The 56,467-nt window shown below is 69.9% G+C and carries 49 protein-coding genes and 4 pseudogenes (1 of these 53 cut by a window edge); 25 read left to right on the top strand and 28 right to left on the bottom strand.

All coding sequences use genetic code 11. The annotated features are described in order from the left end of the window. From IEZ21_RS23865 to IEZ21_RS23880, 4 genes and pseudogenes are all read right to left on the bottom strand, one after another. A pseudogene (locus tag IEZ21_RS23865) lies at positions 1–459 on the bottom strand (hypothetical protein); the annotation flags it as partial. Between the two features lie 179 nt (positions 460–638). Further along, positions 639–1,589 (bottom strand): VWA domain-containing protein, encoded by a 951-nt coding sequence (locus IEZ21_RS23870; RefSeq protein WP_189323949.1) that lies wholly within the window; start codon positions 1,587–1,589, stop codon positions 639–641. A 76-nt stretch (positions 1,590–1,665) separates the two neighbouring features. After that, positions 1,666–2,589, bottom strand: coding sequence for a DUF58 domain-containing protein (locus tag IEZ21_RS23875; protein WP_189323950.1), 924 nt, complete (start codon positions 2,587–2,589; stop codon positions 1,666–1,668). Next, entirely contained in the window at positions 2,586–3,590 is a 1,005-nt protein-coding gene (locus IEZ21_RS23880; RefSeq protein ID WP_246568086.1) for an AAA family ATPase, read from the bottom strand. Before IEZ21_RS23880 ends, IEZ21_RS23875 begins: the two co-directional genes overlap by 4 nt. Before the next feature lie 297 nt (positions 3,591–3,887). Between IEZ21_RS23880 and IEZ21_RS23885 the strand changes: the two genes are divergently transcribed. The 4 genes from IEZ21_RS23885 to IEZ21_RS23900 all read left to right on the top strand — a co-directional run bounded on the left by IEZ21_RS23885 (position 3,888) and on the right by IEZ21_RS23900 (position 7,471). After that, complete coding sequence (locus IEZ21_RS23885) at positions 3,888–4,859, top strand: aldo/keto reductase (RefSeq protein WP_189323951.1); 972 nt, start codon at positions 3,888–3,890, stop codon at positions 4,857–4,859. Between the two features lie 124 nt (positions 4,860–4,983). Next, positions 4,984–5,532: a TetR/AcrR family transcriptional regulator gene (locus IEZ21_RS23890; protein ID WP_033323494.1), complete on the top strand. Its 549-nt coding sequence runs from the start codon at positions 4,984–4,986 to the stop codon at positions 5,530–5,532. Further along, on the top strand, positions 5,529–7,067 hold the full coding sequence (locus tag IEZ21_RS23895; protein WP_189323952.1) for an MFS transporter: 1,539 nt from the start codon (positions 5,529–5,531) through the stop codon (positions 7,065–7,067). Before IEZ21_RS23890 ends, IEZ21_RS23895 begins: the two co-directional genes overlap by 4 nt. A 152-nt stretch (positions 7,068–7,219) precedes the next feature. Further along, entirely contained in the window at positions 7,220–7,471 is a 252-nt protein-coding gene (locus IEZ21_RS23900) for a hypothetical protein (protein WP_189323953.1), read from the top strand. Between the two features lie 48 nt (positions 7,472–7,519). On the opposite strand, the gene argH is transcribed toward IEZ21_RS23900, so the two are convergent. After that, on the bottom strand, positions 7,520–8,947 hold the full coding sequence (gene argH / locus IEZ21_RS23905; protein ID WP_189323954.1) for an argininosuccinate lyase: 1,428 nt from the start codon (positions 8,945–8,947) through the stop codon (positions 7,520–7,522). 110 nt (positions 8,948–9,057) lie between these two features. After that, a complete protein-coding gene (locus IEZ21_RS23910) occupies positions 9,058–10,251 on the bottom strand; it encodes an argininosuccinate synthase (RefSeq protein WP_189323955.1) in 1,194 nt (397 codons plus the stop codon). Between the two features lie 254 nt (positions 10,252–10,505). Here IEZ21_RS23910 and IEZ21_RS23915 point away from each other — a divergent pair, with 254 nt between their 5' ends. The 7 genes from IEZ21_RS23915 (at position 10,506) to IEZ21_RS23945 (ending at position 18,564) form a co-directional block, all read left to right on the top strand. After that, positions 10,506–11,405: a hypothetical protein gene (locus IEZ21_RS23915; RefSeq protein WP_189323956.1), complete on the top strand. Its 900-nt coding sequence runs from the start codon at positions 10,506–10,508 to the stop codon at positions 11,403–11,405. Between the two features lie 142 nt (positions 11,406–11,547). Beyond that, positions 11,548–12,135: a pyridoxamine 5'-phosphate oxidase family protein gene (locus IEZ21_RS23920; protein ID WP_189323957.1), complete on the top strand. Its 588-nt coding sequence runs from the start codon at positions 11,548–11,550 to the stop codon at positions 12,133–12,135. 261 nt (positions 12,136–12,396) lie between these two features. After that, entirely contained in the window at positions 12,397–14,190 is a 1,794-nt protein-coding gene (locus IEZ21_RS23925) for a peroxidase family protein (RefSeq protein WP_189323958.1), read from the top strand. A gap of 147 nt (positions 14,191–14,337) precedes the next feature. Next, complete coding sequence (locus IEZ21_RS23930; protein ID WP_189323959.1) at positions 14,338–15,030, top strand: L,D-transpeptidase family protein; 693 nt, start codon at positions 14,338–14,340, stop codon at positions 15,028–15,030. A 184-nt stretch (positions 15,031–15,214) separates the two neighbouring features. Continuing rightward, complete coding sequence (locus IEZ21_RS23935; RefSeq protein WP_189323960.1) at positions 15,215–16,594, top strand: ferredoxin reductase family protein; 1,380 nt, start codon at positions 15,215–15,217, stop codon at positions 16,592–16,594. A 19-nt stretch (positions 16,595–16,613) separates the two neighbouring features. Then, entirely contained in the window at positions 16,614–17,774 is a 1,161-nt protein-coding gene (locus tag IEZ21_RS23940) for an FMN-binding protein (protein WP_189323961.1), read from the top strand. Positions 17,775–17,826: 52 nt separating this feature from the next. Further along, the gene (locus IEZ21_RS23945) at positions 17,827–18,564 is read left to right on the top strand and encodes an FAD:protein FMN transferase (RefSeq protein ID WP_189324059.1); all 738 of its coding nucleotides are present in this window, start codon (positions 17,827–17,829) and stop codon (positions 18,562–18,564) included. Between the two features lie 21 nt (positions 18,565–18,585). Here IEZ21_RS23945 and IEZ21_RS23950 read toward each other — a convergent pair whose 3' ends face one another. The 5 genes from IEZ21_RS23950 to argC are packed head-to-tail and all read right to left on the bottom strand — an operon-like array spanning position 18,586 to position 23,431. After that, positions 18,586–19,122: an arginine repressor gene (locus IEZ21_RS23950; RefSeq protein WP_033323478.1), complete on the bottom strand. Its 537-nt coding sequence runs from the start codon at positions 19,120–19,122 to the stop codon at positions 18,586–18,588. A gap of 10 nt (positions 19,123–19,132) precedes the next feature. Then, positions 19,133–20,332 carry an acetylornithine transaminase gene (locus IEZ21_RS23955; RefSeq protein ID WP_033323477.1) on the bottom strand — a complete coding sequence of 400 codons (1,200 nt, stop codon included), beginning with the start codon at positions 20,330–20,332 and terminating at the stop codon, positions 19,133–19,135. Further along, complete coding sequence (gene argB, locus IEZ21_RS23960) at positions 20,329–21,258, bottom strand: acetylglutamate kinase (RefSeq protein WP_033323476.1); 930 nt, start codon at positions 21,256–21,258, stop codon at positions 20,329–20,331. Before argB ends, IEZ21_RS23955 begins: the two co-directional genes overlap by 4 nt. Beyond that, on the bottom strand, positions 21,255–22,406 hold the full coding sequence (gene argJ / locus IEZ21_RS23965) for a bifunctional glutamate N-acetyltransferase/amino-acid acetyltransferase ArgJ (protein WP_189323962.1): 1,152 nt from the start codon (positions 22,404–22,406) through the stop codon (positions 21,255–21,257). Before argJ ends, argB begins: the two co-directional genes overlap by 4 nt. After that, positions 22,403–23,431: an N-acetyl-gamma-glutamyl-phosphate reductase gene (gene argC / locus IEZ21_RS23970; protein WP_189323963.1), complete on the bottom strand. Its 1,029-nt coding sequence runs from the start codon at positions 23,429–23,431 to the stop codon at positions 22,403–22,405. Before argC ends, argJ begins: the two co-directional genes overlap by 4 nt. 152 nt (positions 23,432–23,583) lie before the next feature. On the opposite strand from argC, the gene IEZ21_RS23975 reads away from it, so the two are divergent. Genes IEZ21_RS23975 through IEZ21_RS23990 form a run of 4 tightly spaced genes read left to right on the top strand, consistent with a single transcriptional unit; the run spans position 23,584 to position 27,425 of the window. Next, complete coding sequence (locus IEZ21_RS23975) at positions 23,584–24,189, top strand: LysE family translocator (RefSeq protein ID WP_033323472.1); 606 nt, start codon at positions 23,584–23,586, stop codon at positions 24,187–24,189. A gap of 2 nt (positions 24,190–24,191) precedes the next feature. Continuing rightward, the gene (locus tag IEZ21_RS23980; protein WP_189323964.1) at positions 24,192–24,896 is read left to right on the top strand and encodes a B3/B4 domain-containing protein; all 705 of its coding nucleotides are present in this window, start codon (positions 24,192–24,194) and stop codon (positions 24,894–24,896) included. A 57-nt stretch (positions 24,897–24,953) separates the two neighbouring features. Next, positions 24,954–26,537 carry a MocR-like pyridoxine biosynthesis transcription factor PdxR gene (gene pdxR / locus IEZ21_RS23985; protein ID WP_189324060.1) on the top strand — a complete coding sequence of 528 codons (1,584 nt, stop codon included), beginning with the start codon at positions 24,954–24,956 and terminating at the stop codon, positions 26,535–26,537. Between the two features lie 21 nt (positions 26,538–26,558). Then, on the top strand, positions 26,559–27,425 hold the full coding sequence (locus IEZ21_RS23990; protein WP_189323965.1) for a hypothetical protein: 867 nt from the start codon (positions 26,559–26,561) through the stop codon (positions 27,423–27,425). Positions 27,426–27,611: 186 nt separating this feature from the next. Here IEZ21_RS23990 and IEZ21_RS23995 read toward each other — a convergent pair whose 3' ends face one another. The 4 genes from IEZ21_RS23995 to IEZ21_RS24010 all read right to left on the bottom strand — a co-directional run bounded on the left by IEZ21_RS23995 (position 27,612) and on the right by IEZ21_RS24010 (position 33,829). After that, positions 27,612–29,069 (bottom strand): FG-GAP-like repeat-containing protein, encoded by a 1,458-nt coding sequence (locus IEZ21_RS23995; RefSeq protein WP_189323966.1) that lies wholly within the window; start codon positions 29,067–29,069, stop codon positions 27,612–27,614. Between the two features lie 225 nt (positions 29,070–29,294). Further along, a complete protein-coding gene (locus IEZ21_RS24000) occupies positions 29,295–29,747 on the bottom strand; it encodes a DUF8820 family protein (RefSeq protein WP_189323967.1) in 453 nt (150 codons plus the stop codon). 127 nt (positions 29,748–29,874) lie between these two features. Next, positions 29,875–30,726, bottom strand: coding sequence for a DUF6745 domain-containing protein (locus IEZ21_RS24005; protein ID WP_246568088.1), 852 nt, complete (start codon positions 30,724–30,726; stop codon positions 29,875–29,877). A 619-nt stretch (positions 30,727–31,345) separates the two neighbouring features. Next, complete coding sequence (locus tag IEZ21_RS24010; RefSeq protein ID WP_189323968.1) at positions 31,346–33,829, bottom strand: alpha-L-arabinofuranosidase family protein; 2,484 nt, start codon at positions 33,827–33,829, stop codon at positions 31,346–31,348. Positions 33,830–33,988: 159 nt separating this feature from the next. Between IEZ21_RS24010 and IEZ21_RS24015 the strand changes: the two genes are divergently transcribed. After that, positions 33,989–34,432: a DUF6314 family protein gene (locus IEZ21_RS24015; protein WP_189323969.1), complete on the top strand. Its 444-nt coding sequence runs from the start codon at positions 33,989–33,991 to the stop codon at positions 34,430–34,432. Here IEZ21_RS24015 and IEZ21_RS24020 read toward each other — a convergent pair. Further along, on the bottom strand, positions 34,414–34,998 hold the full coding sequence (locus IEZ21_RS24020) for a histidine phosphatase family protein (protein WP_189323970.1): 585 nt from the start codon (positions 34,996–34,998) through the stop codon (positions 34,414–34,416). The genes IEZ21_RS24015 and IEZ21_RS24020 overlap by 19 nt on opposite strands. Before the next feature lie 52 nt (positions 34,999–35,050). Further along, complete coding sequence (locus IEZ21_RS24025) at positions 35,051–36,496, bottom strand: aminotransferase-like domain-containing protein (RefSeq protein WP_189323971.1); 1,446 nt, start codon at positions 36,494–36,496, stop codon at positions 35,051–35,053. Between IEZ21_RS24025 and IEZ21_RS24030 the strand changes: the two genes are divergently transcribed. Beyond that, complete coding sequence (locus IEZ21_RS24030; protein WP_189323972.1) at positions 36,495–37,436, top strand: DMT family transporter; 942 nt, start codon at positions 36,495–36,497, stop codon at positions 37,434–37,436. The genes IEZ21_RS24025 and IEZ21_RS24030 overlap by 2 nt on opposite strands. A gap of 98 nt (positions 37,437–37,534) precedes the next feature. Further along, a complete protein-coding gene (locus IEZ21_RS24035; RefSeq protein WP_189323973.1) occupies positions 37,535–37,738 on the top strand; it encodes a DUF1918 domain-containing protein in 204 nt (67 codons plus the stop codon). Between the two features lie 22 nt (positions 37,739–37,760). Here IEZ21_RS24035 and IEZ21_RS24040 read toward each other — a convergent pair. After that, positions 37,761–38,087: pseudogene (locus IEZ21_RS24040) on the bottom strand (hypothetical protein); the annotation flags it as partial. Positions 38,088–38,503: 416 nt separating this feature from the next. Then, positions 38,504–39,949, bottom strand: a complete 1,446-nt coding sequence (locus IEZ21_RS24045; RefSeq protein ID WP_189323974.1) for a pyridoxal phosphate-dependent decarboxylase family protein — start codon at positions 39,947–39,949, stop codon at positions 38,504–38,506. Positions 39,950–40,439: 490 nt separating this feature from the next. Between IEZ21_RS24045 and IEZ21_RS24050 the strand changes: the two genes are divergently transcribed. Both IEZ21_RS24050 and IEZ21_RS47770 read left to right on the top strand, forming a co-directional pair. Then, on the top strand, positions 40,440–41,039 hold the full coding sequence (locus IEZ21_RS24050) for a TetR/AcrR family transcriptional regulator (protein WP_189323975.1): 600 nt from the start codon (positions 40,440–40,442) through the stop codon (positions 41,037–41,039). 290 nt (positions 41,040–41,329) lie between these two features. Further along, positions 41,330–41,518, top strand: a pseudogene (locus tag IEZ21_RS47770) (cholesterol oxidase); the annotation flags it as partial. 112 nt (positions 41,519–41,630) lie between these two features. Here IEZ21_RS47770 and IEZ21_RS24060 read toward each other — a convergent pair. Together IEZ21_RS24060 and lgt are read right to left on the bottom strand one after the other, a co-directional pair. Further along, positions 41,631–42,044 carry a DUF6069 family protein gene (locus IEZ21_RS24060; RefSeq protein ID WP_189323977.1) on the bottom strand — a complete coding sequence of 138 codons (414 nt, stop codon included), beginning with the start codon at positions 42,042–42,044 and terminating at the stop codon, positions 41,631–41,633. A 30-nt stretch (positions 42,045–42,074) separates the two neighbouring features. After that, positions 42,075–42,941 carry a prolipoprotein diacylglyceryl transferase gene (lgt, locus tag IEZ21_RS24065; RefSeq protein WP_189323978.1) on the bottom strand — a complete coding sequence of 289 codons (867 nt, stop codon included), beginning with the start codon at positions 42,939–42,941 and terminating at the stop codon, positions 42,075–42,077. A gap of 179 nt (positions 42,942–43,120) precedes the next feature. On the opposite strand from lgt, the gene IEZ21_RS24070 reads away from it, so the two are divergent. The 3 genes and pseudogenes from IEZ21_RS24070 to IEZ21_RS24080 form a co-directional block, all read left to right on the top strand. Next, positions 43,121–44,368 carry a sensor histidine kinase gene (locus IEZ21_RS24070; protein ID WP_189323979.1) on the top strand — a complete coding sequence of 416 codons (1,248 nt, stop codon included), beginning with the start codon at positions 43,121–43,123 and terminating at the stop codon, positions 44,366–44,368. Further along, positions 44,365–45,012, top strand: a complete 648-nt coding sequence (locus IEZ21_RS24075) for a response regulator (RefSeq protein WP_189323980.1) — start codon at positions 44,365–44,367, stop codon at positions 45,010–45,012. The genes IEZ21_RS24070 and IEZ21_RS24075 overlap by 4 nt, the downstream gene beginning before the upstream one ends. 10 nt (positions 45,013–45,022) lie before the next feature. Further along, positions 45,023–45,154: pseudogene (locus IEZ21_RS24080) on the top strand (alcohol dehydrogenase); the annotation flags it as partial. A gap of 288 nt (positions 45,155–45,442) precedes the next feature. Here the strand turns inward: IEZ21_RS24080 and IEZ21_RS24085 are convergent. Next, the gene (locus IEZ21_RS24085) at positions 45,443–46,705 is read right to left on the bottom strand and encodes a glycoside hydrolase family 10-like protein (protein WP_189323981.1); all 1,263 of its coding nucleotides are present in this window, start codon (positions 46,703–46,705) and stop codon (positions 45,443–45,445) included. A gap of 165 nt (positions 46,706–46,870) precedes the next feature. Here IEZ21_RS24085 and IEZ21_RS24090 point away from each other — a divergent pair, with 165 nt between their 5' ends. After that, a complete protein-coding gene (locus tag IEZ21_RS24090; RefSeq protein ID WP_189323982.1) occupies positions 46,871–47,743 on the top strand; it encodes a 3-hydroxybutyryl-CoA dehydrogenase in 873 nt (290 codons plus the stop codon). A gap of 205 nt (positions 47,744–47,948) precedes the next feature. Next, the gene (locus tag IEZ21_RS24095) at positions 47,949–48,206 is read left to right on the top strand and encodes a hypothetical protein (RefSeq protein WP_033323455.1); all 258 of its coding nucleotides are present in this window, start codon (positions 47,949–47,951) and stop codon (positions 48,204–48,206) included. Positions 48,207–48,229: 23 nt separating this feature from the next. Here the strand turns inward: IEZ21_RS24095 and IEZ21_RS24100 are convergent, their stop codons facing one another. From IEZ21_RS24100 to IEZ21_RS24125, 6 genes are all read right to left on the bottom strand, one after another. Then, complete coding sequence (locus tag IEZ21_RS24100; RefSeq protein WP_189323983.1) at positions 48,230–48,775, bottom strand: NUDIX hydrolase; 546 nt, start codon at positions 48,773–48,775, stop codon at positions 48,230–48,232. Between the two features lie 120 nt (positions 48,776–48,895). After that, entirely contained in the window at positions 48,896–50,236 is a 1,341-nt protein-coding gene (locus tag IEZ21_RS24105; RefSeq protein ID WP_033323453.1) for an NsdA family TPR-like regulatory protein, read from the bottom strand. Between the two features lie 284 nt (positions 50,237–50,520). Continuing rightward, positions 50,521–51,750: a PP2C family protein-serine/threonine phosphatase gene (locus IEZ21_RS24110; RefSeq protein ID WP_189323984.1), complete on the bottom strand. Its 1,230-nt coding sequence runs from the start codon at positions 51,748–51,750 to the stop codon at positions 50,521–50,523. Between the two features lie 204 nt (positions 51,751–51,954). After that, positions 51,955–54,465, bottom strand: coding sequence for a phenylalanine--tRNA ligase subunit beta (gene pheT, locus IEZ21_RS24115; protein ID WP_189323985.1), 2,511 nt, complete (start codon positions 54,463–54,465; stop codon positions 51,955–51,957). Beyond that, positions 54,465–55,619 (bottom strand): phenylalanine--tRNA ligase subunit alpha, encoded by a 1,155-nt coding sequence (pheS, locus tag IEZ21_RS24120; protein ID WP_189323986.1) that lies wholly within the window; start codon positions 55,617–55,619, stop codon positions 54,465–54,467. Before pheS ends, pheT begins: the two co-directional genes overlap by 1 nt. A 181-nt stretch (positions 55,620–55,800) precedes the next feature. Continuing rightward, positions 55,801–56,467, bottom strand: partial view of a sensor histidine kinase gene (locus IEZ21_RS24125; RefSeq protein WP_189323987.1) — the 3' portion only. Its footprint extends 479 nt past the window's final position; 667 of the gene's 1,146 nt are visible here — the last part of the coding sequence; its start codon lies beyond the right edge, outside the window; it ends in the stop codon at positions 55,801–55,803.

Here is a 56,467-nt window from a genome sequence, read left to right on the forward strand (position 1 = left end):
CGCGACGATCGGGCGGGGCTTTCGGGGGCCGCGCTGGACCGGTGCCGACGGGGTGGCGTACGGGGACGTATACGCCTCCACCGGCCGGGCCCCCGCCGCAGGCGGCCCGAACGTCGGCGGTGGTCGGCCCGGCACGAACGCGGGGCCGCGGGGCTCTCCAAGTCCGGCGTACGGGGGCTCGGCGGGCGGCCCGCTCGAGTGCGGGTCACCGGCCTGTGCACCTGGCTTCACACCGCCGTACGGATCGTGCGACGGCGCGCCCGAGTCCGCGTCCCGGGCGCCCGCGCCCTCGAAGGAGCCCCCGCGCGCCGCGGCCAGACCCGGGTACGGGTCGTCGGCCTCCGGCCTCGACCAGCCGTCGTCAGCTCCGGTGTCACCGTACGGATGCTCGCGACCGTCGGGCCCGGGGCCCGGAGGGGCCGCGGGCCCCGGGTGGCCGGTGTGTCGGTTGTCGGACACGAAAACTCCTCCTTGGTCACCGCGCCCCTTCAGGGGCACGGGGCTGCATCAAATTGCGGCTCCACCAGCGCCCCGTCAGGGGCGCGGGGCTGTGTCGATTTGCGGCTCCGCCGCGCGGGCGCGACCAGCCACAACGAACCCGCAGCTTCGAACCGCCCTCCCAGCGGAGGGCCACCGCGTCACGGCAACCTCGAGAACCAGAGCAGGGACATCGCTGCGGCGGCAAGTGCCGCAAGCAGCCCCGCCGCGACGAACCACTGCCAGATCTCACGTTCCTCCGTGCGGTGCCCCACGGAGCTGCCGATGTCCTCGTACACCGCCTGGAGTTCTTCCCCGGTCGCGGCCTCGTGGAAGTCCCCACCGGTGCTGGAGGCAAGGTTCTCCAGAGCAGGGCCGTCCACAGGGACGGGGATGCTGTCGCCCGAGGGCAGCTCGATGGTGCCCCCTTCCGTGCCGTACGCGATGGTCGAGACCGGGATCTGGTCGCCGGCCGCCTCTTCGGCCGCCTCCTCGATGGAGCGGCCCGTGGTGTTGGAGCCGTCCGACAGGAGCACGATGTGCGCGGGCGGCGGACGGCGTTCGGCCTCCCGGTCGAGCATGCGGACGGCGTCGCGCGAGGCCACGACGGCCTCGCCGATCGCCGTGCCCTCGCCGGTGGTGAGCTGTTCGATGGCGGTGCGCAGCGCGGCCCGGTCGGTGGTCGGCGGCACCGCCACGTTCGCGGTGCCGCTGAAGGGGACGAGCCCGGCGTTGAAGCGCTCGGGCAGCCGGTCGACGAAGGCGAGGGCCGCTTGCTGGGCCGCCTCGAAGCGGGTCGGCTCGACATCCGTGGCCTCCATGGAGGCCGAGACGTCGAAGGCGACGACGATCGTGGCCCGTTCGCGCGGCACCTGCACCTCGGTGGTGGGCCGGGCGAAACCGACGATCAGCAGGCCGACCATGGCGCAGAAAGCGGCTGCGGGGACATGCCGGCGCCAGCCCGGCTGCTTGGGCGCGACCTTGTCCAGCAGATCGAGGTTGGTGAACCGGACGGCGTACCGGCCGCGTCGGCGCTGCACCACCAGATACACGGCGATCAGCGCGAGCAAGGGCACCAGGAGCAGCAGCCAGCCGGGCGAACGCAGACTCATGGCAGCTCCCGGTGGACGGATGGCGATGGGGATGAGGACGGCGGTGACATGGCACTCACCTGCACGGGCCGGGCGTTCACGCGGCACCGCCTCCCGCCCTGCGCCGCTGGGCCGCGACATGGCGTACGACATCACGCACCCAGTCACGATCCGTACGCAGCCGCAGATGGGCCGCGCCCGCCCGGCGTATGGACGTCTTGATCAACGCCCGCTGTTCCAGCGCCGCCGCGGCGTACCGCTCGCGCAACCGCCGTGCGTTGGTGGGGATTTCACGCCTGCGGCCGGTCTCGGGGTCGACGACGGTGAGCAACCCCACATCAGGCAGCTCCAGTTCGCGGGGGTCGACCGTCTCGACCGCGAGCAGCTGGTGGCGGTGGGCGATGGTGCGCAGCGGCTGCTCCCAGCCGGTCTCCAGGAAGTCGGAGACGACGGCGACGAGGCCGCTGCCGGGCAGGGTGCGCAGCGCGTACAGGGCGTCGGCGAGGCTCTGCCCGGCGGCGGTCTGGCCGGGTGCCACGCGGGGACGGTCCAGGGCGGCGCGCAGCACCCTGAGGAGGTGGCCGCGGCCGGTGCGCGGCGGGATCCGCCGGATGCCGTCGGGGCCGGTGATCTGGGCGCCGATCCGGTTCCCGGCCCGCTCGGTGAGGAAGGCGACGGCCGCGGCAGCGCCGACGGCCAGGTCGCGTTTCTCCATCTGGGCGGTGCCGAAGTCCATGCTCGCGGAGGCGTCGAGGACGATCCAGGTGGTCAGTTCACGGTCGGCGAGGGTGAGCCGGACGTGCGGGACGGTGGTGCGCGCGGTGGCGCTCCAGTCCATCCGGCGTACGTCGTCCCCTATGGCGTACGGACGGGTCTCGGACACCTCGCTGCCGGGACCGGGCACCAGCCCCGTGTGATCGCCCTGGAGGAGGCCGTCGGGACGGCGGGTGAAGAGCAACTCCAGGTGTTTCAGGGCTTGTTCGGGAGTGAGTTCACGCAGGCTCGGGGTGCTGCCGCTCATGCCGCATTCTCCTCCTGGTCGGGCCCGAGGTCGTGGCGCGGACTGACCCGTGGCTGCTCCACCGCGGCCAGCACCTCGTCGACGATCCCGGCTCCGGTGATGCCGTCGGCGAGCGCGTCGAAGGACATCACCAGCCGGTGCGCGATGACCTCGTGGGCCAGATCGTGCACGTCCTCGGGGAGGACGTAGCCACGGCCGCGCAACAGGGCGAGCGCGCGGGCGGCGGCGACCAGGCCGAGGGTGGCGCGAGGTCCCGCGCCGTGCGCCAGCCGGCCGTCGCGGCCCGCGAGTTCACGGGTCGAGACGATCAGCCGTACCGCGTACTCGGCGATCGCGTGGTGCACGAACACCTCGTCGGCGGCGCGCTGGAGCGCGATCAGCCGCTCCGGGGTGAGGACGGGGCGCGCCCGGGGTGGGTCGACGCTCATCCGGTAGAGGATCGCGAGTTCTTCGGACTCGCTCGGGGCGGCGATCTCCACCTTGAGCAGGAAGCGGTCGCGCTGGGCTTCGGGGAGTTGGTAGACGCCCTCGGACTCGATGGGGTTCTGGGTGGCGAGTACGAGGAACGGCTGGGGGACGGGGATGGTGGTGCCGCCGATGGAGACCTGGTGCTCGCCCATCACTTCGAGGAGCGCGGACTGCACCTTGGCGGGGGCGCGGTTGATCTCGTCGGCGAGGACGAAGTTCGCGACGACGGGGCCGGGTTCGACGGTGAAGGTCTCACTGGACTGCCGGTAGATCCGGGTGCCGGTGATGTCGGACGGTACGAGGTCCGGGGTGAACTGGAGCCGCGCGAACTTTCCGCCCGCGACCTGGGCGAGGGTCTTCGCGGCGAGCGTCTTGGCGACACCCGGCACGCCCTGCAGCAGGCAGTGCCCACGGGCCAGGACCGCGGTGAACATCCGCTCAACCATGCGGTCTTGGCCGACTATCACGCGCTTGACCTCGAAGAGCGCCTCTTCGAGAAGCTTGCCGTCGCTTGTCTCGTGGTTCGTGGTCACCGTGCCTCCGCGCTGTCTGATGCGAGGACCGTGTGGGGCGTACGTGTCATGGTCTTGTCGCTCCTTAGCGCCGTCGGGCTGCGGCTCCGCCCGTCGCGCGGGGCGGGCGAGGCCGTTGTGAGGCGTTGCCTGGGAGCAAGACCATCAGGCGGGGGCGAAAACCGGCTTAAGGACGGCGCAACGCGAGGCAGAGCGGAGTTCCGGGACCTCGTCATCGCGGGTGGGCACAGCGGCCAACGGCCAGAGGAACGGTTACGTTGGTCCGGAGCCGCACAAGAGCGACCGAACGGAGCCCCCATGCCCTTCGCCCGACTCGCCTCAGCGACGACCCCCACCTGCCACATCGGCCTGGGCCTCGCCGCCGTCGGCCGCCCCGGCTATATCAACCTCGGCCGCGAGAGCGACCTCCCGGCCGAGCGCAGCGTCGAGGCGTTGCGCGAGCGATCTCATGAACTCCTCGACGCCGCCTACGCCCAGGGCGTCCGCTACTTCGACGCGGCCCGCTCGTACGGCCGTTCCGAGGAGTTCCTCACCGACTGGCTGCGCACCCGGCCCGAGGTCGACGATGTCGTCATCGGCAGCAAGTGGGGCTACACCTACACCGCGGGCTGGCGGGCGGACGCCGAGGAGCACGAGGTCAAGGACCACAGCGTCACCACGTACGAGCGGCAGCGCGCCGAGTCCGCCGAACTGCTCGGCGACCGGCTCGACCTGTACCAGATCCACTCGGTGACCCCGGACAGCCCGGCCCTCACCGACAAGGAACTCCACGCCAAGCTGGCGGAGGCCGCAGCCCAGGGGCTCACGATCGGCTTCTCCACCAGTGGACCGGCCCAGGCCGACGCCATCCGGGCCGCGCTCGCCGTGACGGTCGAGGGCGAGCCCCTCTTCCGTACCGTCCAGGCCACCTACAACGCGCTGGAGATCTCCGCCGCGCCCGCGCTCGCCGAGGCGCATGCCGCCGGGCTCACCGTGATCGTCAAGGAGGCCATGGCCAACGGCCGCCTCGCCGGTCCGCACGCCCCGGAGGCGGTGCGCGCCATCGCCGAGGCGGCGGAACTCGGCGCCGACGCGGTCGCCCTCGCCCTCGTCCTGCGACAGCCCTGGGCCGGTGTCGTCCTCTCCGGCGCGGCCACCGTCAACCAGCTCGTCTCGAACCTGCACGCCGCGGTAGTCGACCTCGACGACGAACAGACGGCCCGGCTGGCCACACTCGCCGAGGAGCCGGGCACGTACTGGGAGCGGCGCGGGCAGCTGCCCTGGCACTGAGCACCCACTGATCACCGGAGTCCAACACTGCGGGCACCGCAGGCAGGCATGACTGAGCGAGCATGAATGAGCCACGTACGCCTTGAGTGAGACACTCATGTCTCATGTGGGCTATGGTTGTCTCATGGCTGTCGATCGCTCCCACGTACTCCGCAGCGCCGCCGCGCTGCTCACCCGGAAGTCCACCTCCACCATGGACGAGGTCGCCAAGGCCGCCGGGATCAGCCGGGCCACCCTGCACCGCCAGTTCGCAGGGCGCGACGCCCTCGTGCGAGCGCTCGAAGAGCTCGGCATCGAGGAGTGCGAGGCGGCGCTGGACGCGGCGCGGCTCGACGAGGGGTCCGCGAGCGATGCCGTACGCCGGCTGGTGCGCGAGATCGAGCCCGCCGCCGGACTGCTCTCGTTCCTCTACACGGAGAACCAGCTCTTCGAGGGTGAGCAGCAGAACGAGGGTTGGGCCCGGCTCGACGCCCGTATCTCCGCCCTGTTCCGGCGTGGCCAGGAGAGCGGCGAGTTCCGTATCGACCTCACGCCCGCCTGGCTCACCGAGGCGCTGTTCGCACTGATCGCGTCCTGCGCCTGGGTCGTACTGAACGGCAAGGTCGCCGCGAAGGACTTCCACCACATGATCGTCGAGCTGCTGCTCGGCGGCGCACTACGGAGAGAATCATGACCAGCACACAGCAGTGGACGGCGGCGACGGAAGTGGAGAAGCGCCCCGGGCGCTGGCTCGCACTGGCCGTGCTCGTCCTCGCCGTGCTGCTTGTGGCCGTCGACGCGACCGTACTCGGGCTTGCCACCCCGTACATCAGCGAGGACCTGAAGCCGTCCGGTACTCAGTTGCTGTGGATCGGTGACGTCTACTCGTTCGTGATCGCCGGTCTGCTCGTCTCGATGGGCAGCCTCGGCGACCGTATCGGCCGTAAGAAGCTGCTGCTCATCGGCTCGGTCGCGTTCGGCCTGGTCTCCGTGCTCAACGCCTATGCGGGCACTGCGGAGTTGATGATCCTGGCGCGGGCGCTGCTCGGCGTCGCGGGCGCGACCCTGATGCCCGCCACGCTCGCCCTCATCCGCAACCTCTTCCACGACCCGCGCGAACGCAGTCTCGCCGTCGGCATCTGGGGCGCGACCGCCTCCGCGGGCATGGCGATCGGGCCGATCGCCGGCGGTTTCCTGCTGGAGCACTTCTGGTGGGGCTCCGTCTTCCTCATCAACCTCCCCGTGATGGCGGTCCTCGTCGTCGTCGGCATGAAGCTGCTGCCCGAGTCCCGTGATCCCGAGCCCGGCCCGTGGGACCTGATCAGTGTCGTCCTGTCGCTCGTCGGGATGGTCGGCATCGTGTACGGGGTCAAGGAGGCCGCCGCGCACGGGGTGAGCGGGGAGGCGGCTGCCGCGGGTCTGCTCGGTGCCGCCGCGCTCTTCGGCTTCGTACGCCGTCAATTCGCGCTGGAAACACCGCTGTTGGACATGCGGTTGTTCCGCAACCGCGGCTTCTCGGCGGCCGTGCTCGCCGATCTGCTGACCATTCTCGGCCTGTCGGGTCTGGTCTTCTTCCTCTCGCAGTACCTGCAACTCGTCCAGGGCATGCGGCCGTTGATGGCGGGTCTCGCCGAACTGCCCGCCGCGGTGGGCGCGGTGGTGGCCGGACTGATCGCGGGTTCGGTGGCGCGCCGATACTCGGTACGGGCCGTCGTCGCGGGCGGGCTCGCCGCGATCGGCCTCGCGCTGGCCACGCTCACGCTGCTGAGCCCGTCCACCGGCTATCCACTGCTCGGCGGCGCACTGCTGTTCGTGGGCGTCGGCGCGGGCTTCTCGTTCACCGTGACCGCCGACGTGATTCTCTCCAGTGTGCCGAAGGAGCAGGCGGGCGCCGCGTCCGCGGTCTCCGAGACGGCGTACGAACTCGGCGCGGCCCTCGGTATCGCGCTCCTCGGCTCCATCGTCACGGGCGTCTACGCCGGCTTCACGGCTCCGGCCGGTACGTCTCCGGGGGTGGCCGCAGCGGCGCACGAGTCCCTGGGCGGCGCGGTGGAGGCGACGGCGGGCCTGCCGAACGCCGAGGCGCTGCTGAGCGCCGCCCGCGCGGCCTTCGTCGACGGGCTCACGCTCGCGGCGGGTGCCGGCGCGGCGGTGCTGCTCGGCGCGGCGGTGGCGGCGTGGTTCCTGCTGCGGGGGCAGCGGCTAGAGGGCGGGACGGAGCACCCGTAGCCCGCCGCGCGCCGTGGTGGCCTGGTGGCGTACGGGTGCCCAAGTCACCCAAATCCCCAGGCCACCGGCCGCTTTAAGCCCGTTTTCGCCCTCACCTGATGCTCTTGGACGTGTACCCGATGTCGTCCCACTCGGCTGAAGGAGCCACCGACATGACACGTCGTACCCGTAAGACAGTTGTCGTCGCCGCTACTGTGCTGGCCGTCGCGGGCCTGGCCGGAGGCGGTGTCGCCATCGCCGCCGACGGCGACCGACCGCCGCGCGACAAGGTCGAGTTCGTCGTCGAGGAAGGCACGTCGAACAGCGGAACCAGCGCCTGGAGCGAAGAGGACTGCCCTGAGAAGGACGGGGGCAGCGGCAGCACCCCGTCCGAGTCCACGGGCGATCCGGCCGACGCGCTGTGACCGCCGCGCTCCCCCGCTGACCTCAGGCACTCACGGGCGCTCACCCGCTTACTTGCGGGCGTTCGCCCACGTGTGCTGGGCCGCCACGTCCGCCTTGACCTCGGCGAGCTGGACCGCGACCGCGCTGGGGGCCGTGCCGCCGCGGCCGTTGCGGGAGGCGAGGGCGCCGGGGACGTTGAGGACGGTGCGTACCTCGGGGGTCAGATGCGCGGAGATCTTCGCGAACTGTTCGTCGGTCAGCTGGTCCAGTTCCTTGCCCTCGGCCTCGGCGACCTTCACGCACTCGCCCGCGACCTCGTGCGCGACGCGGAACGGCACGCCCTGCTTGACCAGCCACTCGGCGATGTCGGTGGCGAGCGAGAAACCGGCCGGGGCCAGCTCCTCCATGCGCTCGCGGTTGACGGTCAGGGTCGCCATCATGCCGGTGAAGGCGGGGAGCAGGACCTCGAGTTGGTCGCAGGAGTCGAAGACCGGCTCCTTGTCCTCCTGGAGGTCGCGGTTGTACGCGAGGGGCAGCGCCTTGAGCGTCGCCATCAGGCCGGTCAGGTTGCCGATCAGCCGGCCGCTCTTGCCGCGTGCCAGTTCCGCGATGTCCGGGTTCTTCTTCTGCGGCATGATCGACGAGCCGGTGGAGAAGGCGTCGTGGAGGGTGACGAAGGAGAACTCCTTCGTGTTCCAGAGGATGATCTCCTCGGCGATCCGGGAGAGGTTCACGCCGATCATCGCGGTGATGAAGGCGAACTCGGCGGCGAAGTCCCGCGAGGCCGTCCCGTCGATGGAGTTGCCCGAGCTGCCGTGCTCGAAGCCGAGGTCGCGGGCGACGGCCTCCGGGTCGAGCCCCAGACTGCTGCCGGCCAGGGCTCCCGAGCCGTATGGCGACACGGCCGTCCGCTCGTCCCACTGGCGCAGGCGCTCGGCGTCCCGGGAGAGGGCCTGGGCGTGGGCCAGTACGTGATGCGCGAAGAGCACCGGCTGGGCGTGCTGAAGGTGCGTACGGCCCGGCATGGCGACGTCCGGGTGGGCCTCGGCCAGACCGATCAGGGCGTCCTGGAGATCGGCGATCAGGCCGCCGATGATCCGGGCGTGGTCGCGCAGGTACATCCGGAAGAGCGTGGCGACCTGGTCGTTGCGCGAGCGGCCCGCGCGCAGCTTGCCGCCGAGGTCCGGGCCGATCCGCTCCAGGAGGCCGCGCTCGAGCGCCGTGTGCACGTCCTCGTCGGCGATGGTCCCGACGAGCGTGCCGTCCGCCACATCGGCTTCGAGCTGGTCGAGGCCCGCGAGCATGCGCTCCAGCTCGTCGTCGGTGAGGAGGTTCGCCTTGTGCAGCACGCGCGCGTGGGCCCGTGAACCGGCGATGTCGTACGGCGCGAGCCGCCAGTCGAAGTGGACGGACGCGGACAGCTTGGCCAGGGCCTCGGCGGGACCGTCGGCGAAACGGCCGCCCCAGAGCCGTACGTCACCGCTGTTGCTGCTCACTTGCTCTGCTCCTCGGAGAATGGTGAATGTGCGACCGCCTCCCCACCCTTGCAGGTGAGGAGGCGGCTGTCAGGTCAGTGCGTGCGAGGCTCGCGCCCCGCGTGGCGGGCTTACGCCAGATCCCGCTTCGCGGCGATCTTCGACGACAGGCTGTAGATGTCGATGAAGCCCTTCGCCGCGGACTGGTCGAAGGAGTCGCCCGTGTCGTACGTCGCGAGGTTGAAGTCGTACAGCGACGACTCGGAGCGGCGGCCGGTGACGACGGCGCGACCGCCGTGCAGGGTCATCCGGATGTCGCCGGAGACGTGCTGGTTGGCCTCGTTGATGAAGCCGTCCAGGGCGCGCTTGAGCGGGGAGAACCACAGGCCGTCGTAGACCAGCTCGCCCCAGCGCTGCTCGACCTGCCGCTTGTAGCGGGCGAGTTCGCGCTCGACGGTGACGTTCTCCAGCTCCTGGTGGGCCGTGATCAGCGCGATGGCGCCGGGAGCCTCGTACACCTCACGGGACTTGATGCCGACGAGGCGGTCCTCGACCATGTCGATCCGGCCGATGCCCTGGGCGCCGGCTCGCTGGTTGAGCTGCTGGATCGCCTGCAGGACGGTGACGGGCTTGCCGTCGATGGCGACCGGGACGCCCGCCTTGAAGGTGACGACGACCTCGTCGGGCTCACGCGGGAGCGCGGGGTTCTGCGTGTACTCGTAGACGTCCTCGATCGGGGCGTTCCAGATGTCCTCCAGGAAGCCGGTCTCGACGGCGCGTCCGAAGACGTTCTGGTCGATGGAGTACGGCGACTTCTTGGTGGTGGCGATCGGCAGGCCCTTGTCCTCGCAGAAGGCGATCGCCTTGTCCCGGGTCATCGCGTAGTCGCGGACCGGGGCGATGCACTTGAGGTCGGGGGCGAGGGCGACGATGCCGGCCTCGAAGCGGACCTGGTCGTTGCCCTTGCCGGTGCAGCCGTGGGCGACCGTGCTCGCGCCGTGCTTCTGGGCGGCGGCGACGAGGTGCTTGACGATGGTCGGCCGGGAGAGGGCGGAGACCAGCGGGTAGCGGTCCATGTAGAGGGCGTTGGCCTTGATCGCCGGGAGGCAGTACTCCTCGGCGAACTCGTCCTTGGCGTCCGCGACCTCGGCCTCGACGGCACCGCAGGCGAGCGCGCGCTTGCGGATGACGTCCAGGTCCTCGCCGCCCTGGCCGACGTCCACGGCAACGGCGATGACCTCGGCGCCCGTCTCCTCGGCGATCCAGCCGATGGCGACGGAGGTGTCCAGGCCGCCCGAGTAGGCGAGTACGACGCGCTCGGTCACGGGTTTCTCCTCACAGTGCATTCGCTGACATGCATGAGTATGCAGCACTCTGCATGGTTCGTCAATCTCGGGGTCCGCTGGAGAGCATGGCGAACAAATCTCAGGTTTTGTTTGAACGGGTGAAACCGCTTTCGCGTATCTCCCGCTGAACGCAGGCGCCGCGTTTGTACACCGCAAGACCGCTGTACCGCACAGACAGCACGCCGCCCGAGGGACCACGGGCGGCCCACCCCCGACCAGAGCGAGGCTTCCGCATGTCCAGGGCTCTCCCGAAGTACCACAAGCGCCGCGTGGCGATGATCGGCGGCGCCGCCGCTGTCGTGTTGTCCGGCGCCGTGATCGCCGGATCGGCCTTGGCCGGAGAGACGTCGAACAACGGCGAGCAGGCCGCCACGAACGCGTCGCCCGGCACGGTGAACTGCCCGGCCGTGGAGGGCAGCCTCCCCGCGATCCCGGCCTCCGCGCAGGCCGAGGTGGAGCGCAACCTCACGCTCCTCGACACCCAGATCTCCGAGGCCGACAAGAGACTGGTCGACACGGTCGGCCAGGGCGGCGCCAACTTCGTCCAGAACGCCATCCTCGGCCCGCTGGAAGACAAGCGCATCGCCACCCTGAACCGCATCGAGACGGCGATCGGCCGCGCCGCCGAGAAGCCCGAGGGTCTCGAAGCGCTCGCGGCCTGCGAGCTCAACGCGGGTGGGGCGGCTGACGCGGGCGGCGAGGCCGAGGAGGAGCCGACCGAGGCGCCCACCGACGCGGCGGGCGGGAACGAAGACGCCGGGGCAGGGGACGCGGCCGGTGACGCCGGAAACGCGGAGGACGCGGGCGGAGCCGAGGACGCGGGCAACGCCGGCGCCGCGGGCACCATCAGCTGCCCCGACGTCGAGCCGAGCCTGCCCGCCGAGATCCCCGCTTCCGCCCAGGCGGAGGTGGACAGCAACCTCGCTCAGCTCGACACCCAGATCGCCGAGGCCAACCAGCGCATCGTCGACACGGTCGGCCAGGGCGGCCCCAACTTCATCCAGAACGCCATCCTCGGCCCGCTGGAGGACAAGCGCGTCGCCGCGCTGAACCGCATCGAGACCGCCATCGGTCGTGCTGCGGAGAAGCCCGAGGGCCTCGAAGCCCTCGCGGCCTGCGAGCTCAACCAGTAACCGACGCCACCGAGTAAGCCCTCCGTGGCCGCCCCGAGCGCTGGGCCGGGACGGCCACGGAGCCTTGAGCTGCCCTGTGCGCAGTTCCCAGAGCGCGTAATTCCTTAGACAGTCAAAGGAGTTGCGCGAATAATCGTTAGACATGGGAAAGACTTACGAGCGCATAGACGGCCGACTGCGTACGTTCATCGAGGCGCAGCCCCTCTTCTTCACAGCGACGGCGCCCCTGTCCGGGGACGGCACGATCAACCTCTCCCCCAAGGGCCTCAAAGACTCGTTCGCGGTCCTGGACGAACTCACCGTCGCCTACCTGGACTTCGCCGGCAGCAACGCCGAGACGATCGCCCACCTGCGGGAGAACGGCCGGATCACCCTGATGTGGTGCGCCTTCCAGGGCCCACCGAACATCGTCCGCGTACACGGCCGCGGTGAGCCGGTCTTCCGTGACGATCCGCGCTTCAAGGAGCTCCTCGCCCATTTCCCGGACATCGACCCGACCCCGCACGGCCTGCGCGCGATCATCGTCGTGACCGCCGAACTCATCCGCGACACCTGCGGCTACGCGGTGCCCTTCATGACGTACGACGAAGACCGCGAGCTGCATGCCAAGCGCTTCGCACGCGAGGACGACACCTCGCTGAGCGAGTACTTCGGGAAGAAGGAGCACATAGCGACGAGTCTGGACGGTCTGCCCGGGCTGCCCCTGCCGCTGCCTCCCACCCCAGCCTGAGCTCGTACACCTTGAGAACCTTGCGGCATTCCGTACCGTCATGACCGGGTGCGCATGTTTTGCGGATCTTCTTGCTACACAAGGCTGTTGAGACATTTGACGGAATTCTCCCCTCCGCCGTTCGCAGCGCCTACGCTCGGCGCCAGCGCGCCCAAGGCGCTGCCAGGGGACGTCCGGAGAAGTCGCACAGTGTCCGGACCCGGGGCTTGAGCCCACAAGGAACACAGGGACAGCACGACATCAGGAACAGATGGGGGATCCATGTTCCGACCCGCACGCGAACCTCAGAGCAAACGCCATGTCCGCAACTCCTACTACGTCCTCGGCGAGGGCATCTTCAACGATCCGGGCACGAGCAGCGACACCCCGATCGAACCGTCGACGCCGTCGACCATCGCCTCGCTGCGCAAGTTCCGCTTCTCCCGTCTGAGCCCCGTGCCCGGGACCACGGTGACGAGCAGGGCACTGCGCGAGGCGCTCGCCAAGGCGATGACGCCCGACCCCGCCGGCCCGGCCGGAGAGTCGCCGGACTCCTCCCGCCCCGCCATTCCGGCGGGATTCACCTACCTGGGGCAGTTCGTCGACCACGATATGACGCTCGACGCCACCATCCGGGACCTGGAGCAGGACGTCACCGTGGAGGAACTCATCCAGGGCCGCTCTCCCGCACTGGACCTCGACAGCCTGTACGGGCGAGGGCCGCAGAAGCCGCAGGACCGGAAGTTCTACGGGCCCGACGGAATCCGGTTGCGTACAGGCAGGACTCAGTCGGCGGGAGGACCCTCGGACGGCGTCAACGATGTCCCGCAGCAGGAACTGGACGGGTTCGACCTGCCCCGGATCGGCATCGGTTCGTCGATCGGGGAGCGGCGGGCAGCGCTGATCCCCGATCCCCGCAACGACGAGAACCTCGCCGTCGCCCAGATCCACTGCGCCTTCATCCGCTTCCACAACAAGGTCGTCAGCGACCTGGCCGCGAAGGGGACGGACAGCGCGGTGCTCTTCGACACCGCGCGCGAACTGGTCGTCAAGCACTACCAGTGGATGCTGCGCACGGACTACCTGATCCAGATCGTCGACGACCAGATCGTGGACGACGTCTTCACCCACGGTCGCAGGTACTTCGATGTGGCGCCCGAGATCAAGTACGGCGACGGCGCTGTCGAAGACGACACGTACCGAACCCTTCAGCCCGGTGACGCGCCCACCATGCCCATCGAGTTCTCGGTGGCGGCCTTCCGCCTGGGCCACAGCATGGTCCGCGCCGAGTACGAGTGGAACCGGGTGTTCAACAGCGGGCAAGGCCCCGGCGTCATCGCTCCCGCGACGCTGCGGCTGATCTTCGTCTTCTCCGCGACCAGCGGAAACTTCCAGCCCTTCCCGCCCGACGACGACAACCCGGACGCGGGCAGCGCGGAGCGTCTGCCGACCAACTGGGTCGCCGATCTTCCCCGGCTCTTCGACTTCAGCGAGACCGGCCGCAAGGAGCTCATGCGGACCGCGGACCAGTTCAACCTGGCGAAGCGGATCGACACCCTGCTGGTCGACATGCTCAAGGATCTCCCGCTCGGGTCGTTCGGTGCCCGGGGGGCCACGGTCCCGGAGATCGAGCGCAATCTTGCCTTCCGGAACCTCACCCGGGCCAACATGCTCAAGCTCGCGACCGGCCAGGAGATGGCGGAGTTCTTCAAGCTCGACGAGGACGAGCGGCTCACCGAGGACGAGATCGAGCACGGCAGCGGCGGTGCGTCGCTGGCGGAACTGAGCCCGGAGGAGCGGGAGTCGGTCAGGACCAAAACTCCCTTGTGGTTCTACATCCTCAGGGAGGCCGAGGTGAAGGGCGGCGGCCGGCTGACCGGGGTCGGCGGCCGTATCGTCGCCGAGGTCTTCCACCGGGCCATGGAGGGCAGCAAGCACTCCATCGTCCGTGATCCCGAGTGGCGTCCCACCCTCGCTGTGGACCAGAGCACCTTCCGGATGAGCGATCTGCTGCTCTACGCGTTCGAGGGCAAGGCCGAACTTCTCAACCCGCTGGGTCCCCCGCCGGGTCTGTGAGCGCGGACCCCGTGGACACCGTGGGTTCCGGGCGGCCTGCCAGGCCCGCTCGGAACCCACGGGAGTACCGGCGAGTACACCAACGGACGGCGCCTGTACGGCCCATCCGGACTGCCCCTGCCGCTGCCTCCCCGTAGCGTCCGGTTCATGCGCCTCGGAGCCGCCGTCCTCCTCGTGTCCGCGTCCCTCCTCACCCTGGCCCCGAGCGGCCCGCCTCCCCTTCCCGAGCGGATGGCGGACACCGGCGGCGGCACCCAGCTCATCACCGCGCAGGCCTCGCGCACGTCTTCGACGACCGGGACCCTCACCTGGTGGGACCGGCGCGACGGACGCTGGGTGAAGGCCGGTTCCTCAGCCGCGCGCTTCGGCGCCAAGGGGCTGGTCGAGGGCGGCTCGCGCCGACAGGGGACGAGCACGACACCCACCGGGCTCTACGACCTTCCGTACGCGTTCGGGATCAAGGCCGCGCCCGGTGGGACCAAAGCCCCGTACCGCCGCGTGCGCCAGAACTCCTGGTGGTGCCAGGCCAACGACTCGCGCTCCTACAACCGCTGGACCGAGCCGCGCCCGGCCGACTGCCGGGCCGCCGAGTCCGAGCACCTGATCTCGTACGGAACGCAGTACGCGTACGCGCTCGTCATCGGCTTCAACTACGAGCGGCCCGTGCGCGGGCACGGCGCCGGGATCTTCCTGCACGTCAACGGGCGTGGGGCGACAGCCGGTTGTGTGTCCGTGCCGCGGGACGCGATGCGGCGGATCCTGGGCTGGGCGGATCCGGCGCGCAGGCCGCACATCGCGATCGGGACGGAGAGCGGTCCGACCTCGATCGTCCGCTACTGAGGTCGATCGCTGTCGGTTGCCGAGGTCGGTTGCCGAGATCGCTCAGCCCTTCGCGCCGCCGCCGGGTTACCGCGAGTCGCAGCAGTTCACCCCTTACTCCCTGGTGCATTGAACAAGCTGCCGTCCCGGGACGTACCACTGGGCCAAGGGCCACTCCCCCTCTCGCCAGTCCCACGGAGGAACCGTGAGTACGATCGCCGGCGGTCGCGCTGCGCGGCGCCAGACGTTGCGCCGCATCCGCCCTCGCCGCAACCCCGCAGTCCCGCTGCTGCTCGCTGTCTGGGCGGGTGCGGTGGGGGTGGTCTGGCTGTGGTGGAGCAACACTCCGGCCATCGCCAACAACACGGACCGGATACTGGGCGCCGGCCGGATCACCGGCCTGCTGGCCGGTTACCTGATGGCCCTCGTGGTGTTGCAGATGGCCCGGGTGCCCGCGCTGGAGCGCCGCGTCGGCTCGGACCGCGTGGCGCGCTGGCACGCGATGAGCGGCCGCTACACGCTCTGCCTGGTTCTCGCGCACCTCATCCTGACCATGTACGGCTACGCGCTGCAGGCCGGACTCGGGTTCTCCGGGATCGTCGAGCAGACCATCGACTCGGTGAACACGCTGCCGGACATGGGCAAGGCGGCGATCGGCACGAGTCTGCTGCTGTTCATCGGCCTGATCTCCATCGGCGGGATCCGGCGCAGGATTCCGTACGACACCTGGTACCACATCCATCTGCTCACGTACGCGGCCGTGTACCTGTCGTTCTGGCACCAGCTGTCCACGGGCAACGACTTCGCCGTCCAGCCCGCCGCGACGACGGCCTGGTACGCGCTGTACGGGACCGTGACCGCGCTGGCGCTCTGGTACCGGGTGCTCGTGCCGATCCGGCTGAACATGCGGCACCGTATGCGGGTCGCGGATGTCGTCGAGGAGGCACCCGGGGTCGTCTCGGTGCTGATCTCGGGGCGGCGGCTGCACCGCATCGGCGCCGAGGCCGGGCAGTTCTTCCGGTGGCGGTTCATGGCGCCGGGCATGCGCTTCAGCTCGCACCCGTACTCCCTGTCGGCGGCGCCCCGCCCCAACATGCTGCGCATCACGGTGAAGGCGATCGGCGACCACACCTCCAGGCTGCGCGAGCTGGAGCCCGGTACCCGCGTCTGGGCCGAGGGCCCGTACGGCGCGATGACCGCCTCCCGGCGCAGGAGCGGCAAGGTGCTGCTGATCGCGGGCGGTGTCGGCATCACCCCGATGCGGGCGCTGTTCGAGACGCTGCCCGGCTCGCCCGGCGATCTGACGCTGCTGTACCGGGCCAACAGCACCCAGGACCTGGCTCTGTGGGACGAACTGGCCGCCATCGCCGACGAGCGCGGCGCCCGGCTCATGTACGCGGTCAACAGCCCGGACGGGGAACGCCCCGACATCTCGGCGGAGACTCTGCGCAGAAAGCTGCCGGACGTCGACAGCCATGACGTTTTCCTGTGCGGGCCTCCCGGCTTCGCACAGCAGGTCTACGAAGCACTCCGCGGCGCGGGCGTACCGGCCCGCCGCATCCATCACGAGTCGTTCGAGATGTGAGCGACGGGAGTCAGGAGCAATGAAGAAGAGTCACCCCATCCGGCGTGTCATGCTCGCAACCGCCGCCACCGTGTCCGGGATCGTGCTGGTTCTGTCGCTGAAGCCGGCGTCGGACCCGTCATCGTCCGCATCCGCGCAGGGCGGCGGAGCATCGCCACAGGGAGGCGCCCAGCAGTCGGCCGTCCAGGACGGCGCGGTCACCGGAGACGCGGCCACGACCGAGTACGGCCCCGTCCAGGTCCGCCTCACCATGGCCGGCGGCAAGATCACCAAGGCCGAGGCCGTACAGCAGCCCAAGGGCGGACGCAGCGACCAGATCAGCGCCGACGCGATCCCCAAGCTCAACCAGGCGGCCGTCGCCGCGGGCAGCGCCGACATCGACGCGGTCTCCGGCGCCACGTACACCAGCGCCGGCTACAAGAAGTCCCTCCAGTCCGCCATCGACAAGGCTCCCAAGTCCGGTGGCGGTGGCGGTGGCGGCTCGTCGTCCGGCTCGGCCCAGGCCCAGACGGTCACCGGAGACGTGGCCACGACCGAGTACGGTCCTGTCCAGGTCCGCGTCACCATGGCCGGCGGCAAGATCACCAAGGCCGAGGCCGTACAGAAGCCGACCGGTGGGCGCAGCGACCAGATCAGCGCCAACTCCGTGCCCAAGCTCAACCAGGCGGCCGTCGCCGCGGGCAACGCCGACATCGACGCCGTCTCCGGCGCCACCTACACCAGCGCCGGCTACAAGAAGTCCCTCCAGTCGGCCATCGACAAGGCTCCCAAGTCCGGTGGCGGGTCTGCTGCCGGATCCGGCCAGGCCGGTGCGGGCAACGGCGGTGGCGGTAGCGATAGTGGTAGCGGGTCCGCAGGCTCCGACAATGCCGGTGGCGGTGGCGGGTCCAGCGACGTGGCAGCCGACGCGCGCGTCGTGACCGGCAGCGTGGCCGAGACCGAGTACGGCCCCGTCCAGGTCCGTATCACCTACAACGGCGGCAAGATCACCAAGGCCGAGGCCGTACAGAAGCCGAAGGGCGGACGCAGCGACCAGGTCAGCGCCAACTCGATTCCGAAGCTCAACCAGGCGGCCGTCGCCGCGAGCAGTGCCGACATCGATGCCGTCTCCGGTGCTTCCTACACCAGCGCCGGCTACAAGAAGTCCCTCCAGAACGCCTTGGACCAGGTCGGTGGCTGAGGTGGCGGATCCCGCGCAGGCGCTCCCCGCGGTGCGTCACGCGGAGGAGGTGATGGGCACGGTCGTCTCGTTCGACGTGCGCGGCGGCGAAGCGGCGGCCGTGCAGACCGCGTTGGAGGAGGCGATCGCCCAACTCCACGTGGTGGACGCGGTGTTCAGCACCTTCAAGGAGAACAGTCAGATCTCCCGGCTCGGCCGGGGCGAGCTGACCGTCGACGACTGCGACCCGGAGGTCGCCGAGGTCCTCGAACTGTGCGCCGAGGCCGAGCGGTTGAGCGACGGCTGGTTCAGCACGAAGTACGCGGGTGTCGTCGACCCGACCGGTCTGGTGAAGGGCTGGTCGGTCGAGCGTGCGGCCCGGCACCTCATGGCAGCCGGGGCGAGCGGCGTCAGCGTGAACGGCGGTGGCGACGTGCAGTTGCTCGGCACACCGGGGCCCGAGCGGCCCTGGCGGGTCGGTGTCTCGGACCCGCTGCGCCCCGGCTCCCTCGCGGCGGTCGTCTCCGCGGCGGGCGCCGACGAACTGGCCATCGCCACCTCGGGTTCCGCCGAGCGCGGCGTCCACATCGTGGACCCGGGCACCGGCAAGTCCGCGGTCACCGACCTGGTGGCCGTGACCGTGGTGAGCCCCCGGCTCACCTGGGCGGACGCCTGGGCGACGGCGGCCTTCGCGATGGGCGCCCGGCACGCCCTCAGCTGGCTGGAGTCCCTACCGGACGTCGAGGCGCTGCTCATCACGGCGGGCGACGAGGTCCGCTGTACCGGAGGTCTCGGCGCCCGCCTCGGGTGAGCCCCGACAGGGGCGTACGCCTCAGTGGTTGTTCTGGGCCAACCGCAACAAGTGATCGGCCAGAGCCTGACCCCCACTGGGGTCACGGCTGATCAGCAGCAGCGTGTCGTCGCCCGCGATCGTGCCGAGGATGTCGTGCAGTTCGGCCTGGTCGATGGCCGAGGCGAGGAACTGTGCGGCGCCCGGCGGCGTACGCAGGACCACGAGGTTGGCGGACGCCTCCGCGGAGATCAGCAGCTCCGCGGACAGGCGCCGCATCCGCTCCTCCTTCGCCGACTCGCCCAGCGGTGCGCGCGGGGTGCGGAAGCCGCCCTCGCTCGGTACCGCGTAGATGAGGTCGCCGTCGTTGTTGCGGATCTTCACCGCGTTCAGCTCGTCCAGGTCCCGGGAGAGCGTCGCCTGTGTGACGGTCAGCCCGTCGTCGGCGAGGAGCTTCGCCAACTGGCTCTGGGAGCGCACCGGTTGCCGGTTGAGGATGTCCACGATCCGGCGGTGGCGTGCGGTGCGGGTCTGCGGCACGGCAGGCCCGGCGTGCTCGTGATCCTGCGCCTGACTCATCGTCGTCGTCTCATTCTTTGGCTCGTCCGTCCCCGTTGGCTACCGCGTCCAGGACACCGGGAAGGGCCTGGAGCAGCGCGTCCACTTCGTCGTCGCCGAGGTTCAGCGGCGGCATCAGCCGTACGACATCGGGGGCGGGCGCGTTCACCAGTAGGCCGGCGTCCTGAGCCGCCTGCTGCACCTGGGGCGCGAGCGGCTCGGTGAGCACGATACCCAGGAGCAGGCCCGAGCCACGGACATAGTCGATCATTGGGTGGCCCAGTGCCTCCACCCCGCCGCGCAGCTTCTCGCTCGTCCGCTTCACGTTCTCCAGCAGACCCTCGGCCTCGATGGTGTCGAGGACGGCGAGCCCGGCGGCGCAGGCGACCGGGTTCCCGCCGAAGGTCGTGCCGTGGTGCCCGGGCTTCAGCAGCTGGGCGGCGCGGCCGAAGGCGACGGTCGCGCCGAGGGGCAGTCCGCCGCCGAGGCCCTTGGCGAGGGTGACGATGTCCGGCAGGACACCCTCGTGGGCCTGGTACTCGAACCAGTGCCCGGTACGCCCGACGCCCGTCTGCACCTCGTCGAGGACGAGGAGGGTGCCGGTGGCGGCGGTGATGGCGCGGACCGCCTTGAGATAGCCGGCGGGCGGTACGACCACGCCGTTCTCGCCCTGCACCGGCTCGACGATCACGAGTGCCGTGTCTTCGGTGACCGCGGCGGCCAGCGCCTTCGCGTCGCCGTACGGGACATGCGTGACGTCACCCGGCAGCGGCAGGAACGGCTCCTGCTTGCCCGGCTGCCCGGTGAGCGCGAGCGCGCCCATGGTCCGGCCGTGGAAGCCGCCCTGCGTGGCGACCATGTGTGAACGCCCGGTCAGCCGCCCGATCTTGAAGGCACCCTCGTTGGCCTCGGCCCCCGAGTTGCAGAAGTACACGCGCCCGTCACGCCCGAAGAGCTGGAGCAACCGTTCGGCGAGCGCGACGGGCGGCTCGGCGACGAAGAGGTTGGAGACATGGCCGAGGGAGGCGATCTGCTTGCTGACGGCCTCGACGATCGCGGGATGGGCGTGGCCGAGCGCGTTCACCGCGATCCCGCCGACGAAGTCGAGGTACTCCTTGCCGTCGGCGTCCCAGAGCTTCGTGCCCTCGCCGCGGACGAGGGGCAGCCGTGGGGTGCCGTAGTTGTCCATGAGCGCGCCCTGCCAGCGCGTGGTCAGCTCCTGGTTGGTCATGACTCCCCCACTGCGTCGTTCGCTACGTCGTTCTCTGCGTCCGGCACGACCATCGTGCCGATGCCCTCGTCGGTGAAGATCTCCAGCAGGATCGAGTGCTGGACGCGCCCGTCGATCACACGGGCGGTGTTCACACCGTTGCGCACGGCGTGCAGACAGCCCTCCATCTTCGGCACCATGCCGCTGGCCAGCTCGGGCAGCAGCTTCTCCAGCTGCTTCGCGGTGAGGCGGCTGATCACCTCGTCGGAGTTCGGCCAGTCCTCGTAGAGTCCCTCGACGTCCGTGAGGACCATGAGGGTTTCGGCGCCAAGTGCCGCAGCGAGTGCCGCAGCCGCCGTATCAGCATTGACGTTGTAGACATGTCCGTCGTCCTGGGAACGGGCGATCGAGGAGATGACCGGGATCCGGCCGTCCTCGAGCAGTGCCTCGATCGCACCTGTGTCGATTGCGGTGATCTCGCCGACCCGCCCGATGTCGACCAACTCGCCGTCGATCTCGGGCCGGTGCTGGGTGGCGGTGATGGTGTGCGCGTCCTCGCCGGTGAGCCCTATGGCGAGCGGTCCGTGCTGGTTGAGCAGCCCGACGATCTCGCGCTGGACCTGTCCGGCCAGGACCATGCGTACGACGTCCATGGCCTCCGGGGTGGTGACTCTGAGCCCCGCCTTGAACTCGCTCTCCAGCCCGTGCAGATCGAGCTGCGCGTTGATCTGCGGGCCGCCGCCGTGCACGACGACGGGCTTGAGGCCGGCTTGCCGCAGGAAGACGACGTCCTGCGCGAAGGCGGCCTTCAGCTCCTCGTTCACCATGGCGTTGCCGCCGAACTTGATGACGACCGTCTTGCCGTTGTGCCGGGTGAGCCAGGGCAGCGCCTCGATGAGGATCTGCGCCTTGGGCAGTGCGGTGTGCTTCCGCGTCGCATTGCTCATGACGAGTATGCGCTGTTCTCGTGGACGTAGTCCGCGGTGAGGTCGTTGGTCCAGATCGTGGCGGTCTCGTCGCCGGCTGCGAGGTCGGCGACGATGTGGACCTCGCGGTAGCGCATGTCGACCTTGCCGCGGTCCTCGCCGACGCCGCCGTTCTTGCAGACCCATACGCCGTTGATGGCGACGTTCAACTGGTCGGGCTCGAAGGCCGCTTGGGTCGTACCGATGGCGGACAGGACGCGGCCCCAGTTGGGGTCCTCGCCATGGATCGCGCACTTGAGGAGGTTGTTGCGGGCGATGGAGCGGCCCACCTCGACGGCGTCGTCCTCGCTCGCCGCGTTGATCACCTCGACCTTGATGTCCTTGCTGGCGCCCTCGGCGTCCCGGATGAGCTGCTGCCCGAGGTCGTCACAGACCGCGCGTACAGCCTCGGCGAACTCTGCGTATTCCGGGGTGACTTGGGAGGCGCCGGAGGCGAGCAGCAGGACGGTGTCGTTGGTGGACATGCAGCCGTCGGAGTCGACGCGGTCGAAGGTGACCTTCGTGGCCGCCCGCAGGGCCTTGTCCAGTACGTCGCTCTCGACGTCGGCGTCCGTGGTGAGGACGACGAGCATGGTGGCGAGGCCGGGGGCGAGCATGCCCGCGCCCTTGGCCATGCCGCCGACGGTCCAGCCGTCCTTCGTCACGACGGACGTCTTGTGGACGCTGTCGGTGGTCTTGATGGCGATGGCGGCCTTCTCGCCGCCGTGCTCGGTGAGTTGGGCGGCGGCCAGCTCAACTCCCGGCAGCAACTTGTCCATCGGGAGCAGCAGACCGATGAGGCCGGTCGAAGCGACGGCGACCTCCCCGGCGTTGTGCCCCAGAACCTCGGCGACCTTCTCGGCGGTGGCGTGTGTGTCCTGGAAGCCCTTGGGTCCCGTACAGGCGTTGGCGCCACCGGAGTTGAGGATCACGGCGGAGACGAGGCCGCCCTTGAGTACCTGCTCGGACCACAGCACCGGTGCGGCCTTCACACGGTTGGAGGTGAAGACGCCCGCGGCGGCCAGACGGGGCCCGTTGTTGACCACGAGGGCCAGGTCCGGGTTGCCGTTCTCTTTGATGCCTGCTGCGATGCCGGAGGCGGTGAAGCCCTTGGCAGCGGTGACGCTCACGGTGCGACTCCGATCGTGGAAAGACCGAGCTCCTCGGGCAGCCCGAGGGCGATGTTCATGCTCTGCACCGCGCCGCCCGCGGTGCCTTTGGTGAGGTTGTCGATGGCGCTGATCGCGATGATGCGGTGCGCGGCGGCGTCGTACGCGACCTGGATCTGAACGGCGTTGGAACCGTAGACGGACGCGGTCGCCGGCCACTGCCCTTCCGGCAGCAGATGTACGAAGGGCTCGTCGCCGTACGCCTTCTCGTACGCGGCGCGCACGGACTCGGCGGTGACGCCGCGGCGGGCCTTGGCGGTGCACGTGGCGAGGATGCCGCGCGGCATCGGGGCGAGGGTCGGTGTGAAGGAGACGGTGACGGGCTCGCCTGCCGCCGCGCCGAGGTTCTGGATCATCTCGGGGGTGTGCCGGTGGACACCGCCGACGCCGTACGGCGACATGGAGCCCATGACTTCGCTGCCCAGCAGATGCGGCTTGGGCGACTTGCCCGCGCCTGAGGTCCCGGAGGCGGCGACGATCACGGCCTCGGGTTCGGCGAGCCCGGCCGCGTACGCGGGAACGAGCGCGAGCGAGGCGGCGGTCGGGTAGCAGCCGGGTACCGCGATGCGCTTGGACCCCTCCAGCGCGGCGCGGCCACCCGGCAGTTCGGGGAGCCCGTAGGGCCAGGTACCGGCATGCTCCGAGCCGTAGAACTTCTCCCAGTCGCCCGCGTCCTTCAGCCGGAAGTCGGCGCCCATGTCCACGACGAGGACGTCCGGACCGAGCTGCTCGGCAACAGCGGCGGACTGCCCGTGAGGCAGGGCGAGGAAAACGACATCGTGCCCGCCGAGGACGTCGGGGCTGGTCTCCTGGAGCACACGATCGGCGAGCGGCAGCAGATGCGGCTGCAGCGCACCCAGCCGCTGCCCCGCGTTGGAGTTGCCGGTCAGAGCACCGATCTCGACCTCGGGGTGTACCAGGAGCAGCCGCAGCAGTTCCCCGCCCGCGTACCCACTCGCTCCGGCCACCGCCGCACGTACCGCCATGGAACCCTCCTCCTCGATGGCATGACTATACGTTTCGCTGCACGTTTATGCAATCCAGGGTATGGACCATCGAACGGGTATAGCTTTGGACCTGTCAGTCGGACCATGGCCGCAGCAGGGTGAGGGGACGCCGAACTTCGCGGAGGTCCCCTTTGAGTATCGCGTTCTTGCTGACCACCCTGGTTGTGGTGGTCACCCCGGGCACGGGAGTGGTGTACACCCTCGCCGCCGGGCTGTCCCATGGCCGCCGGGCGAGCGTGGTCGCCGCGCTCGGCTGCACCCTCGGCATCGTGCCGCACCTGGCAGCGACGATCACCGGCCTCGCCGCACTGCTGCACACCAGCGCGGTCGCCTACGAGACGGTGAAGTACCTCGGTGTCGGCTATCTGCTGTTCATGGCATGGGCGATGCTGCGGGACAAGGAGGCGTTGGCAGTCGCGCAGGAAGCCGAGCCTCGGCCGGTGGTCCGGGTGATCGCCTCCGGTGTGCTGGTCAATCTGCTCAACCCGAAGCTCACGATGTTCTTCGTCGCGTTCCTGCCGCAGTTCGTGCCCGCCGGCGCATCCGGCTCTCTTGGCGCGATGCTCCGGCTCAGTGCTGTCTTCATGGGGCTCACCTTCGTCGTCTTCGTCGCGTACGGGATGTGCGCCGCCGCCGTACGCAGCCGCGTACTGGCCCGGCCGCGGGTGATGACCGGCATCCGTCAGGTGTTCGCAGCCTGCTTCGTGGCCCTGAGCGCGCGGCTGGCGGTGGCGTGACCATGCACTTTCGGCATGCGGATGCCATCTGGTCCGACTACCCCGAGCTCACCGCTGGAGCTCTGTACGCCACCGGAGTCGGTGCCGGCGTCGACGTCGGCCCGCGCGCCGCGGCATACACCGCCCGCGCTGCGGCCCGGCTGACCGGCGCCACTGAGAGCGCCTTCCCCGAAGTACTGGCCTGGAGGCGGGCCTTTTCCCGCATGGGGCTCAAGCCCACTCAGTACCGGTGCGCTGCGGAGTCGCTGCTGCGGCGGTTGCGGAAGGAGGGGACACTGCCGCGCGTCCATCCGGTGGTCGACCTGTGCAACGCGATCTCGGTCGCCTACGCGGTCCCGGTCGCGGTCCTCGACGCCGACCGCATCGCCGGCCCCTTGCTCGAGGTGCGCCACGCCCGCGGTGACGAGCGCTACACGACCTTCGGCGGCGCCACCGAGCACCCGGCACCCGGTGAGGTGATCTTCGCCGACTCCGCCGGACGGGCCCATGCCCGTCGCTGGACCAACCGGCAAAGCGGCCATTCCGCGGTTGGTGAGCACACCAGCACGTTCTTCGTAGTGGCGGAGGCCATGCACGACGACGGCGCGCAGGCCGTGCCGGAGCTGCTGAAGACAGTCGCCGAAGAGTTGGCCGCGCACTGGCCTTCGGCCGACCCCACGGCCGCCGTCCTCACCTCATCCTCACGGGAGTTCGTCTTTGGCTGTTGATCTGGCTGCTGAGAATCTCCCCGGCGGCGAGCAGGAGCCGAAGTGGCGCCTGACACCATGGGCCTGGTGAACCAGGGGAGACAGAAAACGGGCGGACCGGCCGCCGTACGTGCGACGCAGACCACGTCGGCGAACAGCGGCTCTCCCTCGGCCTATGGCTCGGATTTCCTGCAGCTCGACGCTGGGGAAGCGCCCGTGGGTGGCAAGTCGGACTGGCTGGCCGGGCGCCTGCGCGAGGCGATGGCCGATGGCCGGCTGACGGTGGGCAGCAGCCTGCCGCCCACCCGGGTACTCGCCGCCGAGTTGCGGGTGTCTCGTGGGGTGGTCGCTGAGGCATACCGGCGGCTGACCGAGGACGGTCACATCGAAGGACGTCGACGTGGCGGAACCGTAGTGGTCGCGGTTCCCATTGCTGTGTCACCCATGACACCTCCCGGTCCCGGAACCGGGGCCGGAACCTCACGGCCCTCGGCCCCGGCCACCGCCAAGAGAGCCGTGCCCAGCACGCTGTTCGTCGGCGAACCGGGCAACGACATCTTCGACGCGCTGCGTGCCGTCCGTGCCCGCATCGACTTCACCCCCGGCCAGCCCGATCTGACTGCGTTTCCCCGAGCGGCCTGGCTGAGAGCGGAACGAACCGTGCTCACCGAGCTATCCGCCGAGAACCTCGGCTACGGCGACCCTCGCGGCACCCCGCAGCTGCGCACTGCCATCGCCGGCTGGCTGGCACGCAGCCGCGGCATCCGGGCGGACCCGGACGAGGTGTTGGTCGTCGCCGGTACCGCGCAGGCGCTCACCCTGCTGCACCCGGTGCTGCGGGCGGACGGCATCGACGGCGTCGCAGTTGAGGACCCGGGCTCACTCGGCACCCGCCAGCATCTGCAGAACGGAGCCCTGGCCACCCCACCGGTGCCCCTCGACGACAGCGGTGTGCGCGTGGAGGCCCTGCGCGCCACCGGTGCTCGTGCGGTACTGCTCACGCCCGCCCACCAATTTCCCACCGGCGTGGTGACCAGCGGCGAGCGCCGCCGCGAACTGCAGCGCTGGGCCCAGGACGGCGGGCTGATTCTGGAGGACGACTACGACGCGGAACACCGCTACGACCGGCCGCCGGTCCCCGCGCTCCGCGCGCTGCTCGCCGACCACGTGTGCTACATGGGCAGCGTGTCCAAACTGCTCGCACCGGCGCTGCGCATCGGCTGGGTGATACCGCCGCGCCGCCACCGTGACGCCCTGATCGACGCAAAACGCTTCACCGACCTGGGCAACGCCGTGCTGCCCCAGTTGGTGCTCGCCCGCCTGATGGACTCCGGAGACCTGGAACGGCATCTGCGGCTGCTGCGCGGCCGTCACCGGCGGCGCCGCGACGCGATGATCAATGCCATCGCCGAACACCTGCCTGGCGCGGTCGTGCACGGCGCAGCGGCCGGTCTTCACCTGACCATCACCTACCGGGCAGAAGTCCCCGACCCCGAGCTCGCCACCGCCGCACTGGCCCGCGGCGTGAAGTGCCAGCCACTGTCGTGGCACCGCCGGCTGCCCGGACGCCCCGGCCTCGTCCTCGGCTATGCGGCCACCCCGGTCGGCGCCATCGCCGAAGGAATCGCGATACTCGGCGAGGCACTGCGCGAACTGGCCTGAAGAACTCCGGAGGGTTCCGTGATGCGCGAGACGCCTCCGGTGTTGTGGCTGGGCGGGCCACCCGGGGCCGGCAAGTCGACCGTGGCCCGAGTGCTCGCACGGCGGCACGGGCTGCGGTGGTACAACGCGGACGCCCACACGTGGGAGCACCGGGACCGGGCGATCGCGGCCGGGCACACGGCCGCGATCACGTGGGAGCGGATGCCGCGCGCCGAGCGTTGGACTGCGCCCGTCGAGGACATGGTCGCGATGTCGCTTCATCACGAGCGTGGCCGGATGATCGTCGACGACGTACGCGCGCTCCCGCCCTCGCCCCTCGTCATCGCGGAGGGCACGCCCGTCACACCGTCCGTCACGGGTCCGGCCGGCCGGGCGGTGTGGCTGCTGCCGACTGCCGAGGTCCAGCACGACCGGCTCGTCGAGCGGGGTATGGCGCCGGGCGTGGGCGCCTTCCGGCTGTATCAGGCGCTGCGGCGGGAGATCGAGACGCAGGTCGAGGAGTACGGCGGACGCAAGCTGATCGTCGACGGGCGTCAGAGCGTGGCGGACACCGTCGCGGAGGTCGAGGCGCTGTTCGCCGAGGCCCTGGCCGAAGGTCCCGTGGCGGTGACGGCGGCCGAGCGCCGACGACTTCTGCGGTACGCCAACAGAGCCGCCGTCTCCCAGCATCAGCAGTTCGACGCCCGACCCTGGGCACCGGAGGGTGCGATGAGCACGGTGTACGCGTTCGCGTGTGAATGCGGGCACGAGGCGTGCACGGCGGACGTGGAGCTTGCCGTCGCCGACTTTCCGGGGCTCCCCGATGAGAGCTCTCCGCCCGTCCTGACACCGGGACACCACGCGATCATGGTTGGGCCCGGCACCAACTGCCCTGATAAACGCTCCTGACAGACGCTGACAAGGAGCAATGAGGGCAAGCTCCAGCATGTCGGTGACATGGCGGCGCAGTTGGGTGCCGCCGCGGTGGCGCCGACCACCACGATGCTCGGGGACGCCAAGTCGTAAGTCAGCACAGCGGAAGGGGCGGCGCCGGAATCCTCCGGTGCCGCCCCTTCCGGCTGTCTGTCTACCTGCTCAGGAGCCCGACATGGCGTTCGCGAACATGGGGTCGTCCCCCGAGTTCCCGATGCCCACGGACGACGCGCCGAAGTTCACCGCGCCGGTGGCCGTGATGCCTCTGGTGGAGCCGCGCAGGATCCATACGGCGCCGTCGTCGCTGTTCTCGCCGCCCGCGCCCACCGACAGGTCGGCGCGGCGGTCCTTGTTGTGGTCGGCGAGGTGGATGGCGTGGCCGAACATGTCCGCCGACTCGTTGGCGCCCGGGACACCCGGGGTGCCCTGGTTGAAGGACTGGGCGCCGGTTGCCGTCAGGCCGGAGGCGCCGCCGCGCAGCACCCAGACGTTGCCCGTCTGGTCCGCGGAGCCGATGGTCTCGAAGTCCGCGCCGACGGCGAGGTCCGGGTAGCCGTCACCGTTGACGTCGCCCGCGGCGAGTGTGCCACCGAACGAGTCGTGGTACTCGTCCGCTCCCGGCACACCCGAGGTGTCCTGGCTGAAGACGGCACTGCGAGTGGTGTCGACGCCCGCCGCACCGCCGTAGAACACGGTGGCGTAGCCGCCCTTCGCCGTCTGGTCCATGACGGAGACGAAGTCGGTACCGACGACCAGGTCGTCGTGCCCGTCGCGGTTGAAGTCGGCTGCGGTGAGCGAGGCGGGGTTGTCGTCGCTCACCTGGGTTTGCAGGGTGAGCCCGGCCGAGGAGCCCCGGTAGACGAAGGCACCGGCGAAGGAGCCCACCACCACGTCGTCCGCCCCGTCGTCATCGAAGTCCCCGGCGGTCAGCTGGACGGCGCCATGGGGGTACCCGCCGGACTCGATCTGCGCGTCGAAGCGCAGCTTCCCGGCCGCGCCGCCGGACTTGGTGAAGCCGCCCTTGAAGATCCACACGTCCTTGCCGGTGGAACCGACCGCCAGATCGGCCTTCCCGTCACCGGTGAAGTCACCGACCGCGAGGGACTGGCCGAACCGGTCGTGGCCCGACACGTTCGGGTCGCTGATCGCCGTGCCGCCTGACAGGCCGGACGAGCCGCCCCACAGGATCGTGACCGAACCACCGTCGACATCGCCGCTCACGTCCTCCAACGGTGTGCCCACGACGAGATCGCCGTAGCCGTCCCTGTTGAGGTCGCCGTGCGCGAGTTCGGTGCCGAAGCGGTCGGAGGTCTCCGAGGCGCCCGGCACGCCGGAGGAACTCTGCGATGTGGCCTTGTGGCGCGCGGCGCTGATACCGCTCGACGAGCCGTAGTTGACGACCACGGCGCCCGCCTTCGCCTTCCCGCCCGCGACAGCACCCGGGGCGCCGGTCGCCAGATCGCGGTAGCCGTCACCGTTGAAGTCGTCGGCGAGGCCCGACGCAGCGGCACTCGCACCGCCGGGCAGGGTGATGAGCAGGCCACCGGCTAAGGCGGCCGCGACGGCGGTGGCGCCCAGGACGACGGGACGCCGGGAGCGCTTGTGATGGGACCGGGACACGGGTTCCTCTCAAGGACATACGTACGGACTCGAAGATGACCTCTGGTGAGCCTGAAGGGTTGTACGGGAAGGGGGAGGTTTTGGTGCTCCCGCCCAGGCCCGCTATCTCGTCCGCGCGACCGTGCGGAGCCTGGCGGCCGGGTCGCCACGAGATCTGGGCCGGGGCGTGCAACAGGGCGCACGCCCCGGCCCAGGCGACGGCGAGCGCGAAACCGGTCAGTCCACTCAGTCCGCGATCATCCGGTTGGCGGACCACGCCCTGCGCTCAGTACTGCGCTCTCGCTGACGGCGTACGACATAGCGGCCGGGTGCGATGCCGGTGCCGCCGTGCTCCGGGTGGATGAGGTACGCGACCGCCGAGGTGTCGATCATGCCGAGGGCGAGGCCGGTCGCGTCGCGGAGGCCGCCGGTGAAGCGGCAGGTGCCCGGGTCCGCGACGAGCGAGTGCGGATTGCCGCCCGCGGCGCTCCGCAGCAGCTCGATACCCGCGGCAGGGACGTCCTGCCAGCGCGTGTAGTGGTGCGTGGAGACGCTGTGTTCGACGAACGCGTACGGGATGACGATCAGGTCGCCCTGGGCCTGGAGACCGTCGACGACCGGGATGGCCACCTGACGTTCCAGGTGATCGAGGACGTCGAGACCGGTGAGGTCGGTGAGTTCGGCGAGGGTCATGGTCATGTGGATCACCTTTGGGTGTGAGGGCCTGCGAAGGCTGCGTGAAAGTCCTTGATGGGTACGGGAGTTGAGCACCGGGAAGGCCGAGAGCCGAGGGTCGGGCTTCGGGGCGTACGACCGCCCCACCGCCTCACGTACGGCGCACAAGTCCCGCGTACTGCTCGCCGGACAGCCCATACGTCCAGCCGGCCGCCGAGAGGGGGTCCTCGAGGTGGTCGGGCACGCTGAGCCCGTAGCGCCGGCGGCGGCCGTCCGGTTCGACCGAGCCGTTGACGACGAGCAGCAGACGTGCGGGGCGGCCCCAGAGTTCGCGGGGCACGTCGTAGAGGTGGAGGTCGGAGCCGGGGTTGCCGGGGTCGCCGGTCGTGCCGACGAGCCGGAGGCGGGCCTGTTCGATGTAGGCGCCCCAGCCGATGCGTTCGATGGCGCTGCGGCGCACTTCGACGTTGCGCTCGGCGTGGATGCGTTCGACGGTCGGGGCGTTGATCACCCACTCCGGGACGTGGGTGCCGTGCAGGACGTGGACCTGCACCCCGTCCGCGTACAGAACGGCCGGTCCGTCGTCGCGGTGCAGCCGCAACTCTCCGTGGAAACCGCCCGGTTGAGGCTCGGTATGGATCTCGGTGGGCCGCTCGGCCATGACGCACATACCCTCGCCGGGCCACCACCAGCCCGTCGACCGGGCCAGCTCGACCCACAGGCCGAGTTGGTCCTGATCGTCACTCAGGTAGGTGGTCAATCCGACGCGTGCCATGACGTCGTAGTGGGCGACCCAGGTGGCGTCGTGCTGGCCGTACCAGGCGAGCCCCGGTGAGTCCACGGCCGGAGGCAGCAGCTCCGTACGCACCGGAGCGCATACCGAGTCGCGCAGGGTTTCAGTCAGCGCGTCGTACACGAGGGCTTCGACCACACGCTTCACCGGGACGCCCGCCGCGAGCGCCTCCTCGGGAGCCATGGTGCGTACCGATCCCGTTCCGGACACCCCCCATGTCCATGAGATCAGCGACGAGGACCGTTGCCCGATCCGGTCGTCCATGCGTTCCCGCAGTTCGGACGCCAGGGTGGCAAGCCGCGCGACCAGCGGCCAGCAGAAATTTCGCGCGGGCAGGGGCGGCGGCATCCAACCGCACGGGCCGGAAACGGTCACGGTGCTCGAGCACGACCTCCCGCGCCGCTGCCGGGGACGGAACCCAGACGAACTCGGGCGGAGGTTCGCCGATCAGGCGATACAGATCGGTGACGGCAGCCTCCGCCCTCGGCCGATCGGCCGGAAGCGTGGACAAGCCGTACCTGAGCCAGTCGTCGCCCAACACGCGTGCCAGAGCAACGCGTTCAGCATCGGATTCGGGCCAGGAGAAGGAGGGCCGGGAAAAGGAACTGCGCGCACTACGCGCGTCACGGAGCGATCCCCCTCGGGGATCCGACACGACGCTCACCAGAGGGTGGCGGTGTCCGCCTCTCGAATCATCATGAGGAGGAGCGTGACAGGGGCGGGCAGAAACCCGCAACACCTTTTCCCGTACGTACGGGCGGCCCAGGCGTCCTTCGACACCCGAGCCGCCCGCCGGATCACCTCATCCGAACCTGCCGAACCGTTCGGATCACCTCTCCTTGATCCTCAGGAACGTGACCGAGTTCCCCGGGAAGGTGTAAGTGAACTTGCTGCTCACCCCCTCGAAGGTGGACCTCACCGGGGCAACAGGCGTCTCCGTCTCGGAGTTGACCGCGTCGGGCGCCGCCTTCAGCGTCGTCACGGCGGCCTTCTTCGACGTCTTCAGACCGCCGAGGTCGATCGCCGTACGGGCGTCCGCCGCCTGGGCGTTGACCACCTTGACGATCACATCGCCGGTCTTCGCGTCGCGCGTGACGACCTGGCGGAACGGCTCGGCCGGCTTGTCGTCGGTGAAGCTGCCCCACTCCTTGCCGTCGAGGTAGAGGGTCACCTGACGGCCGCGGACCTTGATGTCGACGTCGTACGCGCGGCCCGTCTCGATCGATCCGGCCTTGGAGATGAGCGTCGACTTGCCGCCGTCCGAGGCCTGTTCGACGGCGGACTGGGTGTTGTTCCAGCCGCCCAGGTTCCACCAGTAGTAGTTGCCGGTGTCCTTGACGCCGAAAGCGACGAGGAAGCCCTCCTTGCCGGACTTCTTGGTGGCCTTCACATGCAGGTCGTAGTCGTGCCAGGCCGGGTCGCCCGCCGACACCATGGTGTTCTCGGCGGCCTCGTCGGTCTGCACGTACTGCCCGTCCTGGACGCTCCAGCTGCCGCCGCCCGTGTGCGTCCACTTCGAGGCGTCACCGGAGAAGTCGTCGGTCAGCAGCGCCGAACCGTCCGCCGCAGTCACCTTCACATCGTCGTACGCGGCACTCGTCGCCCAGGTCGACAGTCCGACCGCACCCGAGATCGGGCCGCTCACCGAGGGCGTACCGGTCGCCTTGGAAGGCACGACCCGGTCGCCGACGTTGCGCATGAACAGCTTCTGGACCTCGTAGCTGGCCGAGTTCCAGGAGGCGTGGTTGTTGAACCAGATCATGTCGGGGCGCCACTGCACGTAGTCCTCGTTGGCGAGCAGCGGGGCGTACGAGGCGAGCTTCACGATGTCCGCGTTGCGCTCAAGGCCGGTCATGAACGCGGCTTCGGAGAGGGCGTTCTTGAAGGCGTTGCCCTGCGAGGCGTACTCGCCGAGGAAGACCTTGGGGCCCTTCCTGTCGTACGAGTCGTAGCGGTCGTTGTTCTGCAGGAACCACTGCGGGCTGTTGTAGTAGTGCTCGTCGACCATGTCGACGTTGCCCTCGCGGTTGAGCTTCCAGGCCGTGTCGAAGGTCGAACCGCTGTCGTCCGGGCCGGAGTTGGAGATGATGGTGATGTCCGGGTACTTCGCCTCGATGGCGGCGCGGAACTGCTTGAACCGTTCGAAGAACTCGTTCGGCAGGTTCTCCTCGTTGCCGACCCCGAGGTGGGTGAGGTTGAAGGGCTTCGGGTGGCCCATCTTCGCCCGCTTCTTGCCCCACTCGCTGGTCACGGGGCCGTTGGCGAACTCGATGAGGTCCAGGGTGTCCTGGATGTGGCGCTTGAGGAGCGCGTCGTCGTCGATGGCCTTGTTCTGGCCGCAGCCGGTGACGAGGGCGGGCACTACGGGCAGCGGCATGGCGCCGATGTCCTCGGAGAACTGGAAGTACTCGTAGTAGCCGAGGCCGTAACTCTGGTTGTAGCCCCAGAAGTTGGCGTTCGTCGCGCGCTGCTCGACGGGGCCGATGGTGTCCTTCCACTGATACGAGCGCTTGCGCTGCCAGCCGGAGGCCTCGTCGTATCCCTCCATGCTGCCGGTGTTGACCAGGCAGCCGCCCGGGAAGCGCACGAAGGACGGGTCGAGAGCGGCGATCTTCTCGGCGAGGTCCCTACGCAGGCCGTGACCCTTGTACGTGTCGCGCGGCAGAAGCGAGATCATGTCCAGCGCGACGGGGCTCCCGGCGGCGACGGTGAGGCGGCCGGTGGTGCTCGTACGGGTCGCGGTGAACTTCGCCGTGTACTTGGCCCAGCCGCCACGCGCGGCGACCTTGCGGGCCTCGGCGAGCGCGCCGTCGGCGTCCGCCAGGGTCACGGTGAGGGCGGAGGCCTGGTCTGCGCGGGCCCAGAGCGAGAAGTTGTAGACCTTGCCCTTCTCGACCGAAATCCCGGTGTTGTAACCGGAGTTGGTGACGGACGAACCGCCGTCCAGGGTGAGGTAGGTGCGGTTGCGTTCGTGGAGGCGGCCGTCGTCGTTCACGGCCTTCGCGGTGCCCGTGGTGGCCCAGGAGGTGAGGGGCGTGTACGAGGCGTGGTCGGCCGTCGAGTACTCGAACGACCGGTTCTGCACGAGCTCTGAATAAAGGCCGCCGTCCGCGGCCCGGTTGATGTCCTCGAAGAAGACTCCGTACATCGTGTCGTCGATCTTCGCGCCCTTGGTCTTCGGGTCGACGGTGATCGCGTAGTCGGTGGTGTCCTCGGCGGCGGCGTTCCCGGGGGCGGCCGGGACGAGGAACGAGGCGGCCATGATGCCGGTGGCCGTCAGGGCGAGTCTCCAGCGGGTGCGGGTGCGTGACATGGATACTCCGCGGCTCTGGTGTCGGTTTTCTCGGCTGTTCTCAGCGGCACTAAGTGGTTCGAAATATCGGACAATGATCAATACTTCGAACGGCAAGATAGGGAGGGGGTTGGAGTGAGTCAATGGTTTGCGCAGGACACGTCAGGGAAGCGGACCAGCGTGGACGATTTCTGGCCGGTTGCCGACGTATTGGCGTATCTGGCGGGGAGTTGGCGCGTGGAGCGTTCCGTACGGGATCTCGCGAGCGGGGCAGAAGGGACGTTCAGCGGAACGACGGAGTTCGAACCGCTCACAGAGGGCGGCCTGCTCCACCACGAGTCCGGCACCTTCGTCTGGCAGGGCGTCGCCCGCCCCGCCGAGCGGACGCTGCGGTTCCTGCCGGGCGCTACGCCGAGTCGCGCCGACGTACGGTTCGCCGACGGCCGCCCCTTCCACGACCTGGGCCTGGCCTCCGGCCGACACACGGCCGACCACCCGTGCGCCGCGGACCTGTACCGGGGCGAATTCAGCGTGTACGACGCGAACCACTGGCGAACGGTGTGGCGAGTCGGCGGCCCGGCCAAGGACCTGACGCTGATGACGGACTACACGCGCGTCGGCTGACCGTCGAGCCGCAGGTTCCAGCGGCCCGCCCGGCCCATGAGCGTGGCCGTCGACAAGGGACGGACGTCGATGTTCCAGTACGTCGACGGGGGCGCCTTCAGCGCGTAGACGAGCGCGGCGCGTACGACCGCGGGCTCGGCCACCGCGACGATCTTGCAGCTGTCGTCGGCTGGCCGGGTCTCGAGCCAGCCGCCCACCCGCTGGATGAAGGCCAGCAGTGACTCGCCGCCGTGCGGGGCGGAGCCGGGATCGGCGAGCCAGGCGTCCACGGCCTCGGGCTCGCGGGCCATCGCCTCGCCGAGCGTGAACCCCTGCCAGCGGCCCATGTCACAGTCCCGCAGGGCGGGTTGGACAAGAGGGGTGTAGCCGAGCGCGTCCCCGGTGGCCCGGCTGCGCGGCGTCGGCGAGCAGTAGCGCAACTCGGCTGCCGCCAACGGCAGCAGCACCGGCGCCGCGCGCTGCACCTCGTACCACCCCTCCTGGTCGAGCGGCCGGTCGTCCCCGAACCGCTCGGCGAGCAACGGCGAGTTGCGCGCCGCGGCGACGAACGTGACCCGAAGCTGCATGCGGAGATGGTGAGCCGCAAAAGTGCCAATGGCAAGAGACGTTGCTCAGGAGTTACCCGGGGTGTGCGGCACCTGCCTCGAAGGCCGTGCGCAGTCTGCGTACGCCCTCCTCGATCTCGGATGTGCTCGCCACCGCCACGAAGCTCAGCCGCAGGTGCGCGGCGGCCGGTTCGGCGCTGAAGTAGGGGCGGCCGGGGGTGACGGCCACGCCCGCGCGCAGGGCGGTGGCAGTCAGGGCCTGTTCGTCCGTGCCGTCGGGGAGGCGGAGCCACAGGTGGTAGCCGCCGGCGGGGATGTGCGGGAGGGAGAACTCGGGGAGCCTCAGCCGCAGCGCGGAGGTCATCGTGTCGCGGCGGTTCTTCAGCTCCGCGGCGACGGCCCGCAGATGACGGGGCCAGGCGGGCGAGCCGACGAGTTCCAGGGCCGCCTCCTGGAGTGGGCGTGGCACGAAGAAGGTGTCGACGATCTGGATGGCCCGCAACCGTTCCAGTACGGGCCCGCGGGCGGCGAGCGCGCTCACCCGGAAGCTCGGCGAGGTCGCCTTGGTCAGGGAGCACACGTGCACGACGACTCCGTCGGGGTCGTCCGAGGCCAGCGGGCGCGGCAACAGCCCCGCGTCCTCGTGCACGAGACGGCGTACGAAATCGTCCTCCACGACGAACGCACCGGCCTCGCGCGCGATCCGCAGCACCTCACCGCGCCGCTCGGGGGCGAGCACGGCACCGGTCGGGTTCTGGAACAACGGCTGGCAGACGAAGACGCGGGCGCCGGTCGCCCGGAACGCGTCGGCGAGCAGGTGGGGGCGTACTCCGTCGGCATCGACCGGCACGGGCACGGGACGGAGCCCTGCCGCCCGGGCGATCGCCAGCATGCCGGGATACGTGGGCGATTCGACGAGCACCGGTGCGCCGGGCGGGGCGAGGGCGCGCAGGGCGGTGGTCAGCGCGGACTGGCCGCCCGCCGTGATCAGTACCTCGGCGGCGGTGATCGCGCCGCCGATGCCCCGCGCGAACCACTCGCGCAGTTCCGGCAGCCCGTCCACCGGCGGGCGCCCCCAGGCGCCTGGGCGGCGGCCCGCCCGGGCCAGCGCCGCGGCCATCGCCCGCTCCGGCTGCAACGAAGGGTGCAGATAGCCGCCGTTGAACTCGATGACTCCGGGCGGCGGGGCGGCCAGCGTGACCAGCACTCCGGAGGCGTCGACGGTACGCGGCACGAGTTCGGCGGCGGCGTCCGCGGTGAGCGCGAGCTCCTGCCAGGAGGTGTCCCCCGCGGCAGGCCCGTCGGCCCGCGGCCGAGCCCGGAACGCACCGGCTCCGGGCCGCGTGACCACCAGCCCCTCGGCGGTCAGCTGCGCCAGCGCCCGGGAGACGGTCACCGGGCTCACCCGGAACCGCTCGACGAGCGCCCGGCTCGACGGCAGCTTTCCACCAGGAGAGTAGCGGTCCAATTCACTCCGCAGCCGATCCGCCAGCTCTACCACACTGCTACGCTCATGCATGAGAGCACAGAGTAGCGCTACTACGCCCCCTCCAGTAGCGGTCCCCGCCGCCCGGGCCCGACCGGCCACCGAAAGCCCACAGGCGTCACCCCGCGGCGTCCTCCAGGCCGCCCTCGGAGTGACCGCCTTCTCCCTCACCTTCCCCGCCACCGCCTGGGGCCTGGAGGGCTTCGGCCCCTGGTCGCTGGTAGCCGTGCGCAGTGTCCTCGCCGCGATCATCGCCGGCACCTGTCTGCTCGCCCTGCGTGTACCGCTGCCCGACCGCCGTCACTGGGCGGGGCTGTCCGTCGTGGCCGGCGGAGTCGTACTCGGCTTCCCCATGCTCACCACCCTCGCCCTGGAGACCTCGACCACCGCCCACGCCGCCGTCGTGGTGGGCCTGCTCCCCGTGACCACCGCACTGTTCTCGGCCCTGCGCGTCGGCTCCCGCCCCTCCCGTGCCTTCTGGGCGGCGGCGCTCGCGGGCTCCGCCGTGGTGATCGCGTTCACCGTGACGCAGAGCGGCGGCGCCCTGACCAGCGCGGACGCCTACCTCTTCGGAGCGCTGCTGGTCTGCGCGGCCGGTTACACGGAAGGGGGCCGGCTGGCCCGCGTGATGCCCGGCTGGCATGTCATCGGCTGGGCGCTGGCCCTGTGCCTGCCGCTCACGGTTCCGGCGGCCACGGTGGCGCTCGCGTACGAGCCCGTACAGCTGACGGCGCACAGCGTGACCGGGCTGCTCTGGGTCGCGGTCGGCTCACAGTTCCTGGGTCTGGTGGTGTGGTACCGGGGCATGGCGGCGATCGGCATCCCGAAGGCCAGCCAGTTGCAGCTGGCTCAGCCCCTGCTCACGCTGGTGTGGTCGGTGCTGCTCCTCGGCGAGCAGCTCACACCGGCCGCACCCCTGGCCGCCGCGGCCGTACTGGTCTGCATCGCGGTCGCCCAGCGAGCACGCGCCTGACCGGTACACACGGCACACACCGGTGGCAACCGGCTCCAACCGCCCTAGACTGAGACCCACGGACCGCTGCTCACGTGCGAGACGAGGAGGCCCTCCAGATGCGTGCAAGCAAAGGCGACCACCTGCTGGTGCACGGCAGGATCGTCGGACAGCACGACCGGGTCGGGGAAGTCGTCGAAGTACTGGGGCCGGACGGCAACCCGCCGTTCCGCGTCCGCTTCGAGGACGGCCACGAGACCGTGATGTCCCCCGGCCCTGACACCACAGTCCAGCATCACGTCGGCGAGACCAAGACCCAGTAGGACCCGGACCCAGTAGGCCAGATCAACGCGGCGGCTTCGCCGACCGCTGATAGTGGTCGGCGACCACGCGTGCCATGGCGCCGATCGGGTCGGCGTCGACTTCCCTGGCCGCGAAGAAGACATGTCCGCGCACCTGCGGGTGTTCCCGCGCGAAGGTGAGGTGCCGGGAGAGCTCGGCCGGTTTCTGCCAGGCTTCGGGCTGCGCGGGATCCCCGGCCTTGTACAGCGCCTCCCCCACATACAGCCGCGTCCTGCTGCCCTCGGCGACCTCCGCCCACCAGGGCAGCAGCTTGGCGTAGTCGGCGGCGGCGAAGCCGATGTTCCAGTAGATCTGCGGCGAAGTGCAGTCCGGCCATGACCGTGCCCGGCTTGCCGTTGCCTTGTTTGAACAGCGGTGACGCCGGTGGTCCGCCCGCTCTTGAACACCTTGTCGCCGAGTTCCGGCTCGCCCAGTTCCACGGGCTGCACGCCCAGCTCGCAGATCTCGTGGGTGAAGCGACGGTCCTCAATGGTCGCCACCGCGCAGTCACCGGCCACGCCCAGGTGCGAGCGCTGCAGCACCCCGAGGCGGTTGCGGGAGATTCGGTTGTCGTCGTGCGGGCCGGGCTCGCGACCTGTCCGCCCAGCTCTCCGCGCGGGCCGTGCAGCACATGCCATCCGGAGAGCACATAGGGGGTGCGGCAAGGCGAGACGAGTCTCGCCGTCGACAGACGAGAATGCGGGCTTGCCTTTCCACACGGGTCTGGCCCAGGCGTAGCTCTTACGTCACGCACCACTCTGGCGAGCGGCCTTGCGAAGCGAGTCCCACAGGGTGTCGATGTGGTCGGGCAGCGTCGTCGGCGTGCCGATTGCGACACGAATCGCGAAGTGACCGTTGACCGATGTGTGCGTGAGGAAGGAATGCCCTTCGGCGTTGACCGCCTCCATTGCCGCCTTGGTGGCGGCGTCGTTGGGGCGACCGTCCCGGTCGACGAGGTACAGGCATACGAGTGCGAGTGACGGCGGGGTGGCCAGGGCGAAGCCCGGCTCGCTCTCGATCCTGCCGGCCAAGGAGTCGGCCATGGCGACGTGGCCGCGGATGCTTTCGCGCAGGCCTTCCAGTCCGGCGCCGTGCACCACTGACCAGATCTTCAACGCACGCATACGACGGCCCAGCGGGACCTGCCAGTCGCGGTAATCGATGACTTCGCCCGATTCCGTCGCAGCGTTACGCAGGTACTCCGGCGTGATGGACAGCGCTGTGGGCAGCGCTCGGGCATCCCTCACCCACATGAAAGAGGCGTCGAAGGCGGTGTAGAACCACTTGTGTGCGTCGGTGCAGAACGAGTCGGCAAGGTCCGCGCCGTCCAGGAGCCAGCGGAACTCGGGACACAACGCCGCGACTCCCGCCCACGCGGCGTCGACGTGCACCCACGCCTCGTATTCACGCGCTGCCAGGGCGACGTCTCTGACGGGGTCGATGGCACCCGTGCCGGTTGTTCCCACAGTCGGACAGACCATGACCGGCCTCTTTCCGGCGGCCGCGTCCTTGGCCAGCATGTCTGCCAGGGCATCCGCCGACATGGACAGCGTGCCCTGCGTAAATGGGACGATCCGCAATGCTCGTGCGCCGAGCCCGGCCACACGCACGGCCTTGGCCAGTGACGAGTGGGTCTCGGCAGTGGCGTACACCGTCTCGGTGCCGTCCACGCCGTGTTCGCGCCAGTCCGGGTTGCTGCGCTGCAGCGCAGCCAGCAGCGCCACCAGAGATGCCGACGAGGCCGAATCCTGCAGCGAACCGCCTCCGCCCCCGGCGAAAGTGAACTCGCGACCAAGACCCAGCGCGTCCGCCAGGCCGTCGAGCAGGACCTGCTCGATCTCCGTCCCGGCCGGCGATGACGACCAGAGCATTCCCTGCGCTCCGATCCCGCCCGATGCGATGTCACCGAGGAGCGACAGCAGGGACGCGTTCGCTGGGAAGTAGCCGAAGAAGCCCGGGTGCTGCCAGTGGAGCGACGAGGGAACGACCACGTCGTTGAGCAGGGCGACGAGATCATCGCCCAGCGCCTGGGACGGTTGCTCAGGCAGTTCACGAGGAAGCTGCGCCTTCACGGAGCCCGGTGAGACATTCGGCTGCACGTGCAGGGAGGGGAGCGAAGTGCGGTATTGGGCGACCCAGTCGACCAGTTGGTGGCCCTGGCGGCGGAATTCATCAGGCTCGAGATCAGGCACGCTTTGTCCTATGAGGTCGTGATGGTCATGACGAGGGCTGGACGCCTACCTGGGCGCCGGGGATCAGGTGCCCAGGGTGAGGTGGCCGGTACCGGCTTCAGAGGGCCTCGATGCCGCGTACCGGCTGGTGCCGCACCGGAGCCTTCCGTCTACAGTTGTAGATTAATAACTCCAATGTAGCCCCTCACCGGGTTGCCGGGAAGGGGGCGCCATGTGGACCGCTCTCACGACCACCGGGAATGACAGCTGTTCGTCCCGCGCCACGTGCGCCCCTCCCGCGTGAACCAGACTCATCCGCCGTGAGGCCCGCGAGTTGTGCAAGCTCGGCCAGCCAGCCGGATCCAGCGTCGCTGAGCCGTACAGCCGTCCACTGCTTCATGTGGGACCGACACGGCGCCTTGCCCAGCCCTTGAACGTTCTCAGTTCGGCCGCAATGGTGCTGACCACAGCCACCAGCATGCAGACGCCTACCCGTTGGTAAGGTGTCACCATGCCCAAGATCGTGGACCACGACGCGCGGCGTGAAGAGATCATCGAAGCTGTATGGCGCCTTGTCGCGCGGCGAGGATTCGCGGCGCTGAACATGCGGGATCTCGCCGCCGAAGCGGGATTCACCAACGGTGCGCTCGCACGATACTTTCCCACCAAAGCAGCAATTCTGCGGGCCTCGCTGGAGCGCGCCAACGCAGCCACCGAGCAGCGGGCCGCCCGCACCATCGCCGGCACCAACGGCGTGAACGCGTTCCGCAAGTTCTGCATCGAGATCATGCCCCTGGACGACGTGCGTCTCAATGAGGCCCGCGTTGTCATCGGCTTCTGGAACTACGCGGTAGCCGATGAGGAACTGATCGATGTCTACGACCAGGCAATGTCGCGCTGGCGCGATCAGATGCTCTCGTATCTGCGCACTGCGGCTGAAGCGGGAGAGATCAACCCGTCCTGCGATCTCGATGCGTTCTTGGACCTTGTGATGGCCACGCTGATGGGACTCCAGATCAACGCGATCTTCGCGGCTCGCCTGACCACACCCACCCGCCAGTTGCGGATACTCGACGGACTCATCGCGGGGTTGCAGACCGGCACCTCATGATCTGAGCACTCAGGCGCAGCAGTACTCACGTGTGGATCAGTTCCATCCAACCCGCCCCTCGTGCCGAAGGGGGCGGAACGGAGTCTCGAGCTCAGGAGGCCGGCATTCCTGTGACAACAAGGCTGAAGCACTGGTACCGCGCCAACTCACGCTGACAATCTGAGCCAACTGCGGCAAAATTTCCCAGCCGGTCACCGGCTACGACCGCCCTTGGGTGACAACTCTCGCTGGAAGCGTGCTACACGAGGTCGCACCAGGCAAGAGCCTCCGCCAAGTCGTCCGCGAACTTCACCTCGTCGATCCACCCGGACGAGAACACCCACATCGAGCCGGTCCGCCATGGCAAGGGCTCCAACTCGATGGGCGGCCTGTCGATCCTCCAAGTGCCGTACGCCGAGGGCTCGTCGAGGGCGCTGGCCTGGCTGCGGAATGCGGCCCACCGCCCCCTCCTCGTCGCCCGCTCCCTCTCCAACGACCGCTGATCGGAGCGGACCATCATCGGCGTGATGATGACAAGCGATCACAGCAGGATTCATGACTTGGCAGGGGTTGCCGGCGGGTTCTTCGTACGTGGCCCGAAGGTCGCTACGGTCACCGCGCCGAGCCCAGTGGCATGACCCTGCGGTACGCGATCACCGCGACCGCGAGGTGCATCACGAGCAGCGCCACCACACCGGTCACCTCGCCCTCGTCGAACAGGAAGAAGTCCGGAACGAGGGAGATGACGACGACCGATGGGACGAGTCGGCGGAGCAGCCGTTCGGGATCCTGGGAAAGCCTGCGGACGATGTCCCATCCGATGGCTCCCGCCAGCACCCCCAGGGCGGTCAGGAAGACATACGCCGGGGGCTCCAGCGGGTTGAAGTCGTCCGGCGCGCTCATCGCGTGCGCCAGCACAGCGATCGACGCGTTCACCAAGGAGGCGAGCAGGAAGGCGATGAAAACACCTCCCGCCACCACCAGCGGACCCCGCCGTGAAGGGAGTGTCTCGGAGACATGGGACATGGCAACTCCAGTTCGTGAAAGGGGACATGGTCAGCTCCTGGGACTGCTGGTCGCGTCCGGGCGCGGAAGGAGACGGTCGGAGGCGGCGTCGCCACGGCTGTCGAACGCGTGTCGTGTCGCAGCGATGAGGTAGGCGAGGGCGGCCGCGAAAACCAGCAGAGCGGTCCAGCCGTTCAGGCGCAGGCCGAGGATGTGGTGGGCCTCGTCGACCCGCAGGCACTCGATCCAGAAGCGGCCGACGCAGTAGGCGGCGACGTACAGCGCGAACGCGCGGCCCCGGTCGAGGCGGAAGCGGCGATCCGCCCACATGACCAGGGCGGCCACACCGAGACACCACAGCGACTCGTACAAGAAGGTGGGGTGGTAGGTGGCCAGGTCGGAGGTGGCCTCGGGCCGGTGCGCGGGGTCGATCTCCAACGCCCAGGGGAGGGTGGTGACCCGCCCGTAGAGTTCCTGGTTGAACCAGTTGCCCCAGCGGCCGATGGCCTGGCCCAGGGCGATGCCGGGGGCGACTGCGTCGGCGAACATGGGCAGGGGGACACCTTTGCGGCGGCAGCCGATCCAGGCTCCGACGGCACCGCCCGCGATGGCGCCCCAGATGCCGATGCCCCCGTCCCAGACGAAGAGGGCTTTGAGCGGATCGCCGCCCTTGCCGAAGTACGGCTCGCTGGACGTGACCACGTGGTAGACGCGGGCCCCGACCACACCGAAGGGGACCGCCCACAGGGCCACATCCGTCACGACGGTCTTCTCTCCACCGCGGGCGGCCCAGCGACGGCCGCCCAGCCATACCGCCGCGGCGATTCCGAGGATCAGCATCAGTGAGTAGCCGCGCAGCGGCAGCGGGCCGAGGTGGATCTCGCCGATGGACGGGCTGGGGATGAAGGCCAGGGGCACTGGATGGTTCCTCACGGGGTGCGGTGGAGCTCGGGCGGCCGGGTGCGGGGCCGATCCTCGCCGCCCGCACGGGCCTGGCACATCGACCGATCGACGCATCATCCGCCCACCGATCGGTGGATGCGTTCGCACCGGCCGGCTGATCCTCCGGCTACTCGGCTGCGCGTACGCTGCGGACCATGACGCTGCAACAGGTGTGCGAGAGGGCACGGTGGAAGGCCGTGGGCCAACACGCCTTCTTCGCCGTCGTGCTCACCCTGTCCGCGCTGGGTGCGCTGGCCGGGACGGATCTGACGACCGGCACGGCACTGCTGCGGATCGGCCCTGCGGTGGGACTCGCCGCCTGGTACGCGTACTGGATCGCGCTGCGCGGCGGCACCGGTCGCCCTCCGCTGCCCTACCTCGTCGGGGCGTTGGCGGCGTGGGTGGCCATGTCTGTGGTGGACCCCGCGCTGCTCCCGGTCGCCGTGGCCGTGCTGACCCCGTACTGGCTGCGACGGGCCTGGTGGTCGGCCGGCGGGGTGCTGGTGCTGGGCGGCGCCTGGTCGTGGCAGCGCTTCACCACGGACGGTTCCGCCGACGTGCGAACGCTCACGGGCTGCGTGCTCGGTGCCGCGCTGGCGGTCAACATCGTCTGCTACGTCGCCACCCTCGACCACGAGAGTCACAAGCGGCAGCGGCTCCTGGACGAACTCACCGCCACCCAGGCGGAACGAGCGGCGGCGGAACGTCAGGCGGGCACCCTGGCCGAACGTCAGCGCCTGGCCCGAGAGGTCCATGACACCCTGACCCAGGGCTTCGCGTCCATCTCCCTGCTGCTGGACGCCGCACGCGACGACCTGCCACCCGGCTCTCCAGCGGCCCGCCGCGTCGAGCAGGCCATGCGGACGGCCCGGGACAACCTGGTCGAGAGCCGCCGCCTCGTGCAGGCCCTTCGCCCGGCGCCGCTGGACCGCACGCACCTGGCGGAAGCGGTCCGCGAGCTCACCGCCCGGCTGACGGAGGAGACCGGCATCGAGGCTTACACGGTCGTGACCGGCCGACAGGTCGCCCTGACTGCCAGCAGCGAGGGCGAGTTGCTACGGGTCGTGCAGGAGGCGCTGACCAACGCCCGGCGGCACGCCCACGCGGCGAGCGTGTCGGTCACGCTGTCCTACCTCGGCGACGCCCTGGCCATCGACATCCAGGACGACGGCACCGGTTTCGCACCCGCCGCCCGGCATGTCGGCATCGGCCTGATCACCATGCGCGAGCGCATCGCCGCCCTGGACGGCACGTTCGCGCTGGAAAGCGTCGCGGGCGAGGGTACGACCGTCGCCATCACGGTGCCGCTCCCGATCGAGCCTTCGGTCTCCGTCCCGGTCGAGCCCTCGGCCTCCGCACCGTCACCCGCGGCCGGTACCCAGCGGATGGCCCCGGCGTCATGAGCACTTCGACCACTCCCTCCATCCGGGTCCTCCTCGCAGACGACCACCCCGTGGTCCGCGACGGGCTGGCCGCCGTGCTGGCCACTCAGCCCGACCTCACGGTCGTCGGCGAAGCCGCCACCGGTGCCGAGGCAGTGCGCCGGACCGCGTCACTGGCACCCGATGTCGTCCTGATGGACCTGCAGATGCCCGACATGGACGGCACCGCCGCGACCGCCGCCATCCGCGCCGCCCACCCCCAGGTCCGGGTCCTCGTCCTGACCACCTACGACACGGACGCCGACATCACCGCCGCCATCGACGCCGGCGCGGTCGGCTACCTGCTCAAAGACACCGGACGACACGAGCTGTGCGAGGCCGTGCGCACTGCAGCCCGGGGAGGAGCGGCACTGTCCCCCTCGGTGGCCGCCAAGGTCCTCGCCCATCTGCGCGGCGACCGGAGTGCCGGCCTGTCCGGCCGGGAACTCGAAGTTCTGTCCGCCGTGGCCCGCGGGCAGAGCAACAAGCAGATCGCCCGCGCCCTGCGCCTGTCCGAGGCAACGGTCAAGACCCATCTGCTGCACATCTACACCAAGCTCGACGTCGCCGACCGCACCGCCGCCGTCACCGCCGCACTGGGCCGGGGCATCATCCGCATCGACTGAACGCCGCTCAGGCGACCGCGTGCGCGTCGGCTGCCTCGTCGACTCCTGCCGCGAGTGCGACAGTTGCAAGGCCGGCCTGGAGCAGTACTGCACCGGCGGCAGGACCGTCACGTACAACGCCGTCGGCAAGGGCGGCGAGCCCCGTGCGAAGAATGAACCTGCCTGACTCAGCCTGCCGGCGGGCGTTGAGCCCGGCTGCTCTGCAGGGCCTCCCGGGGACTTGGTCCCTTGTCTTTTGACTGCGACCCTGATGAAGCCACCGCCGGCCCCTCTACAGGGCGGGGCAGCGGGGTGGATTGGCGGGGCGGCCGCTGCTCCTCCGGGACAGCCGCAGGGCGGGGGAACAGTACGCCCAGTATCTGGGCCTGTTCCCACTCGGGATGCCGGCTCAAGATCTCCGTGAGCACCCTGCAGGGGGCCCGCCCCTCCATCATCGGGGCGTCCGCGCCGCCCGCTGGTAGTGGTCGGCAACCACCCGGGCCATGGCCCCGATCTTGTCCTCCCTGACCTCCCTGGCCGCGAAGAACACGTGGCCCCGCGCCTCCGGGTGCTCCTTGGCGAGGGTGAGGTGTCGGGACAGTTCGGCCGGCTCCTGCCAGGCTTCGGGCTGCGCGGGATCCCCGGCCTTGTACAGCGCCTCCCCCACATACAGCCTTGTCCTGCTGCCCTCGGCGACCTCCGCCCACCAGGGCAGCAGCTTGGCGTAGTCGGCGGCGGCGAAGCCGATGTTCCAGTAGATCTGCGGGCAGATGTAGTCGATCCAGCCCTCGCGGACCCACTTCCTGGTGTCGGCATACAGATCGTCGTACGTCTGCACGCCGGCCTGGGTGTCCGAGCCGAGCGAGTCCGTCGCGGCGTTGCGCCACACTCCGAACGGGCTGATCCCGAACTGCGTGCCCGGCCGGATCTTTTTGACGCGGGCCGCTGTCTCACGCACCAGTTTGTCTATGTTGTCCCGCCGCCAGGCCGCCCGGTCCTCGAAGTCGGCGCCGTACTGCTCGTAGGCCGCGTCATCGTCGAAGACCGCGCCCTCGACCGGATACGGGTAGAAGTAGTCGTCCCAGTGCACGGCGTCGACGGCGTACTTCTTCACCGCGTCGAGCATCGCGTCCTGGACGAAGGCGCGGACCTCGGGCAGCCCCGGGTTGTAGTAGAGCTTCCCGCCGTACGGCACGACCCAGTCGGGGTGCTCGCGGGCGGGGTGGGAGGCGACCAGCTTGGTGGGGTCGGTGTGGTTGGCGATGCGGTACGGGTTGAACCAGGCGTGCAGTTCCAGGCCGCGCGCGTGCGCTTCCTCGACCGCGGTGCCGAGCGGGTCCCAGCCGGGGTCCTCGCCCTGGACGCCGGTGAGGTACTGCGACCAGGGCTCGTACGGCGAGGGCCACAGGGCGTCGGCGGTGGGGCGCACCTGGAAGATCACCGCGTTGAGGCGGCGGCGTACTGCCGTGTCGAGATGCTCGAGCAGTTCGGAGCGCTGCTCGGCGGCGGTCAGCCCGGTCTTGGACGGCCAGTCGCGGTTGGTGACGGTCGACAGCCACATGCCGCGCAGCTCACCGGAGCCGGCGCGGCGCCGGGCCCCGTCCTTCTCGTCCGTCTCGTCGCCGGTCGTCGCGCCCCAGGCCGCCGCGCCTCCCGCGGCCGTGAGCCCGGCCAGCATCACTCCCGCGAACGCCCTACGTGTCACTCGCCCCATGGGTTTCCCCCCATACGCACCGGATCGGCCTGCTCACGTATCGCTTCCGGGCAGACAGCACGCCGCACCCGCACGATCGATCATCGGGACCCCGAGAGTAACGTTCACGAATGGAGCAGGCGCCCCCGGGGTCCTGCCACCCCGTGGAACAGCGAAAGGGACGATGTGACGGACACCTTCGGAGACATCTCACGTGTCGGAGTGGTGGGCTGCGGCCAGATGGGAGCGGGCATCGCCGAGGTGTGCGCCCGTGCCGGGCTCGATGTGATGGTCGCCGAGACCACCGGCGAGGCACTCGAGATCGGCCGGACCCGGCTCTACAACTCGCTCTCCAAGGCCGCCGAGCGCGGCAAGATCTCCGAGGAGGAGCTGGCCGCCACGCAGGCGCGGCTCACCTTCACCACCGATCTGGGCGAGTTCGCCGACCGCGACCTGGTGATCGAGGCCGTCGTCGAGAACGAGATGGTGAAGACCGAGATCTTCCAGGTACTCGACCAGGTGGTGACCCGTCAGGACGCGATCCTCGCCTCCAACACCTCCTCCATCCCCCTGGTGAAGCTCGCCGTCGCCACCTCGCGTCCCGACCAGGTCATCGGCATCCACTTCTTCAACCCGGCCCCCGTGCAGAAACTGGTCGAGCTGATCCCGGCGCTCACCACCTCCGAGATCACGATCAGCCGGGCGCAGGCGCTGGTCGAGAAGATCCTGGGCAAGCACTCGATCCGGGCCCAGGACCGCTCGGGTTTCGTGGTCAACGCCCTGCTGATCCCGTATCTGCTGTCCGCCATAAGGATGTTCGAGTCGGGCATCGCGAGCCGCGAGGACATCGACAACGGCATGGAGATGGGCTGCGCCCACCCGATGGGCCCGCTGAAGCTGACCGACCTGATCGGCCTGGACACGGTCGCGTCGGTCGCGTTTTCGATGTACGAGGAGTACAAGGAGCCGCTGTACGCCGCTCCCCCGCTGCTCCAGCGCATGGTCGACGCGGGCCGGCTGGGCCGGAAGTCGGGCTCGGGCTTCTACACCTACGCCTAGCGGCATCCTCGTACCGACCACGGTCCGTACGTCTCAGGCCGACGGGCCCGGCCCTCTTCCGAGCGCCGGGCCCGCGCCATTCACACACCGTGTGCGCACCGAGCCCGCATATGCCCCTCGCACACGCTCCCCAGCTGCCCACCAGGGCGGGTTGACTTTCCGTGCGCACGTAAGGGATGTGACGACTACTGAAAGGAGCGGACTCGTGACCGCCGACCCGGAGCATCCCGTGGTCCATGGAGAACTCGCAGAGTTACGCCGTCGCCTCGATGTGGCGCATGCCCGCGTCGAGGGAGGACAGGCTCTGCTCAGTCATCGCGCCGAACAGACCGCCAAGGATCTCGACGACCTCAGCGCACGCGTCGTCGCACTGGAACACACCCGCTGGCCACTACGCGCAGTCGCGGTCGTCACGGCCGTGGGCGCACTCGCCGTGGCGGTCTGGCAGGCTCTGGGCCACTAGGTCCCAGGACGCGGTGGGGGGGATCAGGGCAAAGCGTCCTGCCCGAGCCTGAGATGGTGCAGGAGGAGCAGCGCGGCTGCCATGTTGGCGGCCGGGACCTCTCCGCGGGCGACCATGTCGGGGACGAGCTTGAGTGGAACCCATTCCCGACGGTCCGACTCGAAGTCGTCCACGGGGTGTCCGATGTACGCGCCTTCGTCGGCCCAGAAGATGTGGTGCCGGGCGTCGGTGAGCCCGTTGGAGGGCTCGACGCTCATCAGATGGCGCAGGGGTCCCGGCCGCCACCCGGTCTCCTCCTCGAGTTCGCGGGCCGCCGCGACGGCGATGTCCTCGCCGTCCTCGACGACGCCCGCCGCGAGCTCCCACCCCCAGCTGTCGGTGATGAAGCGGTGCCGCCACAGCAGCAGCACCTCGTTGGCCTCGTTCACCACGGTGGCCACGGCGACGGGCCGCAGCCGTATCAGGAAGTGGTCGAGGTGCCGACCGTCCGGCAGTTCCACGTCTGCGAGATTGACGCTGAACCAGCGGTTTGCATACACAGTTTGTTCGTTCCGTTTCGTCCACTGCACGGTTCTGCCACCTTCCGCCGAGTAGATGGCAATATCGCAGCAGGAGCGTCTTCACAGCAGACTCACGGTGGTCCGCCGGCGGTCCGCTCGCGGCGGTAGGCGCAGTGCCCGGGGCTCTGCCTACAGCGGTACGCGCAGTGCCCCGGCGATGAGTTCGGCGGCCTCGGACGTCCCCGCGCAGTCACTGGCCACCAGGTGCTCGCGTACCGCCCGCAGTCTGTCGCGCAGCCGCTGGGACTCCATTCCCCGCGCCTGCTCGGCCATTTCGACCGCGGTGACCACCGCCTTGTCCGCATTGCCCTGGCGCAGCTCGATCTGACTGAGCATGGCGAGCCGGTGCACCCGCCCCCGGTCGTGCGCCGGAGTGTCCACGGCAGCCGCGGCATGCTCCTGAGCGGCGGTCAGATCACCGAGGCTGAGCAGCGCCTCCGCCACCTGTACGTTGACCAGGCCCGGCTGGACATAGCCGGTCTCGTCCGGCTCGTAACCGCGCCGGATGCGTTCGGCGGCCGACTCGGCACGCCGGATGCAGGACAGGGCGCTGCTGCCGTCGCCGAGGTGTGCGTACGCCTTGGCCTGCATCGCGTAGAGGTCGGAGGCGAGCGCCGGTGTGATGTGCCGCCCCGCGGCGCGCAGCGCGGCCTCGGCGAAGGCGACGGCCTGCCTGTACTCGCGCATGAACAGCGACTGGTTGACGAGCAGGGCGATGACGTACGCGCCAAGTCCCCGGTCACCGCTGGCCTTTGCGAGCCTGAGCGCCTGGTGGAAGTAGCGCTGGGCGAGGCCGTGCGCATCGGAGTCGTACGCGCAGATGCCCACGATCGCCACCAGCCCGCCGGTCGCGCGGTGGAGCTGGCGGCCGGTGGCGTCGGTGTAGCTGCCTCTGAGGAGCGGCGCGGTCTCGGAGTTGAGGAAGCCGACGATACGGCTGCGGGTCGCGATGCCGCCGGCCTTGCGGTACATCTGCTCGTAGTGGGCGCGGGCGGCGCGCAGCATCTCGATATCGGCCATGCTCACGCGCTGCCGTCCGCCGCGCGAGACGTCCGTGTCCTCGGGCGGGTTCTCCCATTCCCATACGGGCATCACGGCGGGCGTTCCGGTGACGGCGGGGGCGCCGAGGATGTGCGGGCGCTGCTGTTCGTCGGATCGCCACAGGGCGGTGGCCCGTTCGACGAATCCGGAGAGGGTCGTGCCGTGCGGAGAGGCCGACTCGCCGGGTACGCCGAGGCCTATGTCGTCGAGTGTGACGGGTCGTTGCAAGCGCGTGGCGAGCACCTCGCAGATCAGGTCGGGCACCTGGCCACGCGGGCGCTGGCCCTTCAACCACCGGGCCACGGCGGTGTGTTCGTAACGGAGTGCCAGGCCACGGCTGCGCCCCGCCTGGTTCACATGGGCGGCGAGTCCCGCGTGGGATATCCCGGCCTCGTCGAGAATCGCGTCGAGCAGAGTGTTGGGCTGCATGGATGCCCTCCGGGTGGCTCGGTGCGGAAAAGAGTAGTGCGTGCGTCTTCACACGGGGTGTGAACGGAGTGCTCGAATCCGCGCTGTGCGCGCGCTGTTGCGGAGAGTTTCCGGCCGGTTGACTGAACTGCCTCGCAAAGAGGCCGGCCGGGCCGCCGGCTCCCCCTCGTACAGTGCGGTGGCCCGTCTTCGCGCCGCCCGCCCAGCTGCCTGCCCGACACTCCGTGGCTTGGGCGGGCGGTGCCGTGTCCACTGGGTTGAGCAGGGCGACTGAGCAGAGGGGACTACAAGTTGGTTGTCGGCTGCGGGTCCGTCGTGGCTTGTCGCGCAGTTCCCCGCGCCCCTAAAGGGGCGCCTAATGCTGAGCGGTCGTTGCGAAGTACCAGTATCGCGATGTCGTCCGATGTGCTTCCAGCTGTGTGGCGTTGAAGGCCGGCGAAGACGTCGCGCAGTACGTCCCTCGGGGAGACCGGGTCTGCCTTGGCGGCCTCAGTCAACGCGGCTGGCAGCGGGAAGAAGCGGCCCGTGCCATCACGTGCGTCCTCTGCGCCGTCCGTGTAGAGGAACAGGGCCTCGCCGGGCTGGAGTTGGCCGCAGTCCATGGCCGGTAGTTCGGTGGGGAGCGGGAACAGGCCCAGAGGGGGCAGGGGTTCGGCTTGGGCGAACGGTTTCGCTCGGCCTGGGGTGAGCAGATATGGCCAGGGGTGGCCGCAGTTGAGGGCGTGCACTTCTCCGTCTTCGCGGATTTCCAGCAGCAGTACGGTGACGAAGTCCTCGGCGACCGGGCTCTGCGGGTCCTTGTCGGTGGCCGCCGGATGTTCGTGGCGGGAGCGTTCCCGAAGGTGCCGGTCCAGAGCGCGCTCCAAGCGGCGCAGCACGTCGGCGAACTTGGCCTCGTCATGGGCCGCGTCGCGGAAGCTGCCCAGCAGTGCCGCGACCGTTCCGACCGCGGCCAGGCCGTGGCCTCGTACGTCTCCCATGACCACCCGCACCCCGTGCGTCGTGGCCATCACCTCGTACAGATCGCCGCCCACCGCCGCGCCCCGGCTCGCGGACAACTGCCCGGCGGCCAGGGCGAGTCCGTCGAGTCTTGGCGGCAGCGGGCGGAGCACCACGGCCTGGGCGGCGTCGGCGATGGCGTGGGCGCTTTCGAGTTCACGCTGCAGCCGGGCGCGGCGCCCGGCCGTGAGATAGCTGGCGATGACGACGGCGAGGATGGCCGCGAACGTGCCGAAGCGGGTGCCGATGCTCTCGTCCCGGCCCGCCGAGCCGATCGGGACGAGTGCGAAGACCGCGCACATGCCGCCCAGCAGTACGCACGAGCGGCGGCCCGTGCCGGCGCAGGCGATGGCGGGGGCGGCGGCGAGGAGCTGGATCAGTTGGGCCCCGGTGGGGTGAAGGACCTCCCACAGGACGACGGTGCCGACCCAGAGGCCCGGCAGGACAAGAACAAGTGTCCGCCACGCACGGGAGGCACCGACACGCGCGCCGCCCCGGGCGATGGTACGGATCATGCCGACGGACCCCCCAGGCTGCGGGACGGCGGTCGCGGGGCCTTCCCTGGTCGGCGCTCTTGGACGGCCGATCGACCGGATCGATTCTTTCGGCGTCCATACCCGAATGACCCGTTGGCACCGAATTCTCACCCGAATGAGTGAGGGGCCCCTCCGTAGCTTCGGATGGGCCCCTCATCGCAGGTCAGCAGGCATGTGCCGGAGTCACGCCCCGCGCAGCAGCGCCCCCGTCCGCTCGCCCGCCAGGGTGATCGCCGCGTCGCGGGCGGCCGAGGCCTCCTCGACGGTGAGCGTGCGATCGTCGGCGCGGAAGCGCAGCGCGTACGCCAGGGACTTGTGCCCCTCGCCGAGCTGCGCGCTCTCGTAGACGTCGAACAGCCGGATGGACTCGAGGAGTTCACCGGCGCCCTCGCGCAGCGCGGCCTCCACGTCGGCCGCCGGAACGTCCCGCGAGACGACCAGCGCGACGTCCTGCGTGGCGACCGGGAAGGCGGAGATACGCGGCGCCTGAAGGGCGCCGGCGCCCGCCTGCTCCAGGAGGTCGAGCTCGACCTCCATGGCGCAGCTGCGCTCCGGAAGGTGCAGCGCCTTGATGACCCGCGGGTGCAGCTCACCGGCGTGACCGACAAGCGTCTCCTCGCCGTTCACCGTGACGTACAGCGCGGCACATCGGCCCGGGTGCCAGGGAGCGTGCTGGTCACCGCGCACGGTCAGCTCGACACCGGCCTCGCGGGCGACGGTACGCGCCGCCTCGACGGCGTCCGCCCAGTCGGCGGGACGGCCCTTGCCCCACCAGCCGGCCTGCTCGCGGGCGCCAGCGAGGACGACGGCGACGCGGCGAGGCTGGCGCGGCAGCGCGGAGTTGACTCCGGCGACCTCCTCGTCGGTGGGACGACGGTCGACGGGCAGGCGCTCGGCCTTGTGCTCCTGGCCGGTCGGCCGGAAGACCAGGCCGGTCTCGAAGAGCGCCAGGTCGTGCGAGCCCCGGCCGTCGTTGCGCCGCAGCGCTCCGAGCAGACCCGGCAGCAGCGTGGTGCGCATCGCCGGCTCTTCGTCGGAGAGCGGGTTGACCAGCTTGACCAGGGTGCGTCGCGGGTCGTCGGCCTCCAGGCCGAGCTGGTCGAGCACCTCGGTCCCGATGAACGGGTAGTTCAGCGCCTCGACGTATCCCGCTCCGGCCAGCGCGCGGCCGACCCGGCGGTGCAGCCGCTGCCGGTCCGTCAGGCCCAGGCCTGCCGGGGGCTTGGGCAGGGTCGAGGGCAGGTTCTCGTAGCCCTCGAGCCGGATGACCTCTTCGGCCAGGTCGTTCGGGTCGGTCAGGTCGGGCCGCCAGGACGGCACGGTGACGATCAGCCGGTCTTGCCCGTAGACGTCGCAGCCGACCTCCTGGAGACGGCGTACGACGGTCTCGCGGCCGTAGACGATGCCCGCGACCTTGTCCGGGTGGTCCACCGGGATGGTGATGGTGTGCGGCGCGGAGGGCGCGATGACCTCGGTGACGCCGGCCTCGGCGGTGCCGCCCGCGAGGAGCACGAGCAGGTCGACGGTCCGCTGGGCCGCCGCGGACGCGGCCAGCGGGTCGACGCCGCGCTCGAAGCGCTTGGACGCCTCGGAGGCCAGCTTGTGACGGCGGGCCGTACGCGCGATGGAGATCGGGTCGAAATGGGCGGCCTCGATGACGACTTCGGTGGTACCGGCCTCGTCCTCGTGGTCCGCGATCTCCGTGTTGGCGCCGCCCATGACGCCCGCGAGGCCGATCGGCCCGCGGTCGTCGGTGATCAGCAGGTCCTCGGCGTCCAGCGTGCGCACGACGCCGTCGAGCGTGGTGAGCTTCTCGCCCGGCTCGGCACGGCGCACACCGATCGCGCCCTGGACGAGGTTGCGGTCGTAGGCGTGCAGCGGCTGGCCGAGCTCCATCATCACGTAGTTGGTGATGTCGACGGTCAGTGAGATCGGGCGCATGCCGACCTTCTGCAGGCGGCGCTTGAGCCAGATCGGGGAGCGCGCCTCCGGGTCGAGGCCGGTGACCGTACGCGCGGTGAAGCGGTCGCAGCCGAGCGGGTCGGACACCTCGACCGGGTAGCCGAACTCGTTCGGCGCCGGTACGTCGAGCAGGGCCGGGTCGCGCAGCGGCACCCCGTACGCGATGGCGGCCTCGCGGGCGACGCCGCGCAACGAGAGGCAGTAGCCGCGGTCGGGGGTGACCGCGATGTCCAGGACCTCGTCGACGAGTTCGAGCAGCTCGATCGCGTCGCTGCCGACCTCGTGCTGCGGCGGCAGCACGATGATGCCCTTGCTGCCGTCGTCGCCCATGCCCAGCTCGTCACTGGAGCAGATCATGCCGTGCGAGGTCCTGCCGTACGTCTTGCGCGCGGAGATCTCGAAGCCGCCGGGCAGCACGGCGCCCGGCAGGACCACGACGACCTTGTCGCCGACGGCGAAGTTACGGGCGCCGCAGATGAGTTCCTGGGGCTCGCCGGTGCCGTTGGCCTGGCCGACGTCGACGGTGCAGAAGCGGATCGGCTTCTTGAACTCCGTCAGCTCCTCGATGGTCAGCACCTTGCCGACGACGAGCGGCCCCTTGAGGCCGTCGCCGAGCTGCTCGACGGTCTCGACCTCGAGACCGGCAGCGATGAGCTTGGCCTGGACGTCGCGCCCGGTCTCCGTCGCCGGCAGGTCGACGTACTCCCGCAGCCAAGAAAGCGGGACCCGCATCAGATCTCCATCCCGAACGGCCGGGTGAACCGGACGTCACCCTCGACCATGTCTCGCATGTCTTCGACGTTGTGGCGGAACATCAGCATCCGCTCGATCCCGAACCCGAAGGCGAATCCGCTGTACTTCTCCGGGTCCACGCCGCAGGCGGTCAGCACCCGCGGGTTGACCATTCCGCAGCCGCCGAGCTCGATCCAGCCCTCGCTGGAACAGGTGCGGCAGGAGCGGTCGGGGTTGCCGACGGACTCGCCCTTGCAGACGTAGCAGAGCATGTCCATCTCGGCGGACGGCTCGGTGAACGGGAAGTAGTTCGGGCGCAGCCGCGTCTTCATGTCGGCGCCGAAGAGCGACTGGACCATGTGGTCGAGGGTGCCCTTGAGGTCCGCCATGGTCAGGCCCTCGTCGACGGCCAGCAGCTCGATCTGGTGGAAGACGGGGGTGTGCGTGGCGTCCAGCTCGTCCGTGCGGAACACCCGGCCGGGGCAGACGACGTAGACCGGCGGCTCGCGATCCAGCATGGCGCGGGCCTGCACGGGCGAGGTGTGGGTGCGGAGTACGACCCCGGACTCGCCGTCGCTGTCAGCACCCTTGCCCGCGGCGGAGCCGCTATTGGATGCAGTCTGGACGAAGAAGGTGTCCTGCATCTGCCGGGCCGGGTGGTCCGGGCCGAAGTTCAGGGCGTCGAAGTTGAACCACTCGGCCTCGACCTCGGGGCCCTCCGCGATCTCGTATCCCATGGACACGAAGACGTCCGCGACCCGCTCCATCATGGTGGTCAGCGGGTGCCGGGCGCCGGCCGGGACGCGATCGTACGGCAGCGTGACGTCCACGGCCTCCTCGACCAGCACCCGGGCGTCGCGCTCGGCCTCCAGCTCGGCCTGGCGAGCGGCGAGCCCCTTGTTCACGGCGCCGCGGGCCTGGCCGACACGCTTGCCGGCGTCCGCCTTGGCGTGCGGGGGCAGGGCGCCGATCTCGCGGTTGGCGAGCGCCAGCGGCGAGGTGGGGCCTGTGTGGGCGACCTTGGCCTCGTGGAGTGCGTCGAGGGAGTCCGCGGCGGCGAAGGCGGCGAGCGCCTCGTCCCGCATGCGCTCGATCTGTTCCGGTTTCAGTGCCTCGACCTCTACAGGGTCGTACGACTTGTTCGGTGCCGACATCTCTTCCCGTGCTTCCGGTTGGCTGGCTGAAGGTCCCCGTCTACGGCTCGGAGACGAATCGTCTCTGACTTCGGACGCAAGGTGCCAAAGGCCGAGTCTAACGGGGGTGAGGGGTCCTCTCAGACGCCAGACCGAGAGGGGCCCCAGGGTATGCGAATGCGCCCGTGGGGCCTCGTCGGCGTTACAGCAGATACGCCGGGGTGCCCACGGGCAACGTAAATCGGAACTGGGCGCCGCCGCCGGGGGCGCGGCCGACCGTGATGGTGCCGCCGTGGGCTTCGACGATGCCCTTGACGATGTACAGCCCGAGGCCGGTGCCGCCGCGCTTGCTGCCCCGCCAGAAGCGGGTGAAGACGCGGTTCATGGACTCCTCCGGGATGCCGGGGCCCTCGTCGCTCACTGTGACCGACGTACCGGCGTCCTCCGCTTCACGGGGCGACGGGGCGGGCTCTACGTCAATGGTGACGGTTCCCTCGCCGTGCCGCACGGCATTTTCCAGCAGGTTGCTGAGCACCTGGTCGACCTTGTCGGGGTCGGCCCACAGGTCGGGCAGCGGCTGGCCGATGCGGAGCAGGAAGCGGTCGGCGGACTGGCCGGAGGCGACGTACGCCTGGATGTGCCGGCCGACGGCGACGCCCAGGTCGACGGGTTGGCGGCGCAGTTCGAGGCGGCCGGAGTCGATGCGGGAGATGTCGAGGAGCTCGGCGATCAGGCGCGTGACGCGGTTGGCGTCGGCGTCGACGGTCTCCAGCATGAGCTTCTTCTGGTCGTCGGTGAACCGTTCCCACTTGGCGAGCAGGGTCGCCGTGAAGCCCTTCACGGAGGTGAGCGGCGAGCGGAGTTCATGG

The organism is Streptomyces flaveus (genome assembly GCF_014647675.1).
Lineage (GTDB): Bacteria > Actinomycetota > Actinomycetes > Streptomycetales > Streptomycetaceae > Streptomyces > Streptomyces flaveus.

What these genes read in the sequence shown, in the direction of transcription:
- IEZ21_RS23870 (WP_189323949.1), bottom strand. Translation starts at nt 1,589, where the DNA reads ATGAGTCTGCGTTCGCCCGGCTGGCTGCTGCTCCTGGTGCCCTTGCTC.
- IEZ21_RS23875 (WP_189323950.1), bottom strand. Translation starts at nt 2,589, where the DNA reads ATGAGCGGCAGCACCCCGAGCCTGCGTGAACTCACTCCCGAACAAGCC.
- IEZ21_RS23885 (WP_189323951.1), top strand. Translation starts at nt 3,888, where the DNA reads ATGCCCTTCGCCCGACTCGCCTCAGCGACGACCCCCACCTGCCACATC.
- IEZ21_RS23890 (WP_033323494.1), top strand. Translation starts at nt 4,984, where the DNA reads ATGGCTGTCGATCGCTCCCACGTACTCCGCAGCGCCGCCGCGCTGCTC.
- IEZ21_RS23895 (WP_189323952.1), top strand. Translation starts at nt 5,529, where the DNA reads ATGACCAGCACACAGCAGTGGACGGCGGCGACGGAAGTGGAGAAGCGC.
- IEZ21_RS23900 (WP_189323953.1), top strand. Translation starts at nt 7,220, where the DNA reads ATGACACGTCGTACCCGTAAGACAGTTGTCGTCGCCGCTACTGTGCTG.
- IEZ21_RS23915 (WP_189323956.1), top strand. Translation starts at nt 10,506, where the DNA reads ATGTCCAGGGCTCTCCCGAAGTACCACAAGCGCCGCGTGGCGATGATC.
- IEZ21_RS23920 (WP_189323957.1), top strand. Translation starts at nt 11,548, where the DNA reads ATGGGAAAGACTTACGAGCGCATAGACGGCCGACTGCGTACGTTCATC.
- IEZ21_RS23925 (WP_189323958.1), top strand. Translation starts at nt 12,397, where the DNA reads ATGTTCCGACCCGCACGCGAACCTCAGAGCAAACGCCATGTCCGCAAC.
- IEZ21_RS23930 (WP_189323959.1), top strand. Translation starts at nt 14,338, where the DNA reads ATGCGCCTCGGAGCCGCCGTCCTCCTCGTGTCCGCGTCCCTCCTCACC.
- IEZ21_RS23940 (WP_189323961.1), top strand. Translation starts at nt 16,614, where the DNA reads ATGAAGAAGAGTCACCCCATCCGGCGTGTCATGCTCGCAACCGCCGCC.
- IEZ21_RS23945 (WP_189324059.1), top strand. Translation starts at nt 17,827, where the DNA reads ATGGGCACGGTCGTCTCGTTCGACGTGCGCGGCGGCGAAGCGGCGGCC.
- IEZ21_RS23950 (WP_033323478.1), bottom strand. Translation starts at nt 19,122, where the DNA reads ATGAGTCAGGCGCAGGATCACGAGCACGCCGGGCCTGCCGTGCCGCAG.
- IEZ21_RS23955 (WP_033323477.1), bottom strand. Translation starts at nt 20,332, where the DNA reads ATGACCAACCAGGAGCTGACCACGCGCTGGCAGGGCGCGCTCATGGAC.
- argB (WP_033323476.1), bottom strand. Translation starts at nt 21,258, where the DNA reads ATGAGCAATGCGACGCGGAAGCACACCGCACTGCCCAAGGCGCAGATC.
- argC (WP_189323963.1), bottom strand. Translation starts at nt 23,431, where the DNA reads ATGGCGGTACGTGCGGCGGTGGCCGGAGCGAGTGGGTACGCGGGCGGG.
- IEZ21_RS23980 (WP_189323964.1), top strand. Translation starts at nt 24,192, where the DNA reads ATGCACTTTCGGCATGCGGATGCCATCTGGTCCGACTACCCCGAGCTC.
- pdxR (WP_189324060.1), top strand. Translation starts at nt 24,954, where the DNA reads ATGGGCCTGGTGAACCAGGGGAGACAGAAAACGGGCGGACCGGCCGCC.
- IEZ21_RS23990 (WP_189323965.1), top strand. Translation starts at nt 26,559, where the DNA reads ATGCGCGAGACGCCTCCGGTGTTGTGGCTGGGCGGGCCACCCGGGGCC.
- IEZ21_RS24000 (WP_189323967.1), bottom strand. Translation starts at nt 29,747, where the DNA reads ATGACCATGACCCTCGCCGAACTCACCGACCTCACCGGTCTCGACGTC.
- IEZ21_RS24010 (WP_189323968.1), bottom strand. Translation starts at nt 33,829, where the DNA reads ATGTCACGCACCCGCACCCGCTGGAGACTCGCCCTGACGGCCACCGGC.
- IEZ21_RS24020 (WP_189323970.1), bottom strand. Translation starts at nt 34,998, where the DNA reads ATGCAGCTTCGGGTCACGTTCGTCGCCGCGGCGCGCAACTCGCCGTTG.
- IEZ21_RS24030 (WP_189323972.1), top strand. Translation starts at nt 36,495, where the DNA reads ATGAGAGCACAGAGTAGCGCTACTACGCCCCCTCCAGTAGCGGTCCCC.
- IEZ21_RS24025 (WP_189323971.1), bottom strand. Translation starts at nt 36,496, where the DNA reads ATGCATGAGCGTAGCAGTGTGGTAGAGCTGGCGGATCGGCTGCGGAGT.
- IEZ21_RS24035 (WP_189323973.1), top strand. Translation starts at nt 37,535, where the DNA reads ATGCGTGCAAGCAAAGGCGACCACCTGCTGGTGCACGGCAGGATCGTC.
- IEZ21_RS24050 (WP_189323975.1), top strand. Translation starts at nt 40,440, where the DNA reads ATGCCCAAGATCGTGGACCACGACGCGCGGCGTGAAGAGATCATCGAA.
- IEZ21_RS24060 (WP_189323977.1), bottom strand. Translation starts at nt 42,044, where the DNA reads ATGTCCCATGTCTCCGAGACACTCCCTTCACGGCGGGGTCCGCTGGTG.
- IEZ21_RS24070 (WP_189323979.1), top strand. Translation starts at nt 43,121, where the DNA reads ATGACGCTGCAACAGGTGTGCGAGAGGGCACGGTGGAAGGCCGTGGGC.
- IEZ21_RS24075 (WP_189323980.1), top strand. Translation starts at nt 44,365, where the DNA reads ATGAGCACTTCGACCACTCCCTCCATCCGGGTCCTCCTCGCAGACGAC.
- IEZ21_RS24085 (WP_189323981.1), bottom strand. Translation starts at nt 46,705, where the DNA reads ATGGGGCGAGTGACACGTAGGGCGTTCGCGGGAGTGATGCTGGCCGGG.
- IEZ21_RS24105 (WP_033323453.1), bottom strand. Translation starts at nt 50,236, where the DNA reads ATGCAGCCCAACACTCTGCTCGACGCGATTCTCGACGAGGCCGGGATA.
- IEZ21_RS24110 (WP_189323984.1), bottom strand. Translation starts at nt 51,750, where the DNA reads ATGATCCGTACCATCGCCCGGGGCGGCGCGCGTGTCGGTGCCTCCCGT.
- pheT (WP_189323985.1), bottom strand. Translation starts at nt 54,465, where the DNA reads ATGCGGGTCCCGCTTTCTTGGCTGCGGGAGTACGTCGACCTGCCGGCG.
- pheS (WP_189323986.1), bottom strand. Translation starts at nt 55,619, where the DNA reads ATGTCGGCACCGAACAAGTCGTACGACCCTGTAGAGGTCGAGGCACTG.